General features: G+C 46.0%; 42 protein-coding genes. 19 read left to right on the top strand and 23 right to left on the bottom strand.

Going from position 1 to position 48,927, the window contains the following annotated elements; translation table 11 throughout:
- Positions 1-287 precede the first annotated feature (287 nt).
- A complete protein-coding gene (locus tag QT994_RS01665) occupies positions 288-551 on the top strand; it encodes a hypothetical protein (RefSeq protein ID WP_333171276.1) in 264 nt (87 codons plus the stop codon).
- A gap of 187 nt (positions 552-738) precedes the next feature.
- Here QT994_RS01665 and QT994_RS01670 read toward each other — a convergent pair whose 3' ends face one another.
- Positions 739-888 carry a hypothetical protein gene (locus QT994_RS01670; RefSeq protein WP_333171278.1) on the bottom strand — a complete coding sequence of 50 codons (150 nt, stop codon included), beginning with the start codon at positions 886-888 and terminating at the stop codon, positions 739-741.
- Positions 889-1,153: 265 nt separating this feature from the next.
- Between QT994_RS01670 and QT994_RS01675 the strand changes: the two genes are divergently transcribed.
- The 3 genes from QT994_RS01675 to QT994_RS01685 all read left to right on the top strand — a co-directional run bounded on the left by QT994_RS01675 (position 1,154) and on the right by QT994_RS01685 (position 4,590).
- The gene (locus QT994_RS01675; protein ID WP_333044337.1) at positions 1,154-2,056 is read left to right on the top strand and encodes an MBL fold metallo-hydrolase; all 903 of its coding nucleotides are present in this window, start codon (positions 1,154-1,156) and stop codon (positions 2,054-2,056) included.
- Positions 2,057-2,296: 240 nt separating this feature from the next.
- On the top strand, positions 2,297-3,511 hold the full coding sequence (locus QT994_RS01680) for a bifunctional riboflavin kinase/FAD synthetase (RefSeq protein WP_333171281.1): 1,215 nt from the start codon (positions 2,297-2,299) through the stop codon (positions 3,509-3,511).
- Between the two features lie 170 nt (positions 3,512-3,681).
- Complete coding sequence (locus tag QT994_RS01685) at positions 3,682-4,590, top strand: MoxR family ATPase (protein WP_333171283.1); 909 nt, start codon at positions 3,682-3,684, stop codon at positions 4,588-4,590.
- A gap of 252 nt (positions 4,591-4,842) precedes the next feature.
- On the opposite strand, the gene QT994_RS01690 is transcribed toward QT994_RS01685, so the two are convergent.
- On the bottom strand, positions 4,843-6,051 hold the full coding sequence (locus QT994_RS01690) for a glycosyltransferase (protein ID WP_333171285.1): 1,209 nt from the start codon (positions 6,049-6,051) through the stop codon (positions 4,843-4,845).
- A gap of 383 nt (positions 6,052-6,434) precedes the next feature.
- Positions 6,435-6,641: a hypothetical protein gene (locus QT994_RS01695; RefSeq protein ID WP_333171287.1), complete on the bottom strand. Its 207-nt coding sequence runs from the start codon at positions 6,639-6,641 to the stop codon at positions 6,435-6,437.
- 114 nt (positions 6,642-6,755) lie between these two features.
- Here QT994_RS01695 and QT994_RS01700 point away from each other — a divergent pair, with 114 nt between their 5' ends.
- Both QT994_RS01700 and QT994_RS01705 read left to right on the top strand, forming a co-directional pair.
- The gene (locus tag QT994_RS01700) at positions 6,756-7,082 is read left to right on the top strand and encodes an MgPME-cyclase complex family protein (protein WP_242715806.1); all 327 of its coding nucleotides are present in this window, start codon (positions 6,756-6,758) and stop codon (positions 7,080-7,082) included.
- Positions 7,079-7,816 (top strand): hypothetical protein, encoded by a 738-nt coding sequence (locus QT994_RS01705; protein WP_333171289.1) that lies wholly within the window; start codon positions 7,079-7,081, stop codon positions 7,814-7,816. The genes QT994_RS01700 and QT994_RS01705 overlap by 4 nt, the downstream gene beginning before the upstream one ends.
- Positions 7,817-7,895: 79 nt before the next feature.
- Here QT994_RS01705 and QT994_RS01710 read toward each other — a convergent pair whose 3' ends face one another.
- The 3 genes from QT994_RS01710 to QT994_RS01720 form a co-directional block, all read right to left on the bottom strand.
- Positions 7,896-10,037 carry a tetratricopeptide repeat protein gene (locus tag QT994_RS01710; RefSeq protein WP_333171291.1) on the bottom strand — a complete coding sequence of 714 codons (2,142 nt, stop codon included), beginning with the start codon at positions 10,035-10,037 and terminating at the stop codon, positions 7,896-7,898.
- Positions 10,038-10,112: 75 nt separating this feature from the next.
- Positions 10,113-11,039, bottom strand: coding sequence for an Rpn family recombination-promoting nuclease/putative transposase (locus QT994_RS01715; RefSeq protein WP_333171294.1), 927 nt, complete (start codon positions 11,037-11,039; stop codon positions 10,113-10,115).
- Positions 11,040-11,099: 60 nt separating this feature from the next.
- Positions 11,100-12,035 carry an NAD-dependent epimerase/dehydratase family protein gene (locus QT994_RS01720; RefSeq protein WP_333171296.1) on the bottom strand — a complete coding sequence of 312 codons (936 nt, stop codon included), beginning with the start codon at positions 12,033-12,035 and terminating at the stop codon, positions 11,100-11,102.
- Between the two features lie 224 nt (positions 12,036-12,259).
- Here QT994_RS01720 and dnaG point away from each other — a divergent pair, with 224 nt between their 5' ends.
- Positions 12,260-14,278 carry a DNA primase gene (dnaG, locus tag QT994_RS01725; RefSeq protein WP_333171298.1) on the top strand — a complete coding sequence of 673 codons (2,019 nt, stop codon included), beginning with the start codon at positions 12,260-12,262 and terminating at the stop codon, positions 14,276-14,278.
- A 438-nt stretch (positions 14,279-14,716) separates the two neighbouring features.
- Here dnaG and QT994_RS01730 read toward each other — a convergent pair whose 3' ends face one another.
- The gene (locus QT994_RS01730) at positions 14,717-15,232 is read right to left on the bottom strand and encodes a pentapeptide repeat-containing protein (RefSeq protein WP_333044350.1); all 516 of its coding nucleotides are present in this window, start codon (positions 15,230-15,232) and stop codon (positions 14,717-14,719) included.
- A gap of 14 nt (positions 15,233-15,246) precedes the next feature.
- On the opposite strand from QT994_RS01730, the gene QT994_RS01735 reads away from it, so the two are divergent.
- Complete coding sequence (locus QT994_RS01735; protein ID WP_333171300.1) at positions 15,247-15,840, top strand: YraN family protein; 594 nt, start codon at positions 15,247-15,249, stop codon at positions 15,838-15,840.
- Positions 15,841-16,042: 202 nt separating this feature from the next.
- Here QT994_RS01735 and QT994_RS01740 read toward each other — a convergent pair whose 3' ends face one another.
- On the bottom strand, positions 16,043-16,432 hold the full coding sequence (locus QT994_RS01740) for a hypothetical protein (protein WP_006632408.1): 390 nt from the start codon (positions 16,430-16,432) through the stop codon (positions 16,043-16,045).
- 157 nt (positions 16,433-16,589) lie between these two features.
- Between QT994_RS01740 and queA the strand changes: the two genes are divergently transcribed.
- Positions 16,590-17,729 (top strand): tRNA preQ1(34) S-adenosylmethionine ribosyltransferase-isomerase QueA, encoded by a 1,140-nt coding sequence (queA, locus tag QT994_RS01745; RefSeq protein ID WP_333171302.1) that lies wholly within the window; start codon positions 16,590-16,592, stop codon positions 17,727-17,729.
- Positions 17,730-17,771: 42 nt separating this feature from the next.
- Here the strand turns inward: queA and rpmF are convergent, their stop codons facing one another.
- Together rpmF and QT994_RS01755 are read right to left on the bottom strand one after the other, a co-directional pair.
- The gene (gene rpmF, locus QT994_RS01750) at positions 17,772-17,945 is read right to left on the bottom strand and encodes a 50S ribosomal protein L32 (protein ID WP_006632406.1); all 174 of its coding nucleotides are present in this window, start codon (positions 17,943-17,945) and stop codon (positions 17,772-17,774) included.
- Between the two features lie 180 nt (positions 17,946-18,125).
- Complete coding sequence (locus QT994_RS01755) at positions 18,126-18,602, bottom strand: TM2 domain-containing protein (protein WP_333044355.1); 477 nt, start codon at positions 18,600-18,602, stop codon at positions 18,126-18,128.
- A gap of 392 nt (positions 18,603-18,994) precedes the next feature.
- Here QT994_RS01755 and acsF point away from each other — a divergent pair, with 392 nt between their 5' ends.
- Positions 18,995-20,071 carry a magnesium-protoporphyrin IX monomethyl ester (oxidative) cyclase gene (acsF, locus tag QT994_RS01760; RefSeq protein ID WP_190738830.1) on the top strand — a complete coding sequence of 359 codons (1,077 nt, stop codon included), beginning with the start codon at positions 18,995-18,997 and terminating at the stop codon, positions 20,069-20,071.
- 139 nt (positions 20,072-20,210) lie between these two features.
- Here the strand turns inward: acsF and QT994_RS01765 are convergent, their stop codons facing one another.
- Positions 20,211-23,279, bottom strand: a complete 3,069-nt coding sequence (locus QT994_RS01765; protein ID WP_333171304.1) for a tetratricopeptide repeat protein — start codon at positions 23,277-23,279, stop codon at positions 20,211-20,213.
- 182 nt (positions 23,280-23,461) lie between these two features.
- Here QT994_RS01765 and QT994_RS01770 point away from each other — a divergent pair, with 182 nt between their 5' ends.
- Complete coding sequence (locus QT994_RS01770; protein WP_333171308.1) at positions 23,462-24,976, top strand: phospholipid carrier-dependent glycosyltransferase; 1,515 nt, start codon at positions 23,462-23,464, stop codon at positions 24,974-24,976.
- Between the two features lie 148 nt (positions 24,977-25,124).
- Here the strand turns inward: QT994_RS01770 and trmB are convergent, their stop codons facing one another.
- The 3 genes from trmB to csaB all read right to left on the bottom strand — a co-directional run bounded on the left by trmB (position 25,125) and on the right by csaB (position 27,729).
- Positions 25,125-25,757, bottom strand: a complete 633-nt coding sequence (gene trmB, locus QT994_RS01775; RefSeq protein WP_333171310.1) for a tRNA (guanosine(46)-N7)-methyltransferase TrmB — start codon at positions 25,755-25,757, stop codon at positions 25,125-25,127.
- Between the two features lie 159 nt (positions 25,758-25,916).
- The gene (locus tag QT994_RS01780) at positions 25,917-26,669 is read right to left on the bottom strand and encodes a Uma2 family endonuclease (protein ID WP_333171311.1); all 753 of its coding nucleotides are present in this window, start codon (positions 26,667-26,669) and stop codon (positions 25,917-25,919) included.
- Positions 26,670-26,682: 13 nt separating this feature from the next.
- Complete coding sequence (gene csaB / locus QT994_RS01785; RefSeq protein ID WP_333171314.1) at positions 26,683-27,729, bottom strand: polysaccharide pyruvyl transferase CsaB; 1,047 nt, start codon at positions 27,727-27,729, stop codon at positions 26,683-26,685.
- Positions 27,730-28,028: 299 nt separating this feature from the next.
- Here csaB and QT994_RS01790 point away from each other — a divergent pair, with 299 nt between their 5' ends.
- The 3 genes from QT994_RS01790 to QT994_RS01800 all read left to right on the top strand — a co-directional run bounded on the left by QT994_RS01790 (position 28,029) and on the right by QT994_RS01800 (position 32,802).
- Positions 28,029-28,340 (top strand): DUF2499 domain-containing protein, encoded by a 312-nt coding sequence (locus QT994_RS01790; RefSeq protein WP_333171316.1) that lies wholly within the window; start codon positions 28,029-28,031, stop codon positions 28,338-28,340.
- A gap of 16 nt (positions 28,341-28,356) precedes the next feature.
- Positions 28,357-28,776 carry a lysozyme inhibitor LprI family protein gene (locus tag QT994_RS01795; protein ID WP_333171318.1) on the top strand — a complete coding sequence of 140 codons (420 nt, stop codon included), beginning with the start codon at positions 28,357-28,359 and terminating at the stop codon, positions 28,774-28,776.
- A gap of 189 nt (positions 28,777-28,965) precedes the next feature.
- Positions 28,966-32,802: a DNA polymerase III subunit alpha gene (locus QT994_RS01800; RefSeq protein WP_333171320.1), complete on the top strand. Its 3,837-nt coding sequence runs from the start codon at positions 28,966-28,968 to the stop codon at positions 32,800-32,802.
- Here the strand turns inward: QT994_RS01800 and QT994_RS01805 are convergent.
- The 3 genes from QT994_RS01805 to QT994_RS01815 all read right to left on the bottom strand — a co-directional run bounded on the left by QT994_RS01805 (position 32,779) and on the right by QT994_RS01815 (position 36,586).
- The gene (locus QT994_RS01805; RefSeq protein WP_333171323.1) at positions 32,779-34,869 is read right to left on the bottom strand and encodes a protein kinase domain-containing protein; all 2,091 of its coding nucleotides are present in this window, start codon (positions 34,867-34,869) and stop codon (positions 32,779-32,781) included. The genes QT994_RS01800 and QT994_RS01805 overlap by 24 nt on opposite strands.
- A 430-nt stretch (positions 34,870-35,299) precedes the next feature.
- Entirely contained in the window at positions 35,300-35,638 is a 339-nt protein-coding gene (locus QT994_RS01810; RefSeq protein ID WP_333044376.1) for a DUF3593 domain-containing protein, read from the bottom strand.
- Between the two features lie 297 nt (positions 35,639-35,935).
- The gene (locus tag QT994_RS01815) at positions 35,936-36,586 is read right to left on the bottom strand and encodes an ATP-binding protein (protein ID WP_333171325.1); all 651 of its coding nucleotides are present in this window, start codon (positions 36,584-36,586) and stop codon (positions 35,936-35,938) included.
- Between the two features lie 170 nt (positions 36,587-36,756).
- Between QT994_RS01815 and QT994_RS01820 the strand changes: the two genes are divergently transcribed.
- Complete coding sequence (locus tag QT994_RS01820; protein ID WP_333171327.1) at positions 36,757-36,966, top strand: hypothetical protein; 210 nt, start codon at positions 36,757-36,759, stop codon at positions 36,964-36,966.
- Positions 36,967-37,210: 244 nt separating this feature from the next.
- Complete coding sequence (locus tag QT994_RS01825) at positions 37,211-37,918, top strand: pentapeptide repeat-containing protein (protein WP_333171329.1); 708 nt, start codon at positions 37,211-37,213, stop codon at positions 37,916-37,918.
- A 102-nt stretch (positions 37,919-38,020) separates the two neighbouring features.
- Here the strand turns inward: QT994_RS01825 and QT994_RS01830 are convergent, their stop codons facing one another.
- Both QT994_RS01830 and gatA read right to left on the bottom strand, forming a co-directional pair.
- Complete coding sequence (locus tag QT994_RS01830; protein ID WP_333171332.1) at positions 38,021-39,079, bottom strand: alpha/beta fold hydrolase; 1,059 nt, start codon at positions 39,077-39,079, stop codon at positions 38,021-38,023.
- A gap of 121 nt (positions 39,080-39,200) precedes the next feature.
- Positions 39,201-40,661, bottom strand: coding sequence for an Asp-tRNA(Asn)/Glu-tRNA(Gln) amidotransferase subunit GatA (gatA, locus tag QT994_RS01835; RefSeq protein ID WP_333044443.1), 1,461 nt, complete (start codon positions 40,659-40,661; stop codon positions 39,201-39,203).
- A 1,103-nt stretch (positions 40,662-41,764) separates the two neighbouring features.
- Here gatA and QT994_RS01840 point away from each other — a divergent pair.
- Positions 41,765-42,220, top strand: coding sequence for a helix-turn-helix domain-containing protein (locus QT994_RS01840; RefSeq protein WP_333044446.1), 456 nt, complete (start codon positions 41,765-41,767; stop codon positions 42,218-42,220).
- 222 nt (positions 42,221-42,442) lie between these two features.
- Entirely contained in the window at positions 42,443-43,744 is a 1,302-nt protein-coding gene (locus tag QT994_RS01845) for a serine hydrolase (protein ID WP_333171335.1), read from the top strand.
- Between the two features lie 50 nt (positions 43,745-43,794).
- Here QT994_RS01845 and QT994_RS01850 read toward each other — a convergent pair whose 3' ends face one another.
- Complete coding sequence (locus QT994_RS01850) at positions 43,795-44,367, bottom strand: DUF981 domain-containing protein (RefSeq protein WP_333044384.1); 573 nt, start codon at positions 44,365-44,367, stop codon at positions 43,795-43,797.
- Positions 44,368-44,487: 120 nt separating this feature from the next.
- Positions 44,488-46,086, bottom strand: coding sequence for a hypothetical protein (locus QT994_RS01855; RefSeq protein ID WP_333171338.1), 1,599 nt, complete (start codon positions 46,084-46,086; stop codon positions 44,488-44,490).
- A gap of 352 nt (positions 46,087-46,438) precedes the next feature.
- Here QT994_RS01855 and QT994_RS01860 point away from each other — a divergent pair, with 352 nt between their 5' ends.
- Positions 46,439-47,275: an alpha/beta hydrolase gene (locus QT994_RS01860; RefSeq protein WP_333171341.1), complete on the top strand. Its 837-nt coding sequence runs from the start codon at positions 46,439-46,441 to the stop codon at positions 47,273-47,275.
- 128 nt (positions 47,276-47,403) lie between these two features.
- On the opposite strand, the gene QT994_RS01865 is transcribed toward QT994_RS01860, so the two are convergent.
- Both QT994_RS01865 and rlmB read right to left on the bottom strand, forming a co-directional pair.
- Positions 47,404-47,682: a DUF1816 domain-containing protein gene (locus QT994_RS01865; protein ID WP_333044387.1), complete on the bottom strand. Its 279-nt coding sequence runs from the start codon at positions 47,680-47,682 to the stop codon at positions 47,404-47,406.
- A gap of 295 nt (positions 47,683-47,977) precedes the next feature.
- A partial coding sequence (gene rlmB / locus QT994_RS01870; protein WP_333171344.1) for a 23S rRNA (guanosine(2251)-2'-O)-methyltransferase RlmB occupies positions 47,978-48,927 on the bottom strand: 950 nt, incomplete at its 5' end.

Genomic DNA, 48,927 nt, shown 5'->3' on the forward strand with positions numbered 1-48,927 from the left:
CTAACATTTACGTCGCTGGGATGGATATAAAGACTAATTCACAGTTTTGGCTAAATTAAAGCCGTCCTATAAGGACGGGGCTTTAGACCCTGTTTTTCGGTAAACAAGAGTCTTAGGCTCTATGATACCGGAAATTTAAAACCGTGGCGAGTACCGCAACGGCGCCGAATTCCGAGAAATCATTACCCAAAATAGGGCTCTTGAAGATTTTTGAGAAAAGCACAACAGGTTAATAACAAATATTTTTGCATCACTCTTGAGACAGAAGGTCGATCGAAGTTAAGCTGATGGCAAAAAAACGAAATTTTTTAATTTCAGAAAATAGGGGAATTTTAAGTGATTCAATTCATCCGCCAAGAAATGCCGACGAAAATTTAGCCTTTTGCCTGCTGGCTGGGGATGTCGCTGCTACCCCGGTGTCAGATGAGGCTGGGTTCAGCTTGACCGCTAGCTGGACGAACCGCAGCCTCGAAGCCGGCAGAGAATCCAGACAATATTGGCTGATAATTAATAGCAGGAGCATTCCTAAACTGCTAAGATTTTTGAATTAATGGGAGTTGAGTTAATTAAACCGGGTTCTGGTAAAAAGGAGTCCCTGATGCTCATGGGCAGGGGTTCAATGGCGGGAGCATCTCAAGTCGGGTAAATTAACCATCTTTTTTGTAGAGGCGCGTTCACACCCGATGATCCGCAAGATCAGCCAGATATCGGCGTAAAGCTGCCCCGTCACCTAGCATATTATGGTCGATCGACCGGACTAGATAGCACCAAAGCCATCATCCGCGTTCCAACCCGTAAAGCAGTAAGGCAAACAACCGACCGCGCGATCGTGTTCGGCAAGTGCGGAGGCTGGAAAAACAGCGGCTTTTGACCAAACTCAGACAGCACTGCTGCCCCAAAGTGTGTCTGCGGAGGTTAGGCTAGTGAATAGAGGAAAAGAAGAGTTACGATCGAGACTTGATTAGTCTACGTTGTAATTTATTACTCAGTTGTCAAGCCCAACAGTTTTGCATTCTCGCGATGAGCGAGACTCTTGGCACTTCCAACAAGTGGGGAACTCGATCGTCAAAGAAGTTGGGTTTGATGGTAAAGCCCTTAGTAATATGTAAACACCTTACCCATAACTCGCCGGAACAATCTTGCAAGAAAACCCATGTCTAGTATGCAAAACCAATTCACGGTTCACTTCTGGGGCGTTAGAGGTAGCATAGCGTCTCCCGGGGCAGAAACAGTACGTTACGGGGGCAACACGCCCTGTGTAGAAATGCGAGTAGGTGACAGTCGCCTAATTTTCGATGGTGGTACTGGATTGCGGGTTTTGGGACAAACTCTCCTGTCCCAGATGCCCGTAAAAGCTCATATGTTTTTTACTCACTCTCACTGGGATCACATTCAAGGATTCCCATTTTTTGTCCCAGCTTTTATTCCTGGGAACTGCTTTCACATCTATGGGGCTATTGCTCCTAATAAGGCTACTATCCAGCAACGCCTCCACGACCAGATGTTGCACCCCAATTTTCCGGTGCCCCTGCAAATTATGGGGGCAGACCTGAAATTTAACGATATAGAAGTGGGCCAACCGCTGGAACTCGGAGAGATTAAGGTGGAAACTGCTTTGTTGAACCATCCGGGGGAAGCTATAGGCTACCGCGTCAACTGGCGGGGGTATTCGGCTGCTTACGTGACTGATACCGAACATTTTCCCGATCGTTTAGACGAAAATGTGCTGCATTTGGCTCAGGATGCTGAGGTACTGATCTACGACGCTACTTATACCGATGAGGAGTATTATTCGGAGAAGAGCAGCAAGGTCGGCTGGGGACATTCGACTTGGCAGGAAGCGGTGAAGGTGGCAAAGGCTGCTAATGTCAAAAAGTTGGTGATTTTTCACCACGACCCCCTGCACAATGACGAGTTTTTAGACAAGGTAGGAGAACAAGTGGCTCAAAGATTCCCGAATAGTTTGATGGCGCGGGAAGGTTTGTCGTTACAATTGCTGCCTCCTGATAACGATTTGTCTGAAGCGTCGGTGCAAGCGCCTCAAGTTCATGTCTGATGGATTTGAGATTGTCAGATGGTTCTGAAATCTTGATCTGTGAAATCTGACATTTAAGCAAGGGCTGACCTCACTCAAAGACGGATACCGTGCCACGTACTCCTGTCGTGGAACACCAAAAAGTTTAGATCCTAGTTGAACCTCTCAGATTAATCTGGGGAGTCAATTCTAAAATCTAAAATCTAAAATCTAAAATCGACTGGCGATCGCAACCTGGCTAAGTATGTCAAAATTTTAAGCGTGTGGGTAACTTCTTCTTGTACCGCTGCTCTGACTCCAACTTCTGTTGCCTTGGGAAACTTTGATGGTTTGCACCTAGGGCATCGACAAGTCGTGCAGCCAATTTTAAATCGATCGCCTGGGCAAAATTCTGCGACGGTTATTGCGTCGGGGCAAAACTTGCGCTCCAACGTTGGCAGAGATGAAAATTTGGAAAGCGAACCTCCGGCGACCTGCTACAACGACTCAGCAGCACCGCCCGATCGAGCCGGCAGCAGCCATAATTTCGAGGGTTTGATCGGCCCCAGGGCAGAGGGCAACAGCCTCTCTGGGATCGATTCTGATGGGGTCGATCGACTTTACGGCACTGTGGTGACATTCAATCCTCACCCGCAAGAATTTTTTACGGGTCAACCGAAAAAACTGCTAACACCTCTGGCAGAAAAGGTAGAATTGCTCGCCGCAATGGGCGTCGAGCAACTTGTGCTGCTGCCGTTTGATCGAGAATTGGCGGCTTTGACTGCTTGTGAGTTTGTCGAGGAAATTTTGGTGCGACAACTAAAAGCGAGTCGAATTAGTGTGGGAGTTGATTTTCGGTTTGGACGGGGACGCGCTGGGACGGCTGTGGATTTGCAGTCGATCGCCTCTGGTTACGGTATTGATGTTGGTCTTGTACCCCTGCACAATTGCGGTGAGGGCGATCGGATCAGCAGTTCTGCAATCCGCGAAGGTCTGGCATCCGGCGACCTCACAAGAGCGAATCAGTTACTGGGGCGACCTTACAGTTTAGTCGGGACTGTGGTTGGCGGACAGCGACTGGGTAGGACGATCGGATTTCCTACTGCTAATATCGAATTGCCGCCGGAAAAATTTTTGCCACGTTATGGCGTGTATGCGGTGCGAGTCTCGCTGAAGCATGGATGGGAAAAGATGAAAGAGGAAAGTTCTTCCTATCAACAGGAAAATCCCAAATCTCTAATTCCCGGCACAGCATCAAATTTATCTTTTGTCAATGGGGTGATGAATGTTGGCTGCCGCCCGACTGTAGACGGGCTGCAACCCACTGTGGAAATTCACCTGTTAGATTGGTCTGGGGATTTGTACGGTCAAACCTTGAGCGCGAGTTTAGTAGAGTTTTTGCGACCCGAACAAAAATTCGCTTCTCTGGATGCTCTCAAAACTCAAATTCAGGCAGATTGCGATATTGCTAGAAGTCTCTTAACTGCTAAAGTCTAATAATTATGTGATCTAGAACGGGCGATCGGTTTTAAAAATGGTGCAAGATGAGTCAGACTAAATTCTAGTTGGACAAATACGAAGTTCGCCAGGCAAAGACTCAAGATTTTGACAATTGGATGTTTGATCGACAATTAGCGACTAGCAATTAACAATTAGAAATCAGGGATATGAGACAAAATATTGAAAGGCTAAAACAAAATCTAGGCAAGACTATTGTTGGCAAAGCCGATGCTATTCGCTTGGTGCTGGTAGCCGTGCTTTCGGGCGGACACGCGCTGCTGGAAGACGTGCCGGGTGTGGGAAAAACGCTGCTGGCGAAGTCTTTGGCGCGATCGATCGATGGGAAGTTTCAGCGGATTCAGTGCACTCCCGATTTGTTGCCAACGGATATCACGGGTACTAATATTTGGAATCCTAGCAGTGGGAAGTTTGAGTTTTTGCCAGGCCCTGTTTTTGCTAATGTTTTGCTTGCCGATGAAATCAATCGGGCGACGCCGCGAACTCAGTCAGCTTTGCTGGAAGTGATGGAAGAAAAGCAGGTGACAGTAGATGGAGTTTCTCGGAATGTTCCGGCGCCGTTTTTTGTGATTGCGACTCAGAACCCGATCGAATATCAAGGCACTTTTCCGCTACCGGAAGCGCAGATGGATCGGTTTACTTTGTCGTTGACTTTGGGCTATCCCGCTGCTTTGGAAGAGTTGCAAATGTTGGAACGGCTTTCTGATAGTTTTGCTGTTGAAGATTTGCAGCCTTGTATTTCTTTGGAAGAAGTACAGGAATTGCGTCGTTTGTGCGCTGCTGTGAAGGTGGAAGGCTCTTTGAAACAGTATATTGTAGATTTGGTGCGATCGACGCGGGAAGATGAGGAGATTACTCTGGGGGTGAGTCCCCGGGGTGCGGTGGCTTTGCACCGGGCGTCCCAGGCTTTGGCGTTTATTTCGGGGCGGGATTTTGCTACTGATGATGATGTTAAGTATGTGGCGCCGCACGTACTGTCTCACCGTTTGATTCCGGCGGGCGGAAGGAGGGCTAAGGCAATTGTTGATCGATTATTGCGGTCTGTTCCTATTCCTTAAAAAGTCTGTAAATAGGTTGCTTTAATTAAAGGAACAGGCAAGATGCCTGTTCCACAAAGAATAAATTTTTTTGGGGTGCGTATTTGCCCGCCCTTTTTATATCAAATCCGGTGGCAGGGGAATTAATATTACCCACAATCACGACACGGCGCCTGGTCGTTTCCCAAAAATTAATCAGGCGATGGTTACATCCGAGGGGGGCTAATGATTATTGTGGGGTAGGGAAACAGCATAGCCTTACTACTTTTTTAATCACGGCTTAATAGCACTCTCAAACAGCGCGACTAATTTTTTTGCCTCTAAATCAACATTGTGTTGTTGAGCAACTCTCTCGGCTCCTGTTTTCCCCATTTGTTCTAGTTTTTCTAAAGGTGCTTCCAATACTGCGCGCATCGCTACCGCTAATGCTTCTGCGGAACCGGGAGGAACTAACCAACCGCAAACACCGGGTTCTACGAGTTCCGGGATGCCAGCAACATAAGTGCTAATTACGGGCCGATTAAGAGCGAGGGCTTCCATAATTACGACGGGCAAACCTTCAGCAAAACTCGGCAATACCATTGCCCGTGAAGCTAAAATCTCTTGCTGAACTCGATCGCCGCTGGCCCAGCCGGTAATTTCTATATGATTTTGCAGGCCGAGTTGCTGAATCTGCTTTTCAATATCCGATCGCAGTGGCCCGTCTCCTACCAGTACCAACTTAAACTGCAAGCCTTGAACTGCTAGCAAGTTAGCAGCTTCTAGCAATAACAAATGACCTTTTTGTTCGCTGAGTCGGCCAATGCAAGCTAAGCGGGGTGCTGCGGGTATGGGAACATAGGGTGCAGCTAAAAATGCAGCATCTACGCCGCAGTGTATGACGTGAATTTTTGACCAAAAAGTGCGATCGCACCACCGAAAAAGCTGACTTTTACCGAAGGAACTGACTGCCGCTACAAAGGTCGATCGCTTAATTTTTTCGTCTAAGGAAAGAAGTGTTGCTTTATCGAATTCTTCAGGGCCGTGAACGGTGAAACTGTAAGTCGGGCCGCCAAGCACGCGGCACAGCATTGCGACTGTTGTCGAATTTGTCCCGAAGTGAGCGTGAACGTGTGCTGTACCGGATTCTGCAAACCAATTTAAAAGAATGCAAGCTTCTGCTAAATAAGCTAGATGCAGCAAAATCCCCCGTTCCGAGTGCCAGCCAACTTTGAACATTAACCGCACAGCTTCGATGAATCGAATGGGTCTAGTTGCGACAACGCGCAGCAAAGCCCACGCTAACCCCTGTACACCAACTCCTAAGATTACTTTAGTCAATTCTTGCTCTAGTTTGTCGGCCTCATCAACGAGTTCTGACTCGCAGGATCGGATCGAATAACGTGCGACTTTCAGGCCGCAATTTTCAACGGCTAGCACTTCTCTGCGGACAAAGCTGTGGCTGACTTTGGGATATTGGTTGACTAAATAAGCGATGTTCATGAACGGGGAGAAAATTTTATGGTAAAGCTTAGATTAGTTTAGCCTTTGGCTGCATTCCCTGGCCAACAAATTTAGCTGATTTGTTGAGCTTATTTGAGCATGGGTGGAGGGCGATCGCTTTTGGTGGAATGGCGGAAGTGACAGCGGGCCGATGGCTATTTCGGTCAGAGCAAATCAATCTACACATTTTTCATTTCAATACAATAGTAAGGACTATTTTTAGGTAGTAGTCACAAACCTTTGATTTTCCCGCGAGTACCTTTATCACCATGAAAGCCTTTTTTTAGGGTTCGCCATCAAAAACTGTCTGAAGTATTTTCATATGCAAACCACTCTCAATCAAGTTTAACAGCCCCCAGATTGCCTCAATAATTGGTAATTATTCAACCTGCAATTCCATCTAATTTCCTATTGTCAGGTAAATTTTCCCGAAAATCACCAGCCCGAAAAATAATCGCCCACATCCCCAAAAAACCAGCAACTCTCGCAACTCTCACAACTCCCCCAACACTCACCACCAAAGATTTTTCCGAGGCGACTTGCTCTGCATCTACCCAAGATGACAGCAAATAAGGTAAAGTAAACGGCACAAGAGTCTAGAACTCTTCAACGACCGCAACTCGGCAAACCCGCCCCTGACCAGCAAAACTGGTCGGTACAGGCGGCATTAACCGCGAACCCTCAACCTCTAACAACCGACAAAAATGCAAACATACTACTACGTTTTAGCCAGCCAACGCTTTTTACTAGAAGAAGAAGCCCTAGATGAAGTGTTTAAAGAAAGAACTCGCAACTACAACGAACAAGAAAAAGAAATAGACTTCTGGTTGGTCAAACAGCCCGCTTTCCTAGAAGCACCGACAATGGCAGAAGTTAAAGCAAAATGCCCTCAGCCAGCCGCGGCTATTATTTCCATCGATCCTGTCTTTATCACTTGGTTGAAACTGCGATTAGAATATGTACTGACAGGTGAATTTCAAGCACCATCACCAACTATTCCCGATGCCCTCGCATCCCTACAGACAGCATGAAGAAAGTAGCCAAATATCCGACGAAACAACTAACAACAATTAGGGGTAAATTGTACAAATTTCTTTTGTCTCTCCCCCTATTTTCTGCTACTTCGATCGCCCTTTTAGTCTTGACAATTTTATCGAGTTCTGTTAAAGCTCAGTCGAGCTGCCAACCGCCACAGTCCGACGAATATCTACTGTTAATTGTCACCAGAACACCCGAACAGCAAGAAAGAGCAAAACGCTCTTTCCCTGGAAATACTAACAACACAGTTTGTCAGTACATCAATGACACGGTGACGCGAGTTGGTGGCTTTCGGGACTCGCAAATCGCCAGCGATTGGGTTAAATACATCGAAGATGTTGTCGGATTGCAAGCTTACGTAGTACGATCGCCCGCAGCGGCACTACCCCAAAATTTGCCAGTCTACAACCCTCAGCCAGCACCAGGTTCTGAACCAATCACCAATTCTCCCAGCGGCAATCTTGCCTTCAATCCCCGACCCCTGGGTTCTGGTTATGCAGTGTTAGTAGATTACTTCAACCAACCGGAATTAGCCGCCCAAGTCAGGCAAGCATTAGGCACGCAAGTAGGCTTAGCTTCCTACGGCCAGCGTCCCTTTTTATTCGTCGCTTATACAACGGATCAAAACGCCGCTACTGCTGCCGTAAAAGCATTGAGCGATCGAGGTTTTTGGCCGATGTTAGTAGACAGCCGACGAGTTACCGTAATTGCTCCCGCTGTTCGCTAAAAGATAACCTACCCACAATTATTGGGTTCGTGAAATTACTACTACACCCAAAGTCCTAGCATAGGGGGACTAATAACAATTATTGTTGTTGTTGGGGTTCTAGCGGGCTGCTTCCTAGCTGACTTTGTGCCCGCTTTTTTGCTTCCATTGCCGCTCCGTAATCCGGTTTGTAGCGAATTGCTTTGTCATAGGAGGCGATCGCATCTTCGTATCTTTTTACCGCCACCAGTGCATTGCCGCGGCTGTACCAAGCTTCCGAGTAGTCAGGCTTGACATAAACGGCTTCATTGTAAGAGACTAGCGCATCTTCGTACCGCTTTAAATTGTACTGAGCATTTCCTCTATTGTACCACGCTTGATATTCTTTCGGGTTTAAATCTAAGGCTCTGCTGTAATACTCAATTGCTTGTTCGTACCTATGCAATTCGTGGTAAGACCAGCCTAAATTATACCAAGCTTGATAATAATCCGGTTTTAATTTAACAGCTTTTTCGTAAGCTTCTACCGCTTCTTCATGCCTCCGCATTTTTAGTAAAGCAATGCCTTGACTGTACCACGCTTGATAAAAGTTAGGCTGAAACCGCACGGCTTTTTCGTAGGCTTCAAAAGCTTCTTGATTTTTGTTTAACTCTAGGAATATATTGCCTAAATTGTACCAAGCTTCATAATTATCGAATTTGATTTCAAGTGCTTTTTCATAGGATTCTACAGATCGATCGTACTGTTTTAATTTTTGGTAAGCTTGTCCCCGATTGTACCAAGAATGGTACAAATTGGACTGAAATTGTACAGCTTTTTCGTAGGATGCGATCGCTTCTTCGTACCGCTGCGAATCTAATAGAACATCGCCTCTGCCTTCCCACGCTGCGGCATAGTCGGGCTGGATTTTCAAAGCGTTATCAAAAGATGCGATCGCATCTTGAGACTGTTGCAACTTCTCCAAAGCATAACCGCGTCCCGTCCAAGCTTCCAAGTATTCCGGCTTTAATTCTATGGCTTTATCATAAGCTGACTGCGATTCTCGATATTTTTTCAATTCATATAAAGTTTTGGCTTTTTCCTGCCACACTTCCGCGTAGTCGGGCCTGAGATTTATTGCTCGCTCGTAAGCGGCCAGAGCTTCTTCAAATCGGTTTAAATTGTAAAGAGTATTGCCTCGGTTGTACAAGTCAGTTGCATTTGCTGCATTAAAAGTATTTACACCATAAATTAATGCTATAATACTGATGCTAATTAAACTGGCGATCGACAATATTTTTAAATACAGTTTTTTTCGGGATTTCAGCTGCTTCTTCGCAGCAGCAACCGGAGGCAATACAGGAACTGTACCGCTGAAAGAATTTTTCAATTCTTTAATAGCTTGCAGCGTTTCGCCTGCACTAGAATAACGTTGCCGAAAATCGTACTTTACCATCTTATCTAAAATCTTCGCAAATTCAGGACTGACTGATGTTTTGTCCTGCCAAATAATTTCCTCTGTCTCGGAGTTTTTTGGCATTTGGTGAGGGTTTATGCCAGTGAGGCACTGAATTGCGATCGTACCTGCGGCATAGATATCGCTGCTGAGTTTCGGGTTGCCGTGAGCTTGTTCGCTGGGCATATAACCGGGAGTACCGATGCTGACACTCAAGCTATTCTTGGGCTGAGGATTGGTGATTTGAGTAGTAATTTCTTTGACTGCGCCGAAGTCAATTAAAACTAATTTTCCGTCTCTATCTCTGCGGAGGATATTGCGGGGATTGACATCGCGGTGAATCACATTTTGCTGGTGTACAAAGTCTAAAATTTCGAGAAGTTCCTGCAATATACCAATGACTGCATCTTCCTGCATGACTCCCGCAGTTCCTCCTGGGTAAGGGGAACCAGCCCCAGCCCACCCTGGGTAAGGGGGGGTTGGGGCTGGTATAATTTCTTGACTTAAATCGTGGCCTTCTATAAATTCTTGAACTAGATAAAACTCTTGATTCTCTTCAAAAAAAGCAAAAAGTCGGGGAATGCGATCGTGATTTCCCAACTTGTACAAAACTTGTGCTTCGGTATCAAATAAACGTCTAGCTACCTGTAGAGTTTCGGGATCTGTTGCTTGAGGTTTAAGCTGCTTGACGACGCAGAGGTGGTTTCCTGGTAGCTGCTTATCTTCAGCTAAGTAAGTTTGAGCAAATCCGCCGCCTCCCAAGTGACGGATAATACTGTAGCGACTGCTGAGTGTGATTCCAAGCATGAGATTTACCTAATATTTCTTACTCTGTGAACTACGCACCTTACTTTTATTTAACTGGTAGGGTGCGTTATCAACTTATTGAGAATTATCTTCCAACCAATCACTCAACTCTTCCAAGTTTGAAAAACCCCATAGGGCGTTTACTAAATTTTCTAATTTGTCGCTCGATAACTGCTGAATGCGCCTTTCTATATCGGGGTTTAGTTGACCTAAAAGGCGATTCAGCGAAATCCTAATTAACTCTATTTGTGCTTCTTGTCTGCCTTCTTGTCTGCCTTCTTGTCTGCCTTCTTCTCGACCTACAGCCACTGAATTTTCCTGATCTTGAGCAAAGAACTCTTGCTGCTGTAACGTGTTCAATTCATCCTGTGTCAAACTAACTTCGTTGGCAATTTCAAAAGCTTTCTGAATTTGCGGAACTGTAGCCATTGTTTGAGGTACTTCATTCAAAGTGCCAGTGGTTTTGATAAAGTAAATCCACTTGTCCGTAATATTTTCTAGTTGTTCCAATTCTTTCTTAAATTTGGGCAACTCTACAAATACTAACTCAATGTCATTCTGTAGATAATCAGACAGGCGAGTTCTTTCTTTGAAGACAAAATGCGAAATTACATCTTGATGCCCGCTAAACATTTCAAAATCTGTGATAGTCAAAGCAATTACAGGTCGCAATTGCTGGTATAATTCTCCCCTGGTTAATTGCAGTGCATAAGTTTTTGCTGCATTGTACAAAACTCGCTTCCCAAATGCCTGCACCTTCAAAACTTGCATTTCGATAATCACAAATGTGCCATCGTTAAGTAGCGCTTTGACATCTAAGTAGCTGTTTTTAACTCCGGCTATTTGAGGGGCAAGATAAGGGTCAAGGATTTCTAAGCTTTCAATGATGGATCTGCCTTCATAGAGTATGGCATTCAAGAAACTAATCAAAATGTCGTTACTCTGGGCAGAACCAAATATTTTCTTGAATGCAAAATCAATTTTGGGGTTGATAAATCTCATGTTATTTTTCTCCCTAAACATTGGTATGGTGCGCGCTGCACACCATACTTTAATTTTACTTTAAACGGCTTTCAAAATCTCGTCATCGACTGAAAAATCTATCTCGGCTTTGTCCCGTCCCGAAATTAGATAATCATTCTGGAATGAATCTTTTAGCCCCGAAACCAAGTCAAATTCGGGATGCCAGTTAAGCTCGGTGACAGCTTTATTAACTGAAGCGAAAAAGTGCTGCAATCTCATCGGAAAAGCTTTCTTTTTGCCGAAGTCAAATTGTTTCGGATCGTAGTGTACAATCTTAATAGCATCAGGGGATTTGCCTGCGGCTTGAATGCAGGCGCGGGCTAAACCGTCAAAGGTGACAAATCGATCGCCCGAAACGTTGTAAATTTGCCCGATCGCCCTAGAGTTGCCCAAAACCGCCGCCATTGCTTTAGCCAAATCCTGACAGTGCCCCAACTGCGTGAAGTGCATTCCGTTACCGGGAATCGGAATCGGTCGATCGCGCGCAATGCGATCGAAAAACCAAGCCTCTAAATCGTTATAATTTTGCGGGCCGTAAATGTAAGTCGGGCGAATCGAAGTCCAAGGCAAACCGGACTCGGCCAAGTAATTTTCGGTTTCGCATTTACCCAAATGCCGGCTTTTAGGATCAGTAGCGTCCCCTTCCATATGAGGCATTTGATCCGACTTCAAATAAACCCCCGCAGAGCTCATGTAAACAAAGTGCTGCACCCGCCCTTTAAATATTTCAGCTAAAGGCTTTGTATCGCTGAGTTCGCGGCCGTTGTTGTCAAAAACCGCGTCAAACTCGACCGTCGATAACTTTTCTTTCAATTGTTCGACATTTGTGCGATCGCCCTGAATCTGTTTTACCCCCGAAACCGGTACAGGCTTGTTGCCCCGGTTAAACAACACCACTTCATGCCCTTGTGCTGCTAAAATCTTAGTAAGATAAACCCCGATAAACCGAGTACCGCCCATCATTAAAATTCGCATTATTTTCGATGCTCTTTACAGTTAGTGTAAATATCTTACAATAAAGTTATGCCTTACGGAAAAACCTGTTTTTTTAATAAAACACATATTAACTGCGATCAGCCATGGTACAAAAAACAGGAACGCTTGAGTTTTTGTGTACAAGCCCTGAAAGTCATTTTTGTGCTTTACTAAAGTGCGATCGCTCACAATCAACATAATTTCAAGTTGCCTAAAATAGCCCTATGCAAGTTCCCCGGCTGCATCCAGAAACAATCGAAGAAGTCAAACAAAGAGCCGACATAGTAGACGTTATTTCCGGTCGCGTCGTGTTGCGAAAACGTGGGAAAGAATTCGTAGGTTTGTGTCCCTTTCACGACGAAAAATCTCCCAGCTTTACTGTCAGTCCCGGCAAACAAATGTATTATTGTTTCGGCTGCGGTGCAGGCGGCAATGCTTTTAAGTTTCTCATGGAATTGGAGAAACGCCCTTTCAGCGAAGTAGTATTAGAATTAGCTAAAAATTATCAAGTCCCAGTCAAAACAGTCGAACCAGAACACCGACAAGAATTGCAGCGGCAAATTTCTCTGCGGGAACAACTCTATGAAATCTCAGCACTAACAGCCAACTTTTACGAACACGCTTTACGGCAAACCCAAGGAGAAGAACCCTTAGCATATCTCAAATCAGAGCGCCAGCTAAGCGAAGAAACTATCCAACAATTTCAATTAGGTTATGCTCCCCAAGGTTGGGAAGCACTTTACAGTTATTTAGTAGAACAGAAAAACTATCCGGCGCAATTAGTAGAACAAGCGGGATTAATTGTACCCCGAAAAAATGGTGGTAGTGGTTATTACGATCGCTTCCGCAATCGCATTATGATCCCCATTCGCGATACCCAAGGCAGAGTCATCGGTTTTGGCGGCAGAGCTCTCGGCGACGAACAGCCGAAATACCTCAATTCTCCCGAAACAGAACTATTCGATAAAGGCAAGACTTTATTTGCTTTAGATACAGCGAAAACAGCCATTAGCAAAGCCGATCGCGCAGTGGTTGTAGAGGGGTACTTTGATGCGATCGCACTTCACGCCGCCGGCATCTCCAACGCCGTCGCTTCCCTCGGCACAGCCTTAAGTTTAAACCAAGTGCGGCAGTTATTACGCTACACTGACTCCAAACAAATTATCCTCAACTTCGACGCCGACAAAGCAGGAACTCAAGCAGCAGAACGCGCTATTGGAGAAATAGAAAAACTCGCTTATCAAGGAGAAGTGCAACTGCGGGTGCTCAACATTCCCGACGGCAAAGATGCCGACGAATACCTCAAAACATACTCCCCAGAACAATATCAAGAATTGCTGGAAAATGCTCCCTTGTGGCTCGACTGGCAACTGCAACAAATGCTCGTCAATCAAGATTTGAAGCAAGCCGATACTTCCCAGCAAGTCACAAAAAAAATCATTAATTTATTAACCAATATCACTGACGACAATCAGCTAGCACATTACCTGCAAAAGTGCGCCGAAATTCTCAGCAAAGGAGATTATAGACTCACCAAAATGCTCGCAGAGAACTTGCTCAATCAAGTAGGCAGCGATTGGGCAAAGCGGCAAAGTCAAGACGAATCTTTAACAATGCCCCTGTTAATTAGAAACAAGCTTAAGCCGAACAAACAATATAAAAAGCAGCGTGCAAGCGGCGAAAATAAAAGCTCACAATCCAGCTTATCTGCCGTAGCCCGCAGTCTTTTAGAAGAAGCAGAAGCGCAATTATTGCAGATTTATTTGCATTGTCCCGAATACCGTCAAGATGTCAGAGAAGCAATAGAAGCTAGAGACGTGCAGTTTAGCCTTTCTCACCACAGATTTTTGTGGCATCAGATTGTGAATGCAGAAATATTGCACAAAATGTCTTTACAAGTAGCGCCTGCTGAGTTAATATTGAAATTGCAAGATAGCTTCATTGAATATCCGAATCAACTCAATCAAATCTCGCATTTATTTCACTTAAACGAGTTTTCAGAAAGAAACGTTTATCGCGCACCTCTAGTAATTAGATCTGCCCTCGCCTGTATCGAGCAAATTATCAGCATGAAGCGCCGCCGGATTGCACTCAATATGTGGGAAAAAGCCAAAGCCGCTAGCAGTGGCGAAGAGGCTATAGAATATCACCAACTATTCTGTGCCGAACAAGAATGGCTCAAGGAATTAGAGCGGCTGCGTCAAGTTAATTTTTACGATTTAACATCCGTGCCTTGGGGCTAATACCTTTTAAATTTTAGATTTTAGATTGGAGATGACTCGTTCGATATATAGCAAAACCATTTGATTTGTAAACAATCTATTCAATCATCACAAGCGTTTCAGGTTGGTCTACATTCATGACTCAAATAGACTTGCTATAGGTTGGAAGCCAGGGCTGTTTCGGGGCAACCATGGGGGGGTTGCCCCTACGGAAAAGCAGGGTTTTGTAGGGGCGGTGCCCCCGTGCCCGCCCAGCCCATAGACGAGCGGGTAGGGGTTTCAGATATCGGGGCAACCACGGGGGGATTGCCCCTACAAAAGAATGAAACAGCCCTGGGTTTGAAGCTTGCGTGCGGTTACATTTTTTTAAACTGATATTTTTAAACTGATATAAGGAATAAAGTCCTTACTAAGAACCCGTTTGTACTAAGGACTTTATTCTTTTATTCAACGAGCCTTTTAATAATCGCAAAAAAGAGTTTCGCGAGTATCTCTACCCGTCACGGGATTAGTACCTTTTGCCACTTTACAAAGTTTTTCTATCATATCGTCTCGCAACAGTGTCTCTGTAAAATCAGCACCGTCAATGACAGCTCCTTCGAGTCTGGTATTGTAAGCGAAAGCACCCTCCAGGATAGCATTAGTTAAATTTGCTTTCATCATGCGAGCCAAATCTAAAGTCGCACCCGTGAAATTCGCGCCTTCTAAATTTGCCTCTTCCATATTGGCAGCAAAAAAGCTGACGCCCCGCAAATCTGCATTAGTAAAATTGCTATTGCGAAGATTGGCTTTATTAAAGCTGTCGTCAGTCAGAACTTGGCCAGTAAAATCAGCGCCGACTAGGATTTCTTTGTCGTGATCCAAAGCGAAAGCAGGTGCGGGATTAATGCCGATCGCCCCAGCGGCAATTACTGCTAAAATAACAAAACTCAGCAAGAAAGTATAAATATGTTGGCGAATTCGAGAAATCATCATACAAGTTCAAGCTAATGGGCAGTCGTGACAGTTCAGAATTGAATTCTACCAGAAAGCGCGTCAAGCGTAGCTATCCCGTAGGGAATCGCCCGTTAGCGACGGCTGACTCCAATTCCCCCCAATCCCCAAACTCTCGGGATATCGGCACATTGGGAGAAAACTTAGTCGCTGAGTGGTTGCAGCAGCAAGGTTGGGAAATCTTGCACAGGCAGTGGCACTGTCGCTGGGGAGAGATTGATATCATCGCACTCGGAAGAGATGAAGAAAGCGCAAAAAACCGATTTCTTCCCAATCAGCAATCCCCAACATTAGCATTTGTAGAGGTAAAAACTCGCCGCCGGGGAAATTGGGATGCTGGTGGAATGCTAGCTGTTACTACCACAAAACAAGCCAAACTTTGGCAAACAGCCGAAATATTTTTAAGCACTCATCCTGATTTAGCAAATAATTATTGTCGCTTTGATGTCGCTTTAGTAAGGTGCGAACCTTCACAACAAAACACTAAGCAAATATTACCACCATTAACAGCAGCAAACTCTCAATTCACCATTGCAGAAAACTACCGCCTTACCCTGCAAGAATACATTCGCTCGGCTTTTAGCAATTAAAAATAAATATCTAATTAAAAATTAGAGGGTAAAATCACGAAGCAATGCCAGTAGGTAATTTTTAATTATTAATTTCCCTAAGCTGTCGCGCCTTTCTCTCTTAATCTTTAACGGAGGTGAAAAAAGCGTTAAATCTTCTTCCTCTCTTCCTTTCACTTCTTCTCCCGCTCTGCCATAACAGCTAGTTTATATGAGTAGCAGTCTAGGCGAGAGTTTCCGGGCAATATCCCAGACCCTTGACAAATTGCTGGCGAAACGCTTCAATTTCTTTGCGGTCAGGGCTGCCGTGACAAACGACTGCCACCTGGTAGCGGCGCATCACGCTCAGTGGGGACTGTCCCGTTTCCAAACTCCAAAGCGCCATTTGCAAGCGAATTTCAGGATCGTAAGGAATCCCGAGTTCGTTCATAAAAGCCCGAAAATCCCCGTGCATTTCTGGAGTTAAATATTGGCTCATTTTCACCTTTACCACCCAGCCGTCTATTTGGTGAATAACAGTGATAAATTGCAAGGGAAGATGATGAGCCGTGCGTAGGTAATCCACGACTCTCAGAGTAAGGCTAGTATTGGCGATGTAGTAGAGGTATTCCATAACGATCCTTATGAGCCTTATGAGCAAAGCTGATGCTATACCTCTATCGTCGCGGACTCTACCCGCCACCACAAGGGGAAAAGCACCCGACTTTGGATGGGGGTTTTTACCCAATTTGTTACCTAGTTGACAGATCGATCGCACAGGAATTCACTCGATGACAGAGATGGACTGGTCTTTGGACGGCTACGACTACGAACTTCCGCCCTCACGCATTGCCCAAAATCCCGTAGTGCCGAGGGACAGTTCTCGCTTGCTGGCTGTAGATTCTCCCAGCAGCCACCAACACCGGATTTTTAGGGATTTACCCGATTTGCTGCAACCAGGCGACTTGCTGGTACTCAACAACACCCGCGTGCTGCCAGCGAGGCTCTACGGGCACAAACCCAACGGCCCGGCTGTGGAGATATTGTTGATGGAAGAACGGCAGCACAACTGTTGGCTGGCTTTGGTTAAACCGGGGAAACGCTTAAAGTTGGGAGCAAAAATTGAATTTGATCCCATCGCCCCTGCCTGTGAGGACTCGACCACAGCTCCTTGCTGTTGCCTTCCCGATGCCACGATGCCCGATCGTCGTCGATTGACTGCGACAGTTATAGAGAGGGACGACGCAACAGGGGGACGGCTGCTGGAGTTTGACATCCCCACAGATGAGAATCTGGTGAAGTTTTTGGACGAATACGGCCACGTACCTCTGCCGCCCTACATCGAAAATTCCCAAGCTTCAGCCGAACAGTACCAGACTGTTTATGCCGATCGGCTTGGGGCGGTGGCTGCCCCCACAGCAGGCCTGCACTTCACCGAAGAATTGTTCAGCCGCTTGGAACAGCGGGGAATAGAAAAAACTTTTGTCACCTTACACGTCGGAGTAGGCACGTTTCGCCCGGTGGAGGTGACAGACGTGACGGCTCACAAAATGCACGGCGAATGGGTGGAAGTACCCTCCGCCACCGTCGAGAAAATCCGGGAAACTCAAGCCCGAGGCGGGCGGATCGTTGCCGTGGGTACAACAGCAGTCCGAGCTTTAGAGGGAGCCGCCGCCGCGAGTGGCGATTTTTCCTTGCAACCTTTTTGCGGCCCGACCAATTTGTTTATCTACCCTGGTTACAAGTGGCGGGTTGTAGAGGGGATGATTACCAATTTTCACTTGCCCCGCTCTACTTTGATGATGATGGTAAGTGCGATGATTGGAAGGCCTCGGCTGTTGGATTTGTACCGAGAAGCGATCGAGCAACAGTACCGCTTTTATTCCTTTGGCGATGCCATGCTGATTTTACCAACAGCAAAAAAGGATTGATCGATCGGGCATCGGGTTCACCCCATGCCCGGTATTGCGTTTCTATTCTTCCTCCTCTTCTTCATTGCCGGGATACACGAAGCTGTTGGAACGCCCAGTCAGAACAGATTTGCCCAGAGACAGAGCTTTCTGAGCTGCCACTACAGCTTTGCGCTTCCATGTGGCCTTACGCATATTCTTCTTGGATTTGGAGGTTTTCTTCTTAGGGACTGCCATGACGCTAAATACTTTTTGCTTGCTTATATAGACAAACAAACATTCTAGCCGATTTTGCCGGCAATACTTACTCGAAAAACCGCAAGAACTGCTGGGCTAGCAATATCAAGTAGTAGGGTGCGTCAGCGATTAGCTTCTGGAAAAATAGACAAAATCCCCTAGGCAACGCACCCGCAGTAGCTAAAGTTCGTGAAAGTGGTAGATCACGACGCCAGTTACGGCATCGTTCTCGATACTCACATAACCGGTTTTGAGCATTGCCGTGAAAGCCTCTTCCACTTCGGCAAAAGTAGCGCCGGTTGCCATCACCCCTTGGGTGACAGATAATCTTCCGTTCTTGGTATAAGCTGCCTTCAGGAGTTTAACCCCTAACTGGTCTGGAGTTGGCTTGGGGTATGTCGCGGCGATCGCCCCGCTGCTGGGATATAGCGGTATACCTTCGGGAGATACGCCGAGTTTGCCCCTGAGACTGGCATTGTGTTCGTCCACCATGTTCGGCAGCAGCAGCAGGTCAAACAATTGCCCAAACCCAAACAAACCAAAGGTAAACAGCCACAGCAAACCCGTACCAATCTTGCCGTTGTAGAGGCGGTGGAGTCCGAATGGGCCGAAAAAACAAGCTGCCCATAAAAGGTAACTAACACCTAAATTGCTCATTTTCTGACCGTCCTGCCTAGTTATTCTAAGAATTGGAGTCCCTCTATACATTTTGTACTTTCTATCTGGTGTTTAAACAGCTTGACATGGGAATTTATTTGTGTGGTAGCCTAAGAAACTGACAAAAGGCAGAATTTGGTTTCCCAATACCTTGTCTGGAAGCCCAGTGAGTAATTTTGCGTAGCAATTCTTAACGCCAGCAACATATTTGCGCGGGCGAGAGCTTGGTAAACTGGAGGGCGTGGAAATTACAGCAGCTTAGGCCTAGATTCCACACGGAGCGCCAAACCAAGCGCGCCGCCAGCGCTGGCCGGACATACACGAGCGCGATCGCCCGCAGTACCCGACAATGGAAACAAGCGAGTAGTTATAAGCAGAAATCCAATAAAAATATGGTAGATTCCCTCAAAAAACCCACTTTTGAAGAACTGCGGCCGGGAGTGAAAGCCCCAGCCAAAGAAACTATTCTCACGCCGAGATTTTACACAACCGACTTTGACGAGATGGCCAAAATGGACATCTCGGTAAATGAAGCCGAACTAGAAGCAATTATCCAAGAGTTCCGCGTTGACTACAACAAAAACCACTTCGTGCGGGATGAGGAGTTCGCTCAATCTTGGGATCACATTGACGGCGAAAAACGCCAGTTGTTCATTGAGTTTCTAGAACGTTCATGCACCGCTGAGTTTTCTGGGTTCTTGCTTTACAAAGAATTGGGACGCAGGCTCAAAGACAAAAATCCAGTGCTCGCCGAGGGTTTCAACCTGATGTCGCGGGACGAAGCGCGGCACGCCGGATTCCTCAACAAAGCGCTGTCCGACTTTAATTTGTCCCTGGATTTGGGTTTCTTGACAAAGAGCCGCAGTTACACATTCTTTAAGCCGAAGTTTATTTTCTACGCGACTTACTTGTCCGAAAAGATCGGTTATTGGCGCTACATCACGATTTACCAGCACTTAAAAGCCCATCCTGAAGACCAGATTTATCCGATTTTCCGATTCTTTGAAAATTGGTGTCAGGATGAAAACCGCCACGGAGATTTCTTCGATGCGGTGATGAGAGCTCAGCCTCAGATGTTGAATGATTGGCGCGCTAAGCTTTGGTGCCGTTTCTTCTTGCTGTCAGTGTTCGCGACAATGTATCTCAATGATATCCAGCGCGCCGGTTTTTATCGATCGCTCGGTCTCGATGCTCGCGAATACGACATTGAAGTCATCAAAAAGACCAACGAAACAGCAGGCCGCGTATTCCCCGTCATGCTGGACGTGAACAATCCAGAATTTTATGAACGCCTGGATATTTGCCTCAAGAACAATCAGCAGTTGACTGCAATTGTTGCTTCTAATACTCCGAAATTCTTGCAGTTCTTCCAAAAATTGCCTTTGTATCTGTCGAACGGCTGGCAATTAGTGAAGCTGTACTTCATGAAAACAATTGAATCACCTTCAGTACAGGGCGCTGTGCGTTAAGTTTTGATTTTTCATCCTCTGTTACGGCGGTTCTGCGACAAGCGGAGCCGCTTTTTTTTGGTATCCAGATTCACCGCAAAAAGTTCTCGCCCGACTCAAGTCGCCCGGAATTGGAATTGATGCTGGTTTTACCTAAAATTTATCGCCATTCCCCCTGAAGGTTAAAAGCCGCCCAATAATAGGGAAACTTCCACTTTTCCTGCTTCAACATTTCCAGTTGTGCTGCCCTCAATGCCGCGGCTGGCGTTAACCCTTTTTGCAGCATTCCCTGATAGAAACTCGACATTAACGTAGCCGTTCCTTCATCGTCCACACTCCACAAACTCACCACGACTCGCTGAGCCCCTGCATACATAAATCCCCGTGTCAATCCTACCATCCCCTCGCCTTGAACAATCTGTCCCATTCCGGTTTGACAGGCACTTAAAACTACTAAATTTGCTGCTAATTTCAAATTAAAAATATCTGTCAGCCGCAGAAACCCATTTGAGGGATTACCCTTTTCATCTACTAGCGACAAGATGACTCCTGACAATTCCGGGTGAGTGCTATTAACTAAACCGTGAGTGGCAAAATGAATGATTTTATATTGGCTTAAATTTGAGCTGGTTGCTGTGGCGCGGCTGGCTTCAAAATCCAAAGATTCGGTGCGAGAATTGGCAGGGACTAAGGCTTGAATGATTTGAGCTTCTTGGCGAGTGAATTTTAAACGGTTAAACTGTGCGTTATTGTCGCCTCTGGAGCGACTTAAACCGGGATTTGCTGATTCTACCGCTTGCTGAGTGGTGGCTGAAGAAGAATTTTTAACTCGTTCATCGTTACCGCTAAAAACTGGATCGGCGAGTATTGCTAAAGTCCGAGTAGGAGGTTGTCTGTCGCTATAGTTTTGTCTTAATATTCCCAAGGTGGAAGCGGAAGGCAGCAGCACGATTTCATGGTCTACTATTAAAGGCGGATTCCCATTTTCACCGGATTTTCCGGGGAGGGAAAGGGCGGCAAAGGGGAGGTAATTGAGCACGCCATCGCCAACAATCAGCAGGCGCTTTTGACCGAGTTGGGCAGCAACGGGCTGTAAGATAATTTGACTGATAGCATCGTTGGCGATGGCGATTTGAGTGGGGCTGTTGCGGGAAGTTGGAGCGGTGACAGCATCGCGGAATTTTTTGGCAGTTGTCTCGATTTCGGCAGCTTTTGGTAATTCATAACTGGTGATGCTGGTTTTAGTCACAGCCCACAGATAACTGCGGTCTTTCCCTAGAGAATACTGAAGTAAAATTGTCTGATCATCGAGGATTTGTTGTTGAATTTGTGTAAGGGTTAAAGGTTGGGGTTGGGTGAGGGTGGCGTACCGGGGGCTGGTGGTGCGGATTTGTGTTTGAATGTCCTGATATTGTGCTATTAAAGTTTGCCGCTGTTGTTCTAATTCTGCTTTTTGTTCGGGGGTAGAATTGGGGCGATTGAGAACTTCGATTCGCCGTTTTTCCAGGGCATCAAGTTGTTGTTGTAAACTGCGTTCTTTTTGCAATAATTCTGGGGAAACGCCTTGCCGGATATCGGCGTTTGCTTCTTGAAGAAGTTCGAGGAGGCTGCGGGCGCGGGAACGTTCGCTGGCTTCAAATGCTTTGGTATCGTAACCAGATTTGGGTTGAGTTTTGTGCAGTTGCATTAACAGGTCAATGTAGAACTGGTAATAGTCCTGTACGGTGGCAAAGTATGAGGTGCGGAGTTCTGGGCTGGCAACTTTTGTGCGGAGGTTTTCAATAATTTTGAGGCAGGATTCAATGTTAGTGAGGGCTTCGGTGAGATTGCCTAGATCGCGTTTGACATAAGCGATGTTGTAAAGGATGCCAGCTTCCCCACCGCGATCGCCCACGGCACGTGTCAGGGGAAGGGACTGGCTCAAATACTCTAGCGCTTTCTGTTTTTCTCCCAATTCTGAGTAGACTTTGCCGATGTTGTTGAGGGTAGTAGCCTCCCCACCGCGATCGCCCACGGCACGTGTCAGGGGAAGGGACTGGCTGTAATACTCTAGCGCTTTCTGTTTTTCTCCCAATTCTGAGTAGACTTCGCCAATGTTGCTGAGGGTGATAGCTTCCCCACTGCGATCGCCGACTGCCCGATACAGGGGAAGGGACTGGCTGTAATACTCTAGCGCTTTCTGGTTTTCTCCTAAATCTGAGTAGACTTTGCCGATGTTGTTGAGGGTGTTCGCTTCCCCACCGCGATTGCCTACTGCCCGACTCAAAGGAAGGGACTGGCTGTAATACTCTAGGGCTTTCTGTTTTTCTCCCAATGCTGAGTAGACACTGCCAATGTTGCTGAGGGTGGTAGCTTCCCCAGCGCGATCGCCTGCTTCTCGACTCAGGGGCAGGGACTGGCTGAAATACTCTAGGGCTTTCTGTTTCTCTCCCAAATCTGAGTAGACTTTGCCAATGTTGCTGAGGGTGGTAGCTTCCCCAGCGCGATCGCCTGCTTCTCGACTCAGGGGAAGGGACTGGCTCAAATACTCTAGCGCTTTCTGTTTTTCTCCCAATGCTGAGTAGACACTGGCGATGCTGTTAAGGGTGAGAGCTTCCCCGCGGCGATCGCCCACGGCACGTGTCAGGGGAAGGGACTGGCTCAAATACTCTAGCGCTTTCTGTTTTTCTCCCAATTCTGAGTAGACAGCGCCAATGTTGCTGAGGGTAGTAGCCTCCCCACTGTGATCGCCTACTGCCCGTCTCAGGGGAAGGGACTGGCTGTAATACTCTAGCGCTTTCTGTTGTTCTCCCAAATCTGAGTAGACAGCGCCGATGTTGTTGAGGGTGGTAGCTTCTCCTGGGCGATCGCCCACGGCACGTGTCAGGGGAAGGGACTGGCTGTAATACTCTAGCGCTTTCTGTTTTTCTCCCAATTTTGAGTAGACAGCGCCGATGTTGTGGAGGGTGGTAGCTTCCCCACTGCGATCGCCCGCTTCTCGATACAGCTTCAATGCTTCTTCCCATTTGGCGATCGCTTTTCTTAAAGATTCCGCTGTCCCCTGCTGGTACAGTTGCTCCCCTTCTGTCAAGGCTCTTTCAGCAGCCGCCGCCGGGTTTTCCCCGGACTGCTGCGATACTCCTTGACTAATTTTTATCGCACTCGGTGCCGCCACCGCCGGGACTCCTAGCAGGATACTCGCAGCTACAGCGATTCCGCAACGCGCCCAAACCCACAGCGTGAGATTCATAAACACCTGCTCAAAGGAGACCTTGTTAACCGGTATCATAGTTGATCGTGGCTTGTCAGGTGCGCTTTTCCTTTTGCCACAGCGAAGGTTAAAAGTCATAACTGTAATTTTTACGCTATTCTCAACTCAGTATTTTTAAATTAGCGCTCCCAAATCTAGCATCTACTATTTTCTGCTGTTTTATGAAACTCCACAAAAAACTCTTCAACAGATCAACTTTGGTTTTCCCCCTGGGAATGCTCGGTGTGTTCCTCCTATCCTTAACTCTACGCTTTTGGGAACTAGAGCGGTTTAACACTTTAGTATTTGACGAGGTTTATTACGCTAAATTTGCCAACGATTATCTCACCAAAACTCCTTTTTTCAACGCTCACCCGCCTCTGAGCCAGTACATAATTGCGATCGGCATTTGGATCGGCGCTCACCTTCCTTTCGGCAAAACAGCCGTCAACAGTATGGCAGGCTCCCTGCTTTCCCCTTGGGATTACCGCTGGCTGAATGCTCTCACGGGTTCCTTTATTCCCCTAGTTGTGGGAGGGCTAGCTTATCAGCTAGTTCCACGCCGCACCTTTGCTTTTCTTGCTGCTTTGTTTATCGCCTGCGACGGTCTGTTTTTAGTTGAGTCTCGCTACGCGCTGAACAACATTTATCTAGTTTTGTTGGGAATTTTAGGTCAGTTATTTATTTTAAAAGCCGTAGAAAGCGCAGGTCAAAAGCGCTGGCTTTGGCTGGTACTAGCCGGGATAGGTTTCGGCGCATCTGCGGCTATCAAATGGAACGGATTATGGTTTCTTTTCGGTACTTATCTAATTTTAATCTGTGCTTGGGCAGTGCGTTTTATCCAGGGAAACAAAGGAAATGAAGAACAAAGCCGCGAGGTAGATTCACCTCTAATTCCTGCCGAAAGTCCCGTACAAAAACTGACTAAACTCAATTTTATAGAACTCTGTTTGAGTCTAGCTATTATTCCTATTCTAGTTTACAGCATCTCTTGGATTCCTCACCTGCACTTTAATCCAACTCCCAATTTTTGGCAGATGCAAACCGAAATTTTGACTTATCACCAGCGGATTAAAAGCGGCCCAGATGTACATCCTTACTGTTCCACGTGGTACAGTTGGCCTTTGATGCTGCGCCCCATAGTTTACTTCTACAAAATTGCTAGCAACAATGCACAACCAGATCCGGTTTTGCCGCCTTTACCTGAAGGTGCCACTCAGGCAACTTTTGACGTTCACGCGATGGGAAATCCCTTCCTTTGGTGGCTGTCAACCTTAGCTTTACTGCTAGTAATAGGAGTTTTAGTTCACCGGATTTTAGTGTGGCTGCAAACGCGCAACGAGGCTTCTGCTGACACTCTAGAACAGCACCGACCGATTTTGTTTCCGCCGACTGTTGAAATGTGGCTGGCGTTATATTTAATAGTTAATTGGGCCGCTAATTTGCTGCCTTGGCTGAAGGTGACTCGCTGCGTATTTTTGTACCATTATATGGGCTGTTCTGTGTTTGCAGCCTTAGCACTTGCGTGGTGGGTTGACAGGTGGCTGCACAGCCCTCAAACTCGACTCCGAGGGATGGGGGTAACAATTATTTTTCTGGTTTTGGGTGCTTTTATTTTCTGGATGCCTATCTATTTGGGATTGCCTTTGTCGCAAATGGAATGGAAAATTCGGATGTGGCTGCCGTCTTGGGTTTAACTTAGAAATAATTCTTTTATTAACGGGCAAGATGCCCGTTCCACAAGAAAATTAAGTTTGGTGGAACAGGGATCTTGCCTGTTCCTAAAAAAGGTGCAAGAGGTAAGTTATAACATTTATGACAAAGGTGAGTTTGCAAAAGCGAGCATTATTTTTGATAGAGTGCACGATAAACTGGTTCGCCTCGTTTCAGAGTAGCAATTTCTCTTTCAGTAGCAACAGGCAGGGGATTTTCTGCTAGCCAGTTGTCGCCGTTTTGACGTTTAAAACTAGGGTGAGATGAAAAGCGATCGCACATTTCGCTTTCTACTTCCTCAATATCTGACTGGATAAAAACTTCGCCGCCAATTGCCAGATAAGTTGCCAATTCGGTGACTAATTCCTGCTGCACCACCCGCCGTTTGTGGTGCTTTTTCTTGAACCACGGATCGGGAAATTGAATGCTAACTCGCTGCAAAGTGCCTGGGGGTAAAGTTTCTAAAATCGGCTTTAGGGAACTATTCGCATTGCAAAACAAATAGTGCAAATTTCTCAAGCCTTTTTCGTCCCGCCAAAGATTCGCCTCCTCTACCAGAGGTTCCCGAATTTCTAATCCTAGAAAGTTCCAGTCTGTTTGGATTTGCGCCATGTGCCACAAAAACCGTCCTCTGCCGCAGCCGATATCTAAATGCAGCGGTAAATTTAAGTCGGCATAGATTTTAGTCCAATCCGGGGGACTTGCAGATGCTTGATATCTAATTGATAGGGGATTGACGTGTTCCCGCACTCTTACTCTTGCCAATTTTGCTGTCTCCTGAATATAATTTTGAACCGCTGATGAAGGCAAATTAACGTGGATTAACGCAGATAAATATTGATTTTTGCGATATTGTTCAATACTTTTTAATTAATAAACAATATTAAATTGCAGGGGGACACTTTAATATTGCTCATTATTGCATTAGGCTTCTGGTTCCATGCCTGCTGCTCTTAATTGCGCGGCTAATCTTTCCGAGCGTTCTCGTTCTTGTTCGGCTTGCTGTTGAGCGAGATCCCTTTGCTGCCGTTCCCTTTCTACCATTTCTGCTCCCCACAATAACATCTCTCCGCTTTCATTCCACCACCGCAACCAATATCCGGTTCTTTCGGCCTTGCTTCCCTGCCAAACACCCAAAAATAACCCAACTCCTTCAATCCAATAACGATTGTTTGAATCCGGCTGCTGTACTTGATATCTTTCTGATGAATTTAACTGATAGACTTCGAGAACTCCGGCGGCCGGTTCAAAAAGTGCATAGATTGGCACTCGCAATACTTGTTCGTAAAAAAACCATTTTCCCGGCGGATACGTTGGTTTTATTGAATATTCATCGTTGGCAGCAGCGGACAAAAATTCCATGACAATCGCCGGGACTTCTCCTTCTAAGTTGGGAGTGTAACTGCGACGAATTTCTTGACTAGAAAGCGGCTGTACGTTGCGGGCATAAAACCAATCTGGAGCTTTGATAACTAGCTTGCTGTCTACTGTCGCACAAATTCCCATGTTTGGGGCAACTAATATTCCTGTTACAATTAGTCCTGCGATTTCTAAGATTTCCCGCAAGGCTGCAGCCAGCAAGGGTTGGTCGATATTTTCCACAGGTTCCTCGTCTAAAATGAAGTCGTCTGGCAATTTTTCCCAGGTAATTTTTAAGTCGGCTGTACTGGCTGTCACGATATTTTACCTCTTACGGAGACTGCTGGAGTGCGGCTCGCAATACTTCGCGGTGAAAGAGCGATCGCTCTACTATGAATTTTATCCTGTCTGGCGATAAGGCGTCGCCGTTAGCATAGTGTTCCATCCAGGTTTTGCTAATTAGATAAGGATCGTCTGGCAATTCTGATAATAAGTATCCCGGCATTTCTAGCTCTTCCATTAACTGGCTGACTTTGGGATCGTAGCTGAGGGCAAAACAGCGACATTCTTCGGATGCTGCCATAATTAAACTGTGGTAGCGCATCCCGATCGCCATTTCGACACCCCGGAATACTCCTTTCAATTTTCTCGGATCGTCTAAACTGAGGATGCGGCTTCTTTTCGGCAGCGCTTCGTGCAAATGTTGGGCAATTTCTAAGTCGTGAGACGCTTGAAAAGGCAGCAGCAAAATTAAGGTGCGAGTGGCTTTTTGAAAGTCAACTAAAGCTTGAGTTAAGATTGACAAACGGGTGGGAGTTAGTGTAGAGTGAGAACGCAAACAAACAGCCACTCTGGGCGCCGGTAAATCCCACAAACCCGACACGGGGGAATTCTCCAAAGCCCACACCGGATCGGGTGCTAAAGTAAAGGGAATTTTCCAATCAGCAAGTAAAGTAGCTGAACCTTTATCCCGCACGCTGACGCCGGTGCATCCAGCAAAACAGCGCTGAGATAACTTGCGAGTGATTTCGCGCTTTAAAGGGCCAATTCCCTGGGCCCAGGCAACAGTTTTTAAGCCCATCCGCTGCGCTAATCCCATCAAACCGCCATAATAGAAAGGGCTCGCTATGCTAGTAGCGTCTTGGATTAAACTGCCACCGCCCCAGATTAGGGCGTCGGAGGTGCGGAGTGCTTCGAGAACTTGAAAGGCATTCATGCGATCGCGCGCAGCTACCCCGTACCGCTGATTTGTCTCGACAGGATTGCCAGACAGGACGATCGGCGTCACCTCATCTGGTAACATTTGCAGTAGCGATGCCAACAGCGCCTCGTCGCCGCCGTTGCCTTTACCGTAATAGCCGCACAAAATTGCTCGCATTTCTACTCTTTTATTTGTTTGTGATGGGGAATCTAACTATTTTAGATTTTCGATTTTGGATTTTAGATTTTTTTGAGATTTGAAATTTGATAATACTACCCAAAAAAATGCTACTGTCAGTAAGCTTCAAGGCTTTACGTCATCAGTCAGCTCAAATCGCCAATCTAATAAAATCTCAAATCGCTAATCTAAAATTGTATGACGCATCATACTTTATATGACAGTTGCGTAAGTCCCGAGCGATAAATCTTTCATCTTCGTTATCGATAAATTTTTCATCTTCGTTCACAATACAAAAAATGCACGCTTTGTCAATTCCCACCTGGATTATTCACATATCTAGCGTCGTCGAGTGGATTGCCGCCATCTGGTTAATTTGGACTTACGGCGAAGTCACTCAAAACCGAGCTTGGTGGGCCCTTTCCGCCGGAATGCTGCCCGCTCTCGTCAGCGCTATGTGTGCCTGTACATGGCACTATTTTGACAACTCCCCAGCCCTAGAATGGATCGTTACCCTGCAAGCGGCGATGACTCTCATCGGGAATTTTACTCTATGGGGGGCGGCTTGGTGGATTTGGCGATCGGCTCAACCAGAAAAAATTAAAGATTGAAAAAGAGGTAAATATTTTGAAAAAAATCACTATTTGGGTCAAATTAGCCGCGAGTTCGCTGTTGTTAACAGCCGGATTATTGCTTCCCAGCAAAGCCAGCAACATTCCCGTACAAGTCGCCCAACAGCCTAACTGCAAAAGTCCTCAAACCACGGTAGAGATGAATGTCTGTTCCAGCCAAGAGTTTGAGGCTGCCGACAAAAAGCTCAATCAACTCTATCAGCAACTGCAAGCAAAAATCAGCAGTAGACAAAAGCAGAGATTGACTGTGGCACAGCGTACTTGGATCAAATTTCGAGATGAAAATTGTGATTATGCAAAAGGGCAGTTTGAAGGCGGTTCTTTGGCTGCTTCTACCTACGGTTATTGCAGGGCTAGAGTGACGCAAGAACGGATTAAAGATTTGGAAGGTTATTTAAAACAAGCCAATTTGTAAAAGTTCGAGCGCGATCGAGAATAATTTACCCATTCAATAATCTATATCGCAACAACCTCATCTTTTGTACTTTTAGAAGCCCCAGCACAAACCAGCTCAAGAGTGATATAAAGCTTTGTTTTTTATTTTACCCTTTGACACGCCAATGGTGTAAAATCTAAATTCTCAAATCTTATATTTTAAATCCCTATGTCCTTCGTTGGTTTGCACATTCACAGCGATTATAGCTTACTAGATGGGGCGTCTCAGCTACAACAGCTCGCAGAACGGGCGGTGGAATTGGGGATGCCCGCGATCGCCCTTACAGACCACGGGGTGATGTACGGGGCGATCGAGCTAATCAAAGTTTGCCGAAATAAAAATATCAAGCCGATTATTGGCAACGAAATGTATGTCGTCAACGGCGACATTGAAGTCAAAGTTCGAGGTAGAAGAAAATACCATCAAGTTGTTTTAGCTAAAAATACCCAAGGTTATAAAAACCTCGTCAAACTAACCACAATTTCCCACTTAAAGGGAATGCCTGAAAGAGGTATTTTTGCCCGACCTTGCATCAACAAGGAACTGCTAAAACAATACTCCGAAGGTTTAATTGTTACCAGTGCTTGTTTGGGTGGGGAAGTTCCCCAAATGATACTGCAAAACAAGCTAGATAGTGCCCGTGAAGTAGCCACATGGTATAAAGAAGTATTTGGGGAAGATTACTATATAGAAATTCAAGACCACGGTTCCCCGGAAGACCGGATTGTTAATGTTGAAATCGTCAAAATTGCCCGCGAACTCAACATTAAAATAATTGCCACCAATGATTCTCACTATATTTCCTGCAACGACGTAGAAGCACACGATGCTTTACTGTGCATTAACACAAACAAACTAATTGAAGAAGACAAGCGGATGCGCTACAGCGGTACTGAATATCTTAAGTCTGCAGACGAGATGGCGCAACTGTTTCGAGACCATTTGGATGATGAAACAATCAAAGAGGCGATTGACACCACTTTAGAAGTCGCCAATAAAATAAAATCTTACGACATCCTGGGGGAATCCCGCATTCCCAACTATCCAATTCCCCCAGAGCACACGGCCGACACTTTTGTCGAAGAAATATCATGGAAAGGACTCTTAGAACGCCTCAGAGCTAGAAGCCGGAATGAAATTCCAGCCGTATATAAAGAACGGCTGGAATACGAACTAAAAATGATTCAGCAGATGGGTTTTTCCACCTACTTTTTAGTAGTTTGGGATTACATGAAATATGCCAGGGACAACCACATTCCCGTAGGGCCAGGACGCGGTTCCGCCGCAGGTTCTCTAGTTGCCTACGTGTTAAAAATTACCAATATTGACCCGGTACATCACGGACTGCTATTCGAGCGATTTCTCAATCCCGAACGCAAATCCATGCCAGATATCGATAGCGATTTCTGCATAGAAAGACGGGACGACATGATTAAATACGTTACTGAGAAGTATGGCGAAGAGCGCGTAGCGCAAATTATTACTTTCAACAGAATGACATCAAAAGCTGTCTTGAAAGATGTTGCCCGAGTGTTAGGCATTCCCTACAAAAAAGCAGATGAGATGGCAAAATTAATTCCTGTATCGCGGGGAAAACCGGAAAAGCTCAAAGTGATGATTTCCGGTGAAACACCTGCACAGGAATTTAAAGACAACTACGAAAATACAATTTGCATCAATGAAGAAACAGGGACAGAAGTCCCGGTTCGTCAATGGATTGACATGGCAATTCGGATTGAAGGAACCAACAAAACTTTTGGTGTTCATGCGGCAGGCGTAGTGATTTCTTCAGACCCGCTAGATGAAATTGTACCGCTGCAAAAGAATAACGAAGGTGCTGTGATTACGCAGTATTATATGGAAGATTTGGAAGCACTAGGTCTTCTAAAAATGGACTTTTTGGGATTGAAAAATTTAACAACGCTCCAGAAAACAGTTGATTATATTAAGCAAACCCAAAATCTAATTGTCGATCCAGAAATGCTACCTTCTGATATTGAGCGAAGAGCTCAAGAGACTTTTGGCAGAATCAAAAAGTTACCCGATGATGTAGATAAAACTTATAAACTTTTAGAAAGGGGAGATTTAGAAGGTATTTTTCAGTTAGAATCCTCTGGAATGCTGGATGTAGTGAAAAAACTCAAACCTTCCTGTCTGGATGATATTTCTTCTATTTTGGCACTTTACCGACCAGGCCCGCTGGATGCAGGTTTGATTCCTCAATTTATTGACTGCAAGCACGGTAAAACAGTTGAGTACGATCATCCGCTATTAGAGCCGATTTTAAAAGAGACTTACGGAACGCTTTGCTTTCAAGAGCAAATTATGCGGATGGCTCAAGATTTGGCGGGCTATTCTTTGGGTCAAGCTGACTTGCTGCGACGCGCAATGGGCAAGAAGAAAGCGGATGAAATGCAGAAGCAGAAGGAAACGTTTATCGACGGGGCAACTAAGAATGGAGTTAGTCAAAGAATTGCTGATAAACTGTTCGCGCAGATGCTGCAATTCGCTGAATACTGTTTTAATAAATCCCATTCAATGGCTTATGCCTATATCACTTATCAAACTGCCTATTTAAAGGCAAATTATCCTCTAGAATACATGGCTGCACTGCTGACTGCTAACAGGGGCGATCAGGAGAAAGTACAGAAATATATTGCCAATTGTCTCAAGCTGGGTATTGATGTTGATCCGCCAGATGTTAATAGCTCTGAACTTACTTTTACACCGCTGCCTAAACAGATGACTGGATGTGCAAAAGATAAAATTTTGTTTGGGGTTTCGGCGGTAAAAAATGTGGGGGAGGGAGCAATTGAAAATATTTTGGCGGCGCGGCAGGAAGGGGGTAAGTTTAAATCGCTGGCTGATTTGTGCGATCGTGTAAATCTCCATTCAGTCAACCGCCGCGCTTTAGAAGCTTTAATTCAATGCGGTGCTTTTGACAAAATTGACACCAACCGCAATCAATTAATAAACGACCTGGAAGGGGTAATTAAATGGGCGCAAGACCGCAAAAGAGATCGAGAAAGCGGCCAAGGCAATCTATTTGATTTGTTGGGTACGAGCTTCGGAAAGTCGGCAAGTACCTATGACTCTGCTCCCAAATCAAAGCCTGTAAAAGATTTAGACAAACAGGATAAATTGCGTTTAGAAAAAGAATTGCTGGGCTTTTATGTATCAGAACATCCCCTCAAGTTTCTCATGCAAGTAAACCCAGACCCCGATGTTGTGACTCTCGAACAGTTAGCAGATAAAAAGGGGAAAGTATCAGTTATTGTCATGCTCAGCGCTATCAAACTTGTAGTGACAAAAAAAGGCGATGCGATGGCAATTTTGCAATTAGAAGATTTGACACATCAAATAAAAGCTGTTGTGTTCCCCAAGGCTTACGAACAAGTGAAACCTTACATTGTAGAGAATGCTATCTTACATATTAGTGGAAAAATTGAGAAAGATGGGGAGGAAATTCAGATAATTGTAGACACTGCAAAGCCGGTTGAAACAGTACAGGTTGCAGAGGAAATCGAGACAGTGGAACCGGAAATAACAAACCCTTGGCCGGCGGAACCCGTCAACGTTGTACGATCGACAAAACCTGTGGAAGTTTTAGAAATGGTGATTGTCAAGCTTACACCGCAGCAAGTACAAGACGGGAAAAAACTCAATTCTCTCAAAGCTATTTTACAAGAACTTTCCAATCGTGGAGAAGGTGCTAGCGTGTCGGTGGGGGGAATGGTTGTCGGTGAATATTCCTGTCAACCCCTTCGCATTAACCCTCAATTGTGGGTGCAAGATGGCGAGGGAACTGTTAGTCGTCTCAAGTCGGCTGGATTTGATGCTTGGGTTTTTCCTCTCAACAATCGCCCCGATGCTGCGGTATTTCGAGAAATGCGATCGCAACTTAATGTACATTCTTGGGCCAGTCGCTTACTTGACACTAACACCGATCGCCTTCCCAAGTATGTCAATTATCTCGCCCAACTAAACAGACGCCCGCCAAACTAACACTTCGCCGCCATCCCCACCGGTGACTAAAGTTTGGCCGTCAGGACTAAAAGCCACCGGATTGCACCCAGCAAGAGAGCACAAACATTCTCCTGTTTCCAGGTTCCAGAGTTTAACCGTACCGTCTCGACTCCCGCTAGCCATAGTTTCGCGATCAGGACTAATCGCCACCGAAATCACCGCATCAGAATGCCCCCTCAAAGTATTAATCAATTCCCCTGTATCGGCATTCCACAATTTAACAGTAGCGTCGGCACTTCCACTGACAATCATCTTGCCGTCTTGACTAAATGCGATCGCATAAACCCAATCTGAATGACCGACAAAAGTCCGCACACTCTCCCCAATACCTACAAGCCACATCTTGATAGTTTTGTCAGCACTACCGCTGGCAAGCATCATACTTTGAGGACGAAAACTAACAGATAAAACCTTATCAGAATGTCCCGAAAGTTTTTGAACCAATCCTCCGTTGCACTGGTTCCATAATTTAATACTCTTGTCGCCGCTGGCACTCGCAATCGCTCCCGAGTCGCAACTAAAAGCCACCGAATACACGGAGCCGTAGCGATGACTGTAAGGCGAACCAAAATCGCTGTAAAATTCGCGAATCATCGCCTTTTTATCCAGCTTCCACTCAATGACTTTTCTGTCAAAACTGCCGCTAACCATAATTCTCCCGTCGGGGCTGATCGCCACAGCATCAACCCTGGCGGAATGGCCGAAAAAAGTATGGATGAATTCACCTGTTTGCAGGTTCCACAGCTTAATTGTTTTATCGTCGCTGGCGCTCGCAAGAATATTGCCTTGAGGATTAATAACAACAGCATTAACCGGGGCTGAATGACCGTGGAGAATGTGCTCGCACCGCCAGTTATTAGAGGACAATAATCTCGGATTGCCAGCGGATGGTACAACATGAATCTTCTGGGGCGGCGCGGCGGAGACGGCGGTTGCTGTATTTGGCTGCGAGTTAGTTACTGGCGAATTAATAGCGATTTTTGTGGGCGAATTATAACAGATTTGAGAGCGGGGATATTGCCCAACATTTACCAAGTCTTGCAACACTTCAGCAGCGGATTGATATCGCTCTCTTACCGAATCTTTGAGCAATTTATTCAAAATAGTTGCTAATTTTTGGCTAACTTTTATGCCTTTTTGCGCCAAGTGCGCTCGCCAAATCCATTTGCATTCCAAAGCATCGAACAAATCCTTAAGTACCGCCCCAGTTAGCAGGTGAATGCAGGTAACGCCCAAACTGTAAAGGTCGCTCGCCGGATAGGCTTTGCCGCTGCGAATTTGTTCGATCGGCGCATAGCCCGCAGTTCCAGTTATCGTCCCAGTTTGCGCCTCAGAAAGGCGGGTAATGTGCTTAGCAACTCCAAAATCAACTAGCACAAACTGACCCCCCCTCGCCTTGCCCTGTACAGCAGGAGATTCAGCCACAATTAGCCCTTTCATACCAGCAGAAGATTGAGGTAAATTTGCCCCTCCTTTTCCTTTACCAGGAGTTGAACTGCCATATCCGGCCGCAGCCCACAAGGTTTGGGGAGTTCTCCGCACAATATTTTCCGGCTTAATATCCCGATGAATCACCTGCTGCTCGTGAACAAATTGCAAAACAGGCAACAAATTGATCAACAATTCCCAAATCTGTTCCTCGCTAAAAGCTCCCTGCTGCTGCAACTCCTGAAATAAATTATTTCCCTCGATTAACTCTTCCACAAGATACAGACGCTTTGCTTGTTCAAAAGAAGCCAGCAAACTTGGAATCTGCGGGTGTTCTCCGAGTTCATGCAGCCGGTGAGCTTCTTGTTTGAACAGTGCAGTTGCTTTTTCTAATTCGGCCTTTTCTTGAACTTGGGGGAAAAATTGTTTGATGGCGCAGGGAGTTTTCAACCTATCTTCATCGACAGCTAAAAAAGTTCTGCCAAATGTTCCTTCACCGATAGGTTGAATGGCGCGGTAACGCTCTTTCAGTAGCAATTTAGAGCCGCACGCGAGACAAAAATTGGTTGAGTCAGCATTCTGCGGCTTTTGGCAATGGGGATTGAGGCAATAGCTCATCTTTTTTCCGGCCTGGAGATTCCCACCACAGCTAAACTTAGCAACATGGTAGTCTGTCTGTTTCCACTCACGCCCAGAGCACCATTCTCGACAATACCTGAGAAACCGGCTTTCTCAACCCAAAATTTCGGCTCTCAGGTTAAGCCCGTGGCAAGAAACCAAGGTGATGACACTAGAAGTGCTTGATGTGAGTTTCCATATATTCTAATGCTTTCCTAAAATTTTGCAGGTTGGCGACTCACAAACTGGTATAGCAATCCTAAATCATTTGTGAATTTCTTACTCCCTCCCCTTGATAAGGGGAGGGTTGGGGTGGGGTAAAAAGTTTACGATTCGTGCAAGGATTGCTATATGTCAACAGTTAAGTTTTAACTAGGGCTATTCTGGAGCATTTATGCGGAGAGTAAATACAAAATTGAGATGCTCCCAGCTATTCTCCCCCGTCTAAAAGACACTCTTGCTCCTCGCCACCCTTCTGTGAGGATTCTTTGGCTTTAATCACCGCTTCTCTAAACCCTAAAACTAATAAAATATTGGCAAGTGTTAAGAATACTTCTGCAGAACCGTGCAGCCAATCGACATTTGCTAGTGACTCGTTGTAGGCAACTTTTGCGTAAATTGCCGCGGGAATCGTCACAGCTACAAAAACGAGAGTGCCGTAAAATCCCATCAGAGCTAAACGGGGTGTTTTTCCCGATCGAGTCAAAAACCAGAGAAATCCCAAGTAGGGAAATAGAGACAGAACAAATAAAGTTTCTTTGGAAATCATTAGTAATTGGTGAGCGACCAGATACTATGATAAATTAAAAGCTCACAAATTATTGTGAATAATTTTTAACTTTTAATTTTTACTTTTTAATATTTAATTAGACAAATGCACCCGTTTCTATCGAACCGCTATAGAATCACCCAAGACCATAGCTCTTAACCCAAGCCGCAGCAGGTTGGCAGTATTCAAAACCCCTCACCCACGCGGAGACAAAACCCGTAACTTTTCCCCTAACACCGTTTTTAGCCTAACACATTTTTCACCGTGCCAGTCTGTTAATTGTCCCTCACTCCCAAGCTACCCAGCAATTAGAAATAGAGACGGTTCCAAAGTTTTCTGTCTGCTAGGCATCAAGCAAGCATCGTTCAAAACCTCTAAATCCAAGCTATTATTTCTATCGGCTGCCAGAATTTCCTTCAGCTTAGCATCAAAATCAAAACACGGCCCGCAATCCCAAACTTTGAGTTCCAACCGTCCGTTAAACACCCTAATTTCCAGTTGAACAGGAGTTTCTACTGGAAGATTTTGGTGAGCGTGGCGAACTGCATTACTGAAACCTTCTGCCAAGGCCAACTGAAACTTACACAAAACCTCATTGGGGAGCGATAAATCTTTCAACTGCTCAAACCACAACAAAACTTGAGTTAAAGCATTGAGATCTGTGTTGACTTGCAGGCTAATATGTTGAACACAAGTTTCATGCAGCTCTTCTTCCTGCTGTGTTTCAGTCTGCCAATCCCAGGTGTTTAATAAATTCATTAACCCATCTAAAACGCTAGCTTTTTTTATATTTTGGGATCGATTGCGACCTTCTACTTCGTAAGTTTTGCTCAGCAACAAACAGTTTCGATTGTCGAGAGTCCGGGTGTAACTGAGTTCGTCTGCAATCTGCCACATGAGTTTGATCCCCCTGCCACCTTCTGCAAGTTGATCTATGCTGTTCGACATCTATTTTCCTCGTCTGAAAGTATTAGCTGTACCCTATTTTCCCAGCCGCCGAGACATTTGGTATTTTTTTTATACTTACTTGCTCGGTATTATTTCGGGGATCACACAAAAATGCTATCTTTTTTATAGAAGGCAGCGCATCAGCAATATGTCTTAAGAGTCTAAGCCAATTGGCTTATTTACCGATCGCCTGTACGGAGAACGATCGCCCTCGGCAGCAAAATCCAACTGCATCGATTAGAAATACTTATCCGTTGTCGGAGTCGGTCACTTGTCGCAGTCGTCGCAAGCTCCAGAATCCCTGGTATTCAAGGCATCCAGCCGTTCGCCGTTCGCTGCAAGCGAGCCTTGATGTGGGGGCTTTCATCCCCAAGGCGTAAGTAATATCCGTGAGGGCGATCGAACCTTACACCGTCGAGTCGCGTCCATCCACTAGACTAGGACTTACGCAAACAACCCAGTTTCTGCTCAGAATATTGGGTTTAACAGCGAGGAATTAACGAGGAAACCGGGTTTTTGGTCCCCCGCGCGTAAGTCCCGCAGACACATCGGTGATGAAAGGCAGTTACAGGACTTACCCAGACTATGACCCAAATCAAACTCAAAATTCTGACTGCAGCGATAATGCTACTCCCATTTTGCGCCGCACTTCCCTTACAAGCTCAAAATCTGTCTCTAGTCAAGCGGCTGCTAGAAACCAGAGGATGTCCCGGATGCGACTTATTTGGCGCTTCCTTGAGCCGTGCAGATTTGTTTGGCGCTTCCTTGAGCCGTGCCACTCTCAGCAGGGCCGACTTAGTTGATGCCGACTTGACTGCGGCTGACTTAATGGAAGCTAATTTAAACAACGCCAACATGAGAAACGCCTTTTTGGCTGACGCCGACCTCAGCAAAGCCGACATGAGCAGGGCAGACATCAGGGGAGCAAACTTAGAAAATGCCAACCTCAGCGAGAGTTTTCTGCGAGACGCATCGCTCCAGTTGGCTAACTTAAAATGCAGTAATTTGAGCGCCGCTAAACTAAGTAGAACAGACCTAAGAAATGCCGATTTAAGCGGTGCAAATCTCAGCGGTGCCGACCTCCAAGAAGCCGATTTAAGCGGTGCAAATCTCAGCGGTGCCGACCTTAGATCGGCAGACTTGAGGGATGCGAGATTGAACAAAGCTAATCTCACCGATGCGAATCTCTGTGGAGCGCGGATGCCCGATCAAAAAACCTCTCGGCGAGGCTGCGAAGTTAAGAAAGAACCAGCGCTCAGCACGACGAACAATTACTGTAATTACTGCTATGCCTTGAATGACTGGTGGCTAAATGTATTAAGGTTTTACTAAGCAGTATCATCGCCATCACTACTCTGTTTAATATGTACTGTTAGAAGTGCGAGTAGGCGGTACAGATATCAAACTTAACCTGTTACCGCCAATAGCTTTTATCTACTTTGAAGAACCTAAAAATTGGCTCAGTATTTGCAGATATTCTGCGCCCCCGATCTGTGCCACATTAGTGTGACCTCCATCAGGAACTATGTAAAGCTGTTTGGGTTCCGGTGCTGCCTCAAACATTTTTTTGCTCATTTCCACTGGAACTACATTGTCAGCAGTTCCGTGAATAAAGAGCACAGGCATTTGCAGGCGATCGACTTTGGAAAGAGAATCAAACCGCTGTGTCAGCAACAAATCGATCGGAAACATCCAAAACAGCCCTTTTTGGAAATTAACCATCGCCCGCGTCGAAGTAAAAGAGCCTTCTACGATTAACCCCGCAGCCTCCGGGTGACGCACAGCTAGATCGATCGCGATCGCCCCTCCCAAAGAATGACCGTAGATATAAATTTGATTCGGGTTAATCCCCCGCTGTTTCACCAAATAATCCCAAGCAAGTTGAGCATCCTCATAAACCTGAGATTCACTCGGAAAATCGCCCTGGCTTTTTCCATAACCACGATAATCAATCACAAATACCGACACACCTAATCGATGAAATCGATAAGCGTGTTCGACATTTGCTCCCACATTTGAAGCATTACCGTGCAGATACAAAACTACCCCCCCTAACCCCCCCTTGTTAAGGGGAGGAACCGGAGCCACGGCGCGTCTCTCACTTTGCCGGGACGTTCCGACTCCTCTAGCTCCCCCCCTTGGCAAGGGGGGGCTGGGGGGGGGTTCCGAGTCTCCGGTGTTAACAGAGGGAACAGCCTCCCCCTTTCTTGCTCCACCCGTTGCTAAGGGCGGGCTGGGGGGGGTTTCCGAGGCAGGAATCCACCACCCGTGCACGCTTTCCACCGCGCCTGTTTTAGTTGGAATTGGCAGCCAAACATCTTGATATTTCAACTGAAAATCATCTGGCGTAGTTTCGATCGCGCGCGCGGGAAAAAAGATAAACTTACCTTGCGCTACAAATAGGAATACACAAGCAGCAGAATAAGCCACGGCCAAAACTATCCCAAAAGCTATTAGCGCTTTAGACAAAAGGAATACTAGCAACTTGTTCATAGAAGATAGAGCACGCGGGAAGTTAGATATCTTTCAACAGCTAATGGCAAAGGATTAATTCAGATAATTAGCCAAGATCGATTACTAACTTCCGCCACAGCATTCCGCCGATTTTCCCAAATTAATCCAATTCCGGGTGATGCAAGTGCCAATTCGTTGACTGTTCGTAAGCGTGAGCCACTTGAAACAGCCGAGATTCTTGCAAAACATTACCAATCAGTTGTATACCCACAGGCAGTCCTTTATCATCAAATCCGCAGGGCAAACTCAAAGCTGGCAAACCAGCAAGATTCACCGGAATAGTCATCAAATCTGACAAATACATACTCAGGGGGTCATTAAATTTTTCCCCAGCCTTAAATGCGGTAGTAGGAGCTGTGGGACAGACTAAAACATCAACTTGAGAAAAAGCTTTTTCAAAGTCTTCTTTAATCAAAGTCCGAACTTTTTGAGCTTTCAGATAATAGGCATCGTAATATCCAGCCGACAATACGTAAGTGCCGATCGCAATCCGGCGTTTAACTTCCGCACCGAACCCTTGAGAGCGAGTTTTGGCATACATATCCAAAAGGTTATCAGAGTCTGGAGACCGGAAGCCGTACTTGACTCCATCATATCGCGCCAAATTTGCCGAAGCTTCCGAGGGAGCAATAATGTAGTAAGTGGGCAAACCGTAGCGGAACCGGGGACAAGAAATGACTTGAATTTCTGCGCCCAATTGTTGAAATTGCTCGATCGCCTTAGTAACAGCGTCTTTAACCCCCGATTCCAACCCGACACCAAAAGTTTCTTTAATTACACCAATTCTAATCTGACCCTTCGGCCGCAAACTGGGTCTTAAAGCTTGAGCGTAGTCAGGAATTGGGACATTAAGACTCGTGGAATCTCTCGGATCATAACCGGCGATCGCCCCCAACAAAATCGCCGAATCCTCAACAGTCCGGCCAAAGGGCCCAATTTGATCGAGAGAAGAAGCATAGGCCACCAAACCGTAGCGAGAAACCAACCCATAAGTCGGTTTCAGCCCCACCAAACCGCAAAAAGCAGCAGGTTGGCGGATTGAGCCGCCAGTATCCGAACCCAAACTCACAACGCATTCTCCGGCGGCTACCGCTGCGGCAGAACCACCAGAAGACCCTCCGGGCACGCGCTCCAAGTCCCAAGGATTCGCGGTAACTTGATAGGCAGAAGTTTCTGTCGAGCTCCCCATTGCAAACTCGTCCATATTCGCCTTACCCACAATCACCGCACCGGCTGCTTGGAGTTTGGAGACGACGGTTGCATCGTAGGGAGGAACAAAATTCTCCAAAATCCGAGAGGCGCAGGTTGTAGGAACGCCCTCGGTACACATATTATCTTTAACGGCGATCGGGATGCCGGCCAACAGGCCAATTTGCTCTCCGGCTGCGATTTGGGCATCCACTTTATGGGCCTGCGCCAAGGCGCTGTCTGCCGTAACGCACAGAAAGCTTTTCAACTTCGGCTCTAGCTGGGTAATTCGGTCTAATGCTTCTTGAGTAATTTCCACAGCAGAGCGTTCTTTATTGACCAGTTGTCGGTGCAACTCGCGGATGGATGCCATGCTCGTACCTTTATCATTTCTACTTTGAGACAATACAGTTAATATAGCTGGCAATTGTACCTGCTTACAGCCCGAAGGCAAAGTCGGCTATTTTTGTGGCGAAAGTTCGAGCCTCAAAGAGGACTCCGCTAACGCGCGATCGGTCATTTTATCTACAATAGATTCAATTCCCCAAATCCCACCGAACACAAAATAGCGATCGAGTTTTTTACCTAATCTTTTAACAAACCAAGAATGCAACTGTATCAGGACTGATGCAAAAAGTGGTTTGACGCGAGATTTATATGAGTAAGGGGTAAGGTGTGCAATGCTGCTCCTACATAATTAGGTTCTGCCTCCAAGAAGGTGTATGCAAGATCACACTCATTAGGAAATCAGTCATTCCCAATTCTGTCATCTAAATTATAAAATAATAGAACCCAGCTTCTCTTGGACGCAACCCCGGCTTTATGGTATAAAAAAATGGCATAAAAAATCAAACAAACCCCGATTGCAAGTGCTTTATTCGGAAAAAGATATTCAGATAATATTAAAACATTTCCTGAGAATAACTTACCCCTTTTGTGAGATTTAATATTTTTTGAAGGCATAAGTTGAAGCCTCTGCATCTGACCTTTTACGAGCTCATTCGCCTCTTTATTGTTTTAAAAATGTCAACTGAAAATAGAAAATCATGAAAAATAAAATATTAGATTACGGCTGCCGATTCCCTAATAATTATAACCAAATTATGAAAAACACTTTTTTAGCCACAAATTACTGAAAGTTATCAGTCATCCGAGTGAATTAATGGCGGCTGCGCGATCGAAGAAAATAGTGATCGACCTTTTCTGATACACGCCCATTGTGCCAGAGGTCAACAAGCCTGTCAGAAATCTGGGGCTGACAAAAAAGCTCGAAACGCTAACCCCCACGCCGAGGTCTTTTGTTGCGCGCACCTGCAAAAAACCAGCAGTCCTTCCTCAAGTGCGACTAGCTGCGTGCATCGGGGGTAAAAAAAGCTACTTATTTGCCACCACGATCCCCAGGAAAATAATTTCATCCGGAATTATCCCCAAAACCAAAGATATATGGTAAGAAGTTCCCGATGCCCCGTTGGAGGAATGCCACCTAAAGCTCACTTAGAATCCCACCTGACGGCAGAGGAACTCAAAATTCGCTACCGGCAGGCACAAAACACCACAGAGTCGCGCCGCTGGCACTTGCTGCTGTTAGTTTCCAGAAATTGGACTATCAAACAAGCAGCCCAAGTCGTAGGCCTCAACTACGACTATGCCAAAGAAATTGTCCAGCGCTACAACCGAGAAGGGCCTAACTCTGTGAGAAATCGCAGCGGAGACCGCCAGCCCCCTCCTGCCAAATCCTTGCTGAATCCTGAAGAGCAAGAAGAACTGCGACAAGCGCTGCAAGGCCCTGCCCCCGACGGCGGAGACTGGACAGGCCCCAAAGTAGCTCGCTGGATTGCCGAAAAAATCGGTAGCGATCATGTCTGGCCCCAACGCGGCTGGGATTACCTGAAACGGTTGGGTGCTGACTGGAGACGGCGACGCAAAAAGTAGATAGTTCGCAATATTTAGAGGGGGTTGATTGCTTTGGTGCGATCGCTCCCTTTATTTTGATTATGTTGCGGTAGTGGCGCGATCAAAACCCTTTTAGATTTGAGATTGTAGATTTTAGATTTGTTCTTCAATCTCAAATCTCCCATCTAAAATCTAAAACAGTTTGACTGATGTAACAATAGCTGCTTATTATAGAATTTGGTTGTGTAGAGGATGTTAAATATGCGAGGGAGCAGGCGTTTTTTGTCGATCGCCCACAAGATGGCGGCAGTAGTAGCCGGCATTGGACTGGTTCAGATGTTAACCATCGCAAGTTCATTCTCTCAATCATCTAACCCGCGTTCCCTAGACGAACTCTACAAAATTCGCGATCGGCTCGTCACCGAATTAGAACAACCCCCCTCTCCCTCCCCAGAACCAACCCTGCTCTCGCGCTTAGTTCCCGTTGCCGCCAATCCTCAAGAACAACTGCTACAGCAGTTGCAAGCGGTGGAAGTTCAAATATTAGTAGAACAGAGGGCTAACGACAACTTACAGCAAGCAGTTCGTTTAGCCAACCGAGCCGTAGAAACTAAACGGCCGCAAAATAAGTCGATCGAATCTTCGCAGCAAACTCAATTTTTGTGGAACCAGGCCCTCAACAACTTGCAGGAAGTTCCTCAAAATTCATTTTTAGCTTCCCTCGCTGCCTCAAAAACTCAAGAATATCGGGAAAATTTAACAGCAGCAACCTTTCAAGTCCAGCAAGCAAAATCTAATTTTTTGGCTGCGGTTGCCCGGGAAAGCGGTTTGTCGGCTCAAGCTTCGATCGGTGTTTGCAACCTTTCTAGAGAGTGCGTACACTTGCGGGGCGATGTGCCTCCTGTCAGTCCGGCCAGCTTAATTAAATTGCCGATTGCTGTCGCCCTGATGCAAAAAGTCGAAAAAGAAAAAATTAGTCTCAACCAGGAAGTATTTGTCAATTCGGGTAATTTCACCGAAGACTCATCTACGCAGATTTTGTCCCCTAAAAATTACCCGCTACAGCTACTGTTAGAAGAAATGATCGATCGCAGCAGCAATACCGCCACAAATCAACTGATCGATTATTTGGGAGCCGATTACATCAATCAATTTTTAGATAATCGCGGCTACCAAGTCACCCGCGTTAACTTCAAATTAATGGGGGAAAAGATTATGCCCGCCAACCCCGGTTCTGGCCCCAACCGCCTGACTGCTAACGAACTCACCGAAATGATGGTGCAAATTTACAACGGCGAAACACCTGGTGCTAAACTATTAATAGAAACTCTCAACCGCCAGTACGATCACGCTCTGGGATTTGCCGCCTTGCAAGGAACTAAAGCTCAGTGGTTGGGCGAAAAAACAGGCCAAAATTCCCTGGTGCTCGGCACAACTTTAGCGATGAGTATTGACGACGAGGCCTATGTAATGACTGTGATTGACACCAGCAGCGGCGATTTACAAATGCGCCAGTCTATTTCTAAAATTGCCGATTACATTAGCCGGAATCCCGGATTTTAAGAGAATATTGCGAAAACGACTTATTTTGGCTCGCGGTAAGTTGCCAGGTTTCAGCGCATGGGGTATGGCACCCAATTCGAGAATTTAGCGAGATGCTCCCAATATACCATGCACGCCGTCAAAGCCCAGATCAGACCCGCTGCTATTAGAACGATCGCCCCAATCAGTCGCAGAGTGCGATTAGTTGGCATCAACAGCGCAGGCGTCGCGCAGACGCCACCGAGTCCCGACAGGATGAAGCCCATACCTGATAGTATTGGCTGCGTGGTTAGACCGAGATTGATAATCCGCAAACCGATCAAAATAGCAGCCGCACCTGCGAAAAAGGCGTAAATCGTAACTGTTAGCAACTCCCAGTTTTGAGCTAGGGCGACAGCAGCACCGAGGAAGACGATACCGAACAAAACTGACATTTCCCCGAAGGCAATGTTGAAGCTGCCTGGAAGTGACCAAGTGAAGATCATGTGCAAGCCTGTTGTCAGGGCGATCGCGCCACTCATGCCAAACCCGGGAATCCACCGTGTTCGATCGGCGCCGTCGATACCGGAATAGACATAGTAGGCGAGGATAAATAACCCTGCCACCATATTGATCAGCATCAAACTGATGTAGTTAATAAACATTTATTTGCCGACCTCCGTCACTCATAAAGGTGAATTACATCTATTGTACATCTCCCATAATTCTTGTGGAACAGGCCGGAGAGACTGTTCTTGACCGGCTTTTTGGGAGATGTCTATTAACTAACCCAGCAAGAAAGTAGACTTCGCACTCGAATAAAAATTAGGAGCAGGAAAAGTCAGTTGTCGCAGATTTAAATTAGCACCTCCTTCAATAATTGCAATTGTATCTTCTGGTTGGGAGATGACTAAATCTGCACCTACCGGAGATATTTGATAGTCACTGAGTTGACCTGCTAACCTGAGTACATCACCCTGCGTGGGGTTGAATCCGCGAATGCGAGCCTCCCCTGGCCCTCTATATAATTCTTGCGCGCTGGGAATCATCTGAGACGGTGGTGGCGAGGTAAAATCATAAGCCAACATAAAAGTATCAGCCCCTTGGCTGCCAATCAGGGTATCAAATTCATTGCTACCATTACTAAAATAACGGCCGGCTCCGCCAAAAGTAAAACTTGTATCTAAATCAACTCCAGTAATTTCCGTTTTTCCATTGCCAAAAGCAGTGACAATATCATTTCCATTAGTTCCAACAAAAGTGGCAGAGCGATTAGGTTCAAATTGTCCAAATTTTGTATAATGATCGAGACCTGAAGAGAAATTTCCTGCTTTCACAGCGGCAGCAACATCGGTACTTTTTTGTAAATATTCAACTTCTGAAAAATTATCCAATACACTATTTTCACTAAAAATCAAAATACCGCGACCTCGATTTGCTAGAAAGGGAGTATTGGCATTTCCCTCAATTTGAGCGACTCTTTCGATACCTCTACCATTGCCTAGAAGAATATAAGAATTGCTGCCATTCTCTCCAGACGAGAATTGATACCCTCCTCGCGTTCCTGCGAGTTGGATCGAATCAGCTTGCGGGTCAAAATTTTTAATAATAACAGGTATGTTTCCAAAACCCCTGTAGAAAATAGGATCATTGGTATGGGAAAAATCCCCAACACCAAGCACAAAAGTATCAGAGCCTTGACTGCTAATTAAGGTATCTTGATCGAGATAATAGTTGTTTTTTTCATAAACTCGATTGCCTGCTGCATCTAAAGATACTTGAACGCCGGTGATTTCAACTTTCCCTACGCCAAATCCAGCTACAACGTCACTGCCTGTAGTACCGACAAAGGTTGCAGAGCGACTTGGCTCAAATTGTCCAAATTTTCGGTAATGTTCTCCACCTGTTTTGAAAACTCCTGCTTGGACTGCTGCTGCTACATCCGGGTTTTTCAGCAAATATTCGGGTTCAAAAAAGGTACTCGCATAAAGGCTTTCTTGGGCTCCGAATTTGATAAAGTGCTCAAAACCCGATTTGAAAGTTTGGTTCTGCACAAAGGGAGCAAGTACGGGGTATCGCTTTAAATAAAATGATTCATCGTAGTCAGGCGATGTATTGACAAGACCTTGTTCCCAGCCAAACTGAATAAAGTGATCTAAGCCTGATGCAAAAGCTCCGGAACTGACAGCGGCCGCGACTGCGGGATTGTTGGCGAGATAGTAACTTTCATCGTAATATCGCGACACTTCCGTGAAACCGAGTTTTTGACCAAACTTTTCAAAGTGTTCTTTGCCAGAACTGATAATTCCTTGATCGATAGCTTGTTGAACAAAGGGATATTTTGTGAGGTAGTAATTATCGTCAAAAATATCATAGTTAGCCATATTGTCCTTCTCAGGTATTGATCGGTTTTTTCCCAATTCACCTTACTTTATACCAATTTAATGCGAAGTTGCACATATCTCGATCCCCCTAAATCCCCCTTAAGAAGGGGGACTTTGATCGGAATCTTGTCCCCCCCTTATTAAGGGGGGCTAGGGGGGATCGGATTCTATGCAGCCTCATAAAAAATTGGTATTAGGCAAAAACGTTATTTCTTGACAACACAGGCAAGTTAGATATAATTAAATTCAAATCAAGTAATTCGAGAAATAAGATGTATTAATAATTAATATTTTTTGAGGAGTTTTAAGATTTTTCAATTTTATTTAATTCGTTCGATCGCGTAATCAGAAAATGCCACACACAAAACTCAGCGTTTCCGTCAAAGGCAAAGGGTTTCCCATCCTCTGCTTGCACGGCCATCCAGGTTCCGGCGATTGTATGTCCGTCTTCACAGAACACTTATCAAAGCGGTTCCAGACGATCGCCCCTGACTTGCGCGGATACGGCAACAGCCGCACCTCAACTGCCTTTGAAATGACCGATCACCTCCTCGATTTAGAAGCACTATTAGATCGATTGGGGATCGATCGGTGTTTGGTGATCGGATGGTCTTTGGGAGGGATTTTAGCCCTGGAATTAGCCATGAAATATCCCCAGCGAGTCACCGGTTTGATTGTACTCGCATCCGCAGCCAAACCGCGAGGAAGTCACCCTCCCATCTCTTGGCAAGATAACCTTTACACCGGTTTAGCCGGAATTATCAATTGGGCGATACCCGGTTGGCAGTGGAATATTGATACTTTTGCGAGGCGATCGCTCTTTCGCTACTTGATACAGCAGCATAACGCCACCCCTTACCGCTACTTAGCACAGGCAGGCACCCCCGCCTACCTCAAGACTTCCAACAAGGCCACCAAGGCGTTAAATACCGCTCTGAGGGCTGGATACAACCGACTGCTCCACCTCGGCGACATTCAATGTCCCAGCTTGGTGTTGGCCGGAGAGGCCGATCGGCACATCACCTCAGAGTCGAGTTTAGAAACCGCCCGCCACCTCCACGATTGTCAGTGGCAGTGCTATCCCAATACAGCCCACTTGTTCCCTTGGGAAATTCCCGATCGGGTACTCGCAGACATCGATCACTGGATTGAGAGTCACCCCGAAGCAGTTGGCAATTGCGAGTGTTGAGTTTGGAGTTGGTCACAAGCAATTTATCACCCAACAATCAAGAGTTTTGAAGTTACAACTCACAACTCAAAACCGCACAACGTTGTGAGGGAAGCGTAGCCCTCTCACAACTCAAAAATCCCCTGCTTCTACTGACCGCTCAAAACCGGCCACAGCCCTCCATCACCAAGCTTTCCCAAATCTTCTGCAACAGTCAAAGTAATTGGTTTGCAGCGGTAAATCGAAACACTAACACCTTCTGCCCCTTCATTTTCTATGTCTTCTACATATCCTGCTTTTGCAGCTTCCGCCTCTCCATCGGTTAAGAACGGGCCAAAATAGTAAATGCACCGCGGCGCTGAAGTTTTAACTTCAACCCACCAAGCCAATCCGAAAAAGTTGAGTAAGGTAATCAAGAATTCTTTCATCTGCTTTTCTAATGTATTTGATGGTGTTTTCAGGGTGCTGCGAACACGCCTAGGCTTTTGTTATTTACACGTGGCTGACTGCTGCCAAGAACCGTCCAAACCTATTTAAAGCTGATCTCTAAATAGATTGGTGTCGAATTCCTGTTTGAACCTAGGGGCAAGGCCCCTTCTACTTTCGCCTGAACAAGTAACGAGAGTCGATCGGCTATCCTTACTTGTTCCGGGTGTGGTGCCACTCTATTCTGGGCGGCATTCACAATAAGCTACTCTGTTGTACTCTTTTTTTCAACCACCTTTAGGAGCCATGTACGTGAAACTTTTTGGGCCCGCGCTGGCGGTAAATTTCGTATAAAGCCATCCCCGTTGCTACCGAGACATTCAGGCTAGGAGTATGGCCCCTTAAAGGAATTGAAACTAATCCGTCACAGCCGCGCTGTATCAAAAGGCTCAAACCGTCAGCTTCACCACCCACCACTAAAACAGTGGGCCCGGAGAACTTGACTGTCTCTATAGATTGACCGACGCCTGCTGCAGTGCCATAAATCCAGAATCCAGCCTCTTTGAGTTCTTCCAGCGCCCGGTTAAGATTGACAACCCTCGCCACGGGCAGGCTTTCCAATGCCCCTGCTGCCACTTTTCTCACTGCCGAGGTAATCCCAACAGCCCGCCGCTGGGGAATCACCATGCCCTGAGATCCCAATGCTTCTGCGGTGCGAATAATCGCCCCTAGATTGTGCGGGTCGTTGAGTCCTTCTGCTACCACAATTACGGGATCTTCGCAAGCCGACTTAGCCTTCGCGATCAGTTCGCTCAAATCCAGGTATTCGTAGGCGGATACTTGAGCCGCTACGCCTTGGTGGTTTGCTTTGCGCGTGATGTAGTCGAGGCGCAAATCGTCAACTTCGTCAATGATGCTGCCGTTGGCTTTGGCTTCGGTTAGCAAGCTGTGAAAGCGGGGATCGTAGCGCAGGTGGGGAACAACCCAGATCCGGTTGAGGACTTGGTTTGTTTCTAAAGCTGCTTGCACCGCATGGCGGCCGTAAATCATGTCGTCTGTGTCTGCGTCTGGTTGCACGACTGTATTTGAGGCAGTGTCAACAGGGCGAGTGTCTCTGTCTTTGTCTCTGTCTCTGAAATGGTTGCCCCGGAATTCCTGCGGGCTATTGTCTTTGTCTCTGTCTTTGTAATAATTGCCCCTGGATTCCTGCGGGCTGCTGTCTCTGTTTCTGTCTCGGAAATTGTTGC

It is taken from the genome of Microcoleus sp. S13_B4, assembly GCF_036700885.1.
In the GTDB taxonomy this organism is placed as follows: domain Bacteria; phylum Cyanobacteriota; class Cyanobacteriia; order Cyanobacteriales; family Microcoleaceae; genus Microcoleus.

Bases quoted from the DNA above. Each gene is read 5' to 3' on its own strand.
- QT994_RS01665 (WP_333171276.1), top strand. From the start codon at position 288: ATGGCAAAAAAACGAAATTTTTTAATTTCAGAAAATAGGGGAATTTTA.
- QT994_RS01675 (WP_333044337.1), top strand. From the start codon at position 1,154: ATGTCTAGTATGCAAAACCAATTCACGGTTCACTTCTGGGGCGTTAGA.
- QT994_RS01685 (WP_333171283.1), top strand. From the start codon at position 3,682: ATGAGACAAAATATTGAAAGGCTAAAACAAAATCTAGGCAAGACTATT.
- QT994_RS01690 (WP_333171285.1), bottom strand. From the start codon at position 6,051: ATGAACATCGCTTATTTAGTCAACCAATATCCCAAAGTCAGCCACAGC.
- QT994_RS01700 (WP_242715806.1), top strand. From the start codon at position 6,756: ATGCAAACATACTACTACGTTTTAGCCAGCCAACGCTTTTTACTAGAA.
- QT994_RS01705 (WP_333171289.1), top strand. From the start codon at position 7,079: ATGAAGAAAGTAGCCAAATATCCGACGAAACAACTAACAACAATTAGG.
- QT994_RS01710 (WP_333171291.1), bottom strand. From the start codon at position 10,037: ATGCTTGGAATCACACTCAGCAGTCGCTACAGTATTATCCGTCACTTG.
- QT994_RS01715 (WP_333171294.1), bottom strand. From the start codon at position 11,039: ATGAGATTTATCAACCCCAAAATTGATTTTGCATTCAAGAAAATATTT.
- QT994_RS01720 (WP_333171296.1), bottom strand. From the start codon at position 12,035: ATGCGAATTTTAATGATGGGCGGTACTCGGTTTATCGGGGTTTATCTT.
- dnaG (WP_333171298.1), top strand. From the start codon at position 12,260: ATGCAAGTTCCCCGGCTGCATCCAGAAACAATCGAAGAAGTCAAACAA.
- QT994_RS01730 (WP_333044350.1), bottom strand. From the start codon at position 15,232: ATGATGATTTCTCGAATTCGCCAACATATTTATACTTTCTTGCTGAGT.
- QT994_RS01735 (WP_333171300.1), top strand. From the start codon at position 15,247: ATGGGCAGTCGTGACAGTTCAGAATTGAATTCTACCAGAAAGCGCGTC.
- QT994_RS01740 (WP_006632408.1), bottom strand. From the start codon at position 16,432: ATGGAATACCTCTACTACATCGCCAATACTAGCCTTACTCTGAGAGTC.
- queA (WP_333171302.1), top strand. From the start codon at position 16,590: ATGACAGAGATGGACTGGTCTTTGGACGGCTACGACTACGAACTTCCG.
- rpmF (WP_006632406.1), bottom strand. From the start codon at position 17,945: ATGGCAGTCCCTAAGAAGAAAACCTCCAAATCCAAGAAGAATATGCGT.
- QT994_RS01755 (WP_333044355.1), bottom strand. From the start codon at position 18,602: ATGAGCAATTTAGGTGTTAGTTACCTTTTATGGGCAGCTTGTTTTTTC.
- acsF (WP_190738830.1), top strand. From the start codon at position 18,995: ATGGTAGATTCCCTCAAAAAACCCACTTTTGAAGAACTGCGGCCGGGA.
- QT994_RS01765 (WP_333171304.1), bottom strand. From the start codon at position 23,279: ATGAATCTCACGCTGTGGGTTTGGGCGCGTTGCGGAATCGCTGTAGCT.
- QT994_RS01770 (WP_333171308.1), top strand. From the start codon at position 23,462: ATGAAACTCCACAAAAAACTCTTCAACAGATCAACTTTGGTTTTCCCC.
- csaB (WP_333171314.1), bottom strand. From the start codon at position 27,729: ATGCGAGCAATTTTGTGCGGCTATTACGGTAAAGGCAACGGCGGCGAC.
- QT994_RS01790 (WP_333171316.1), top strand. From the start codon at position 28,029: ATGCACGCTTTGTCAATTCCCACCTGGATTATTCACATATCTAGCGTC.
- QT994_RS01800 (WP_333171320.1), top strand. From the start codon at position 28,966: ATGTCCTTCGTTGGTTTGCACATTCACAGCGATTATAGCTTACTAGAT.
- QT994_RS01805 (WP_333171323.1), bottom strand. From the start codon at position 34,869: ATGAGCTATTGCCTCAATCCCCATTGCCAAAAGCCGCAGAATGCTGAC.
- QT994_RS01810 (WP_333044376.1), bottom strand. From the start codon at position 35,638: ATGATTTCCAAAGAAACTTTATTTGTTCTGTCTCTATTTCCCTACTTG.
- QT994_RS01815 (WP_333171325.1), bottom strand. From the start codon at position 36,586: ATGTCGAACAGCATAGATCAACTTGCAGAAGGTGGCAGGGGGATCAAA.
- QT994_RS01825 (WP_333171329.1), top strand. From the start codon at position 37,211: ATGCTACTCCCATTTTGCGCCGCACTTCCCTTACAAGCTCAAAATCTG.
- QT994_RS01830 (WP_333171332.1), bottom strand. From the start codon at position 39,079: ATGAACAAGTTGCTAGTATTCCTTTTGTCTAAAGCGCTAATAGCTTTT.
- gatA (WP_333044443.1), bottom strand. From the start codon at position 40,661: ATGGCATCCATCCGCGAGTTGCACCGACAACTGGTCAATAAAGAACGC.
- QT994_RS01840 (WP_333044446.1), top strand. From the start codon at position 41,765: ATGCCACCTAAAGCTCACTTAGAATCCCACCTGACGGCAGAGGAACTC.
- QT994_RS01845 (WP_333171335.1), top strand. From the start codon at position 42,443: ATGCGAGGGAGCAGGCGTTTTTTGTCGATCGCCCACAAGATGGCGGCA.
- QT994_RS01850 (WP_333044384.1), bottom strand. From the start codon at position 44,367: ATGTTTATTAACTACATCAGTTTGATGCTGATCAATATGGTGGCAGGG.
- QT994_RS01855 (WP_333171338.1), bottom strand. From the start codon at position 46,086: ATGGCTAACTATGATATTTTTGACGATAATTACTACCTCACAAAATAT.
- QT994_RS01860 (WP_333171341.1), top strand. From the start codon at position 46,439: ATGCCACACACAAAACTCAGCGTTTCCGTCAAAGGCAAAGGGTTTCCC.
- QT994_RS01865 (WP_333044387.1), bottom strand. From the start codon at position 47,682: ATGAAAGAATTCTTGATTACCTTACTCAACTTTTTCGGATTGGCTTGG.